This is a genomic window from Nitratireductor lacus, assembly GCF_056431025.1.
On the sequence record NZ_JBWKMB010000004.1, the window covers coordinates 1 to 57365 of the forward strand.

Below are 57365 nucleotides of genomic sequence, written 5' to 3' on the forward strand. Positions count from 1 at the left end.
GCTTGAACTCGCGGCTAAACTTCCTTCTCTGCATTCACAAACTCCGGTTTCGTCAAAAACACCTTATCTCGGTGTCCACGAAACCGGCAGCAGGCCATTTCAAGGTTATTCAATTGCGGAATTCGCTACACCCAGCGATAGAGGCATCGTCAGTTGATGAAAATCAAACAGGAGGCCATTTTGCTGCAATTGAATTTTACAACCCTCGAAAGGGACATGGAAATCTGGCTAGCCGACTGGATAGAGAATGTCCGAGAGCAGTACGGCGAAGAACAGGCTGAAGCCGATAAGGCGGAACTTGACGCCAATCCATGGAAAGCCCTGCATTGGTTCGTTGAAGACATGGCACCAGCGGAACCGTACGTCCCAATGAAACTGAGCGGAGCCGTCTCCAGCACTTGACCAAGAGATACACCCGCGCTACCCCTTAAGATACACCAAGCGGGCATTCTGGCGAACAAGGGTCCCTTGATAAAAAATTGATATTGAATAGCTTTTGAAGATTCACCCCAGCCGGTTCGATTTTCCTAGCACACCGGCCCGGGGAGCCATTTTTTCAGGAAAACATCCAGCATTGCACCGCAGTTCCGTCGCTGCGCTTGCTCCTGCGCAAGGCCCAGGCAAACACTGGAGCGCACGCATAGCGCTCCCGGCGAACGTTTTCATCAGGTGCAGAACCGGTTTAAGATAAAACCGTAGCGTAGCGCATTCGTTTTGCAGGATTGTGTGCGGGGTACCTTCTTGTCCGAAGTCGAGTTGAAGCTGTTGCTGGAAAAGCAGCAAGTGCCCGACCTGCTCGCGCGCATCGAACGATTACCGCCCGATGCGCGCAGGGTGCACGAAAGCCGGCTTCTGCGCAGCATCTATCTCGACACACCGGATCGTGTCCTGCGCGAAAACGGCATCTCCCTGCGCATGCGGCGTGACGGCAGGCGCTGGCTGCAGACCGTCAAGCTCAACGGTTCCATCGCAGGCGGCCTTTCCAGGGTCACTGAGATCGAGCAGCTGGCCACTGCTGGCGCAGTCTCGGTCGATGCGATCGAAAACGATCAGGTCCGGGACCGAATAAGGAAGCTGGTGAAAGACGCACCGCTGCAGACGGTCGCGGAAACCCACATCCGCCGCACACAGGTCGATCTTCATCTTGATGACGGCACCAGGGCCGAGCTTGCGGTGGACAGCGGCGCCATCAAGGCTGCCGGTCGTAGCGAAAACCTGAACGAGCTCGAGATCGAACTGGTCGAGGGAAAGCCGGTCGGGCTCTACAGGGCTGCGCGCATGATTCTGCCCGAAGGCGCCCTGCGCTTTTCCCGCTTTTCGAAAGCCGCACGCAGCTTTCTCCTTGCCGAACACGGGCACATCGAGCCCCCTGCCGGACCGCAGAGGGCAAGGTCTGTGCCGATCGGCCCCAAGGACAGCGTTCAAAAAGCCGCCCGCGACATATTGCAGGAGTGTCTGGCGCAGATCGCAGCAAACATCGAAGCCATCCAGCAGACCGACGATATGGAAGGCCCGCACCAGTTGCGCATCGGCCTTCGTCGCCTGCGTAGCGCACTCGCTCTCTTCGCCGGCGCGTTGGAACCATCAGCCGTCGCGCATTATAAGAATGAAGCACGCTGGCTGGGGCGCGAAGTCGGGCGTCTGCGCGACCTCGAAGTTGTGCTCAACGATATTGCGAGACCGTTCTTCGCGGATGCCCCCCGGTCGCCCGGCGCGGCACTCGTCCTCGGCACTCTGCAGCGACATGCAGGCGAGGTCCGTGCCGATCTCCGGCAGGTTCTCTCGGCAGAACGCGTGAACGAATTCCTGCTTGGCCTGTCGGAACTGAGTGAGACAGGCATTCATGAAAAGCCGCCCGTTCCCGGGAAACTGAGAGACCTGGCGAGCGGGATGCTTGAGAAGCGCTGGAAGCACGTCTTTGAACACGCCCGAGGGATCGATGCCTTCGGCGTGGATGAAAAGCATGCGTTACGCAAGGAACTGAAGAAGCTCCGCTATGCGATCGAATTCCTCGGTCCGCTCTACGCGCCTGCCGGCGTGAAGCGCACGACCGGCAGGCTCAAGACCCTGCAGACCGTATTTGGCAGCCTCAACGACGCGGCTGTCGCCGACATGATCCTGAGCAAGCCTCCCCTCTCCTCCATCAACGACCTTGCCGCGCAACGTGCCATCGGTCGTCTGCTTGGATCCTGCGAGACCCGCACGCTTTACGATTGGCCAGCCGCCAGGGACCACTGGAAGGCGCTGAAGGAGTGCCGGTCGTTCTGGAAACGGCGCGCAAGGTAAACGGCCATTCCGCCCGCCGCACAGACTTGAACATCATGCCTGCTTTCACATCCCGTCTGAACACGGATTCGTGAGCAGGCGACGATCCACGGAACGTTTTCCGGCCCCGCCTATTGTACCAGAATACAAAAGATTCGGGCGGGCAGGATGAAACAGAAGAACGAAACGCAACCTCCAGTCACACTGGAAAGCTTATCCAACGCACTTCCAGCGGATGTCGTCGCAGCACTCGATCGCTTCAGCGCCATGGAGGGCGCCGGCATGACACGCGAACAGGCGCTCGTCACGGCACTCAGAACATGGGCCCTCTCCAGAGGGCTGCTGCACATTGAGAATGACTGCAGTGAGGGCTTGCGGCCCGAGCAGCTCAACGCAACAAACGACGATTGATCCATCCCGCGCAAGGAAGATCGCATGGCCCGTGAGAACGACCGGCGCCCGGTTTTGCTCCTGTTCCGGCACGACCTGCGTCTGTCGGACAATCTCGCCCTTTGCGCCGCCGCCGAAACGGGACGCCCCATCGTGGCCGCGTTCATTCTCGACGAGGAAAGCGAAGGCGCCCGGCCGCTTGGCGGCGCGCGCCGCTGGTGGCTGCACCACAGCCTCGCAGCGCTGGCCGAGGGTCTGGCAAAGCATGGTCTGAAGCTCGTCCTGCGCAGGGGCTCCATGGCCAGGACTGCGCTCGCACTGGCCGACGAGACCAGTGCCGGCACCGTCTATTGGAACCGGCGCTACGACCCCGCCGGCATCGCCGCCGACACCGAATTGAAAGCCAGCCTCAGGGACCGCGGCATCGAAGCGGAAAGTTTCGCTGGCCACCTGCTGCACGAACCATGGCAACTGAAGACCGGATCGGGCGGCCCCTACCGGGTCTTCACCCCCTTCTGGCGAGCCCTGCTCGATTCCGTACACCCGCGCCCGCCCGCCGACCGGCCCGAAACGCTCACGCCCGGGAGAGAAGCCATGGCAGGCGACAGGCTTGAGGACTGGAAGCTCCTGCCGACGAAACCTGACTGGGCGACGGGCCTGCGGGAAACCTGGGAACCCGGGGAAGCTGGCGCCCGCAAGAGGCTGGCAGCATTTCTCGACGGTGCCGGCGCGGGTTACAAAGCCCGCCGCGATCTCATGGCCGAGGCGGGGACGTCCGCCCTTTCACCGCATCTCGCCCACGGCGAAATCACGCCGTTCCAGATCTGGCAGGCGCTTGAAGGCGACAGCGGCATTGCCGACGGGGATCTGCAGGCGTTTCGCAGGGAGATCGGCTGGCGCGAGTTCTGCTGGCATCTTCTGTTTCACAACCCGAAGCTCGCCACAGAAAACGTCAATCGCAACTTCGATGCGTTTCCCTGGCGCGGAGACGATACCGCACTTCGCCACTGGCAGCGCGGCGAAACCGGTTATCCCGTTGTCGACGCGGCCATGCGCCAGCTCTGGCAGACCGGCTGGATGCACAATCGCGCACGCATGGTCGTCGCCTCTTTCCTCGTCAAGCATCTGGGCATCCACTGGCGTGAGGGTGAGGCGTGGTTCTGGGACACCCTTGTCGACGCCGATCCCGCTTCCAACCCGGCCAACTGGCAGTGGGTCGCAGGTTCCGGTGCCGATGCTGCTCCCTTCTTCCGCATCTTCAACCCCGTACTGCAGGGTCAGAAGTTCGATCCAGAGGGCGATTACGTGCGCCGGTACGTGCCGGAACTGGAGGCGCTTCCAGACAAGCATCTGCACCAGCCGTGGAAAGCTCCCGAAGAGGCTCGCGGCAAGGCTGGCGTAAAACTCGGCGACACCTATCCCCGCCCTCTGGTCGACCACAGGGCCGCCCGCGAACGCGCGCTGAACGCTTATAAATCGGTCAAAAACGCCGGCTGACCGTGCCCGTCAGTCGGATTTCCGGGAAACGAAATCGGCGGCGATGCGCATTTCGCGCAGGGGCCGCACCCTGGCCGTGCACGCCTGATAGATCGGGTCCGCCTTGTATGCGGCCAGCGCCGCTTCGTCGCGGAACTCCGCATAAACGATGACATCCACTTCCGTGCCGATCTGATCGACCTTGCGGTTGATCCCGACCTCGAAAAAATCGGAATGCGGAATATCGGCCAGCATGCCGAGACCCTCGGCGATCCGCTCCACGTCCGCCTCGTCTCTGGCGCTGAAGAAAACGATATGTCGAATCACGGGCCTGCCTCCTGAAATCGTGCCCGCAAATCGCGCCGCGTCGCCTGAATGTCAATGCATCGTCACGCCGCAGGAGCGGAATCAAAACCTCAACGCCGCCGAACAAAAGACTGTTTCGCAAAGAAAAAAGGCCGGGCGCAAAGCCCGGCCTTCCTCACTCAAGGGTCAGGACCTAGCTAAAGCGTGATGCGGTAGAGCGCAAAACCTTCCTGCCCCTCGCCAGCCGGTTCAATCGAAACACCCTCGACGCTCGAGGCGAATTCCGCGCCCTTGGGGCCTGTCTCGAACAGAACCGATGTGTCGGCCAGAGGCTTGAAGGTCCAGTTGGCGTCTGCGGACGGGTTGATGGTTCCCTGCTCCACGATATAGCGCACGATCACATCGCGATTCGTATCCGGTGCAGCAAAGATCACCTTGTCCGGCCCTATCCCCGGAAAATTGCCTCCGCCCCCACCACGGTAATTGTTCGTAGCGACGATGAATTTCTGAGCCGGGTCGACCGCCGCGCCATTGAATTGCAGGTCCACGATGCGGTTCGAATCCGCGTTCAAAAGCTCGCCCTTGGGCGAATATTTCGGTGGTTGCGACAGGTCGATCCGGTAGGTCACGCCGTCGATCACGTCGAAATTGTAGGACGGGAACGAGGGGTCGAGCAACGGTTGGTCCGACTTGCCGGGTTCCACCAGATTGAAAATGCCAGCCGACATCTCGAGCCATTCCTTCACATCCGCACCCGTCACCAGAACGGCCTGCACCGTGTTGGGATAAAGATAGAGATCGGCGACGTTCTTGATCGCCACATCGCCCGCTGGCACGTCCGTGTAATAGTCCGGACCGCCGCGCCCGCCGGCCTTGAAGGGGGCAGCCGCCGAAAGCACGGGCAGATCCCGGTATTCGCCATCCTTCAGCATGTCGGTGATGTACCAGGTCTGTGCCTGGCTCACGATCTGCACGGATGGGTCGTCGGCCACCAGCGCGAAATACGAATGCAGCGGCGCGGATGTCTTGCCCACCGCGGTGCGCACATATTTCAGCGTAGCCTCGTGGTCTTCACGCACCGCTTCCTCGACCTCCGCCTTGCTTTCGACCAGCGGCTCGGTCTGGCGTTCCACACGTTTGAAAATCGGGCGCGCCTCGGACGTCGCGTTCACAACCACCCAGCTCTGCCCGTCCCTTTCCAGAAGCAGGTCGATCAGGCCCAGATGCGATCCCCAGAAGCCACCCATGACGGCAGGTTTGCCGGCGATCGTGCCCCTGGCGTTGTCGACACCTTCAAGCCCTTCAAACTTCGGACCGGGAAAATCGAGATGGCTGTGCCCGGTCACGATGGCGTCGATACCGTCGACACCGGCAAGCAGCAGCGAAGCGTTCTCGAGATTTTCCTCATACTGCGCCGGGCCAATGCCCGAATGCGACAGCGCCACCACGATGTCGGCACCCTCCTCGCGCATCTGCGGAACCCAGGCCTCCGCCGCCCGAACGATGTCGCGCGTCATCGCCTTGCCGGTCAGATGCTTTGAATCCCAGTTCATGATCTGCGGCGGCACGAAGCCGATCAGGCCGACACGGATGGAATGTTCCGTCCCGCTGCCGTCCTTCACCATCCGGTCAAGGATCACGTAGGGTTTCAGGAACAAGTCATCGTCGCGGCCGCTGGCGGCAAGCTGCCCCTTGGTCAGGTTGGCGCAGACAAACGGAAAATTCGCGCCTGCAAGCACCTTGAACATGAAATCGAGCCCGTAATTGAACTCGTGATTGCCAAGCGCCGAGCAATCATAGCCGAGCGTGTTCATCCCCTTGATCACCGGGTGAATGTCGCCGTCGCGCATGCCGCGCTCATAGGCGATGTAGTCGCCCATCGGATTGCCCTGGAGAAAGTCGCCATTGTCGACGAGGATCGAGTTCGTTGCCTCTGCGCGGATTGCGTCGATGATCGACGCCGTGCGGGCGAGCCCCATCGTGTCATTGGGCTTGTCGGCGTAATAATCGTAGGGAAAGACATGCACATGCAGGTCGGTGGTTTCCATGATGCGCAAATGCGCCTGGTTCACCGAAGCCTTGGCGGAAAAAGGGTGCATCAGCACCAGAGAACCTGCAGCAGCCGAGCCTGCTAAAAACGAACGGCGGGACATGGAGGCGTATGCGGACATCATGATCGTCTCTCCTGGGCCTTTGAAAAGGAACCGGCGAAGGAGCATGATTGCGCCGTCGCGCCGAGACTTCCAGCAAAATCTCGTGACGCACGCATGACAGTCAACCGGCCCGTTGTGAGCGAACCCTGTCGCATGCAGAACAGCGCCCGGACAGCAAATGCAGCAGCATCGGATCCGGCTACAGCGAATGCGGAGGAGACGCGAGGATGAGCGACACACCGGGCGACAGAACCAGGTCTCATGCCTCGCCACCCTGTTTCATGCATGAACTGGACGGTGGCGCCGGCGTTTCAGGCGCGGAAATCTGGCCGGAGGTGCGCCGCTGGCGCAAGGCCACGCGCGACCGCCTGATCGCCGAGCGCCTCGCCGTTCCCGCCGCCGAACGCACCCGCCTTGCCGGCATGATCGCGCAGAAGCTTGACGCTCTGATCGGCGATCCATCGGGCCACGTGGTCGGCCTCTACTGGCCGTTCCGGGGCGAGCCGGACCTGCGCCCATGGCTTGCCACTCTCCATGATCGCGGTGCCATGGCGGCCCTGCCGGTCGTCATCCAGAAAGCCGCACCCCTCGTCTTTCGCCCCTATCGTCCCGGAGACACACTCGAACGTGGTGTCTGGAACATCCCCGTTCCGGCAACCGACAAAGAGATCATTCCCGATATCGTCGTCTCGCCGCTGGTCGGTTTCGATAAAGGCAACTACAGGCTGGGCTATGGTGGTGGATTTTATGACCGCACGATTGCCGCCCTGCCGAGAAAGCCGCTGCTCGTCGGCATCGGATACGCCTTCTCACAACTCCCGACGATCTATCCCCAGCCGCACGACATTCCGATGGATCGCATCGTCACCGCCGGCTGATGCCCACCGGCCTCACGCCATCTGCGGTTTCAGCCCCACGCCTGTCCGGTCGACCACCTCGCGCAATGCAAAAGCCGAATTGATCTTGATCACGTGGGGCATGCCCGTCAGCCACTCCTTGTGGACACGCTCATAGTCCTGCAGGTCGCGCGCAGCGATCCGCAGAATATAGTCATATTCACCCGACATCAGATGGCAGGACACCACATTCGGACAACGCTGCACGGCTGCTTCGAACTCGCTGAGCGTCCGCTCGAACTGTCCCGACAGCGAAATATGCACAATCACCGTAACGCCATGTCCAAGGGCTGCGTTCGAGAGCCGGGCGTGGTATCCCTTGACAACACCGCTTTTCTCCAGATTGTCGAGACGGCGGGAGCAGGCCGACTGGGACAGCCCCACCTTCTCCGCAAGCGCCGAATTGGAGATCCGCCCATCCTTCTGGAGCACTTCCAGGATAGCGATATCAATCCTATCAAGGGCCATTAATCGAATTTCCTCCCATGGATTTTCTATTTTGCGCAAAAAATAGCGAAAAACATCATCGAGCGCAAACATCTTCGCAAAGACGTTCGGCCAGTTTTGTGGTCTCATTCATTGAGCCAGAAAATTCGCAAAACGCTCGGAGGAGACACGGATGCGCGTCGGCTGCCCGAAGGAAATCAAGAATCATGAATATCGCGTCGGCCTGACACCCGGCTCCGTGCGCGAATATGTGGCACACGGGCACGATGTGCTCGTGGAAGCCGGCGCCGGTGCCGGCATCGGTGCCGACGACAATGCCTACCGTGCAGCCGGCGCCACCATCGCCAGGTCGGCCGAAGAGGTTTTCGCCAGGTCGGACATGATCGTTAAGGTCAAGGAGCCGCAACCCTCGGAATGGGTGCAGCTGCGCGAAGACCAGATTCTTTATACTTATCTCCACCTGGCGCCCGATCCGGATCAGACACGCGGCCTGGTCGATTCCGGCGTCACTGCCATCGCCTACGAGACGGTCACCGACGCGCGCGGCGGGCTTCCGCTTCTCGCTCCCATGTCTGAAGTCGCGGGCCGCCTTGCCATCCAGGCCGGCGCCACCGCGCTTCAGAAAGCCAATGGCGGACGGGGCGTTCTGCTTGGCGGCGTGCCCGGCGTTCTGCCCGGCAAGGTTGCCATCATCGGCGGCGGCGTGGTCGGCCTCAATGCGGCCAAGATGGCGGTCGGCCTCGGTGCCGATGTCACGATCATCGACCGCTCCATCCCCCGCCTGCGCGAGCTGGATGACATCTTTAACGGCCGCGTCCACACACGCTACTCCACCGTCGAGGCGCTTGAGGAAGAGTGCTTCTCTTCCGATGTCATCGTCGGTGCCGTGCTCATTCCGGGCGCTGCAGCGCCCAAGCTGGTCACCCGCGAGATGCTTTCGGGCATGAAGAAGGGTGCCGTGCTGGTCGACGTCGCCATCGATCAGGGTGGCTGCTTCGAAACCTCGCATGCCACCACGCATTCGGACCCCACATACGAGGTCGACGGCATCATCCACTATTGCGTGGCCAACATGCCGGGTGCCGTTCCCGTCACCTCCGCGCATGCGCTGAACAACGCCACACTGCACTATGGTCTTCAGCTTGCCGACAAGGGCCTCAAGGCACTCGTCGACGATCAGAACCTGCGCAATGGCCTGAACGTCCACAAGGGCCGGATCACCAATCAGGCCGTTGCCGAAGCGTTGGGCTACGAAATGGCCGAGCCGAAATCCGCGCTCGCCGCCTGAAGATAAACACCCTGCCTCCAGCGCGCCCGCCGGCGACGGCGGGCTTTTTTTTTGAGAGGCGTTCGAGCTGAGCGCGGTCAGGCCCGGTCTATGCGCACCTGGTAACAGTTGTATTGCGCAGAACGCATATGCAGATAGGCAATATCTTCACGCTGCAGGAGTTCGTGCGCCCGCGTACAGATATCCTGCTTCGGCGTCACCGCTCCCGTACCGTAGACGATGCGGTCGTCATGGCCGTAGCCGCGCAGCAGCCACTCCGTGCGGGCACGAAACAGCGCCGGCATGACATCGCTGTCCGGCGCCCGTTCGCATTCCTCCGCACACAGGAAAACCGGCCCGGTCTCGGCATAGGGCTGGGTTTGCGGAAATGGCCGATACGCCAGGATAAGATAGGGTTTGCCCTCGGGCACCGAACGCAGGCAATGGCGACAGGGAACACCACCGCCGTCCGATAATCTTCGTTCGGGCTTCATCCCATAAGCGTCGGGCGCGCCATTGCGAAAGGCTTTCGCTTCATCGCTCCCCATGGCCACAAACTTGATCAATCCCATAACTGGTCTCCTTCAAAAGTGATGGAGACCAGTTTGCCTGCCGGAACATCAGCTTCCACCCGATTCCGGCCAAATCCCGGCATCAGGGCCAATTCCCATGATCAACGAATGAAATCGTCGATGCGCCGCAGCGTCACGCGCCGGTTGCGCCAGTTCTCATGGGGCGTGGGCACCAGAAGAAACTCCTCGCCATAGCCCACCGTTTCCAGCATGCGCGCAGGCACGCGGAACTCCCGCACCAGAACGCGCCGCAGCGAGGCGGCCCGGCGCTCGGAGAGCTGCTGGTTGTAGCCGAAAGACCCGACCGCATCGGTGTGTCCTTCAAGAAGCACCACTGTTCCCGGCCGGCGGCGACGCAGCCGGTGCAGCGCATCGGCGATCTCCTCCACCTTGCGGAACTGCGAATAGGGTATTTCAGCCGAATCGAACCCGAAATTGATCGCCTGAATGTCAATCGAGGGCGCGCGGCGGCGCAGGTCCGGCCGGCGTTTCAGTTCGCGCACCGTCACCCGGTCCTGCGGGCGCACGCGCTGCGCGGGAGCTGCCTCGAGGCTGCGCTGGATGCGCGACGCCGAGGGCATGGAAGATTGCGCCATGGCCGCACCCGGCATCAGCGATGCCGCGATGGTTGCGCCCAGAATTTGACGGCGGTTCAGCATGGAAGGCTCCTTTCAGGGAAACGATTCATCGGTTGCCCGCATCTTCATGCGATGCGGCTGAATTGACGATGAACGTGCCGTTGCCCCGCTTTCAGCTTTCCCTACCGGTCGCCACTGGGGTGTCTTCGCGCCCGCCCCATTCGCTCCAGGAACCGTCATAGAGCCTGTTATTCGTATGTCCGACCGTTTCCAGCGCCAGCGTGATCACCGCCGCTGTCACGCCCGAACCGCACGACGTCACCACAGGCCGCTCGAGATCGAGCCCCGCCTGCGCGAACAGCGCACGCAGTTCCTCCGTCGCAAGAAGCCTGCCATCGCGCGAAAGAGCCGAGGCTGGCACATTGCGCGCGCCCGGCATGTGTCCGGACCGCATGCCTGCCCGCGGTTCCGGTTCTTCGCCCGTAAACCGGCCCGCCGGCCGCGCATCGGCAATCTGCGCCGATCCGTCCTCGACAACCCGTCGCACGGTCTTGATGTCTGCGACGCGCGTATCATCGAATGAAGCATTGAAAACCGTGGGCGCAATCCTGGTTGGCTCGTTCGTCAGCGCCCTGCCCTCGGCCCGCCAGCCATCGAGACCGCCCTCCAGCACGCGCACATCCTTTGCCCCCATCACCCGGAACATCCACCACACGCGCGGCGCGGAGAACAGCCCTGGTCCGTCATGGACAATGATGGTGTCGCTCTCCGAAATACCCATCGCACTCGCGTACCGCTGAAAGGTGGCGGCATCCGGCAAGGCATGCGGCAGGTCGGAATCGGGATCCACCACCGCGTCCTGGTCAAAGAACACGGCACCGGGAATATGCCCCGCCTCATACTCTGCCTTCGCGTCCCTGCCCTGCGCTGGCAGATACCAGGACGCATCGACAATGGAGAGACCGGGCTGGCCAAGCCGCTCCTCCAGCCACGCGGACGAAACGGTAAAAAGGCTGGTCTCGCTCATCTGATCCTCGCAATCCTGGAGCACTTTGCAGTCAGGTAGCAGCACCTGACATCCGCATGAATGCGGAAAAACAGACAGACTGAGCGGAGCAACGTTTCCATGAAACGATGAACCGCTCTAACTCGCCGGCAATGAGCCGAAACGAATGCGGAAGCGGCGGTTCTCCCGCCCCTTCTTCTCGATCTTTCCGATATGAATCTCTCCCACTTCGGCGGTGCTCGCCACATGCGTGCCGCCGCAGGGCTGGCTGTCGACAACCGCCTCCTTACCGATGCACACGAGCCGGATGCGTCCTGCCCCACGCGGCGGGCGCACATTTTTCGATTTCACCAGACCGGGATTGGACTCCAGTTCTTCCTCGCTGATCCACCGCGTGAAAACGGGATGATCCCCGTTCACCAGCTCCATCAGCCTGATGGTGACATCTTCCTTGGTGACGTTCGCATCCGGCAGATCGAAATCCACCCGCGAATCCGCCTCGTTCACCGAGGCGCCGGTAATCGGAAACGGACAGATAACGCTCAGAAGATGGCAGGCCGTGTGCATGCGCATAAGCTTGAAACGGCGTTCCCAGTCGATCGCCAGCTGAAGCGTCTCGCCCAGTTCAGGCAGAACCTGCTCTGCTGCCGGAACGTGGATGATCTCATCCTTCGTCTCGCCCGTCACCGTCGCCGCGATCGCGATGGTCGAGCCGTCTTCGCGGGTAAAGCGTCCCGTGTCGCCCGGCTGACCGCCAGACGTGGCGTAAAACATCGTCCGGTCGAGCAGGATGCCGCCGCGATCGTTGATGCCGACGACACGCGCCGCCCCGTCCCGCAGATAGGCATCGTCACGAAAAAGCGCTTCCGTCTGCGCCATCAGGCCACCTCCTCGAACGGGACATCGATTTCCGGCGAACGCTCCATCCAGCCGGGCACCGGCAAGCCTTTTTCGCGCAGGAAAGACGGATTGAACAGCTTGGACTGATAGCGTGTGCCATAATCGCAAAGCACCGTCACGATACGATGCCCGGGCCCGAGTTCACGTGCCAGGCGAATGGCGCCGGCAATGTTGATTCCCGTAGAGCCACCGAGGCACAGCCCCTCTTCCTGCACCAGGTTGAAGACGATCGGCAGCGCCTCCTCATCCGGTATCTGATAAGAAAAGTCTGGCGCAAACCCGTCCAGATTGGCCGTGATGCGCCCCTGCCCGATGCCTTCCGTGATCGACGTCCCTTCAGACTTCAGCTCACCATCGGTGTAATAGCTGTAGAGCGCTGCTCCCATAGGATCGGCGAGCGCCACCTTCACATCCCTGTTTTTGTGACGCAGACCTTCCGCAACGCCGGCAAGCGTGCCGCCCGTGCCGACAGCCGAGACGAAGCCATCGACCTTTCCGTCCGTCTGTTCCCATATTTCGGCTGCAGTTGTCTTCACATGGCCTTCGCGGTTGGCCACATTGTCAAACTGGTTCGCCCAGATGGCCCCGTTCGGGTCCGATTTTGCAATCTGTTCGGCAAGGCGGCCCGAAACCTTCACATAATTGTTCGGGTTCTTGTAAGGCACGGCCGGAACTTCGATCAGCTCGGCTCCAAGCACCCTGAGCGCATCCTTCTTTTCCTGGCTCTGGGTTTCAGGGATAACGATCACCGTACGATAGCCCAGCGCCTTGGCAACCACGGTCAGTCCGATGCCCGTATTCCCTGCCGTCCCCTCGACAATGACGCCGCCAGGCCTCAAAAACCCTCGCTTTTCCGCGTCGCGGATAATGAAGAGCCCGGCCCGATCCTTTACGGACTGCCCCGGATTCATGAACTCGGCCTTGCCGAAAATCTCGCAGCCTGTCTCCTCCGAGGCCCGCTTCAGGCGGATCAGCGGGGTATTGCCGATGGCGTCCACAACCGAGTTTTTCATGGCGTCCTCTTTCGATTTTTGCGGAGGTTAGAAAGCCCGCCCGGGGGTTGCAAGGAGGGATTTTTCGCAACAGGCCAAAAGCGCGCAAAGCTGTCGCGTATTGCATGGCAAAGCGGACCTTTTCGGTGTGTAGTGTCCACAAGGCGCTTTTCTTCGCGCCGACCGCCCGATAAACCTGCCCCAGAACTGGAGAGGGATTGGAATGGCGCTTTACCGGGCCAGTCCACAGGACGGAGTAGCATGGATCACCGGTGCCAGCACCGGGATCGGGCGGGCGCTCGCCATTCACCTGGCCCGCAAGGGCTACACGGTTGCAGCCACTGCGCGTGCAGAAGACGGCCTCTCCTCCATAACAAGGGAGGCAGAGCATCTTGAGGGACGGATTTTCATCTTTCCCTGCGACGTGATGAACGAAGCCGCGATGGAACGCACCGTTTCCCAGATCGAAAAGAATCTCGGTCCCATAGCCCTCGCCGTGTTCAACGCTGGAACCTATCTTCCGGTGCGCGGCGACCGGCTGGAAACAACCAACTTCGTCCGCAGCTATCAGATCAACGTGTTCGGAACGCTGAACGGACTTGTGCCGGTCTCCGACCGCATGCGCGAGCGCGGTTTCGGGCAGATCGCGGTGATGGGGTCGGTCACGTCGTTTTTCGGCATGCCGTCAGCCGCCGCCTACGGATCGACAAAGGCCGCCCTCAACAATCTTGTCGAGGGCCTGCGCTACGATTTCGAAAAACTCAACATCCGCATCCAGATCATCAATCCGGGATTTGTCGCCACGCCGCTCACCGACAAGACAAATTTTTCGATGCCCGCGCTTCTTACGGCATCGGAAGCGGCCCGTCGCATTGACAGAGGTCTTCACAATAGCGGTTTCGAAATCGCTTTCCCAAAGCGCCTTGTCTGGCCGCTGAAGTTTCTGCGCCTCTTTCCGGCGTCCTGCATATTCCACGTCATGTATCGCCTTACAGGCTGGAACAGGCGCTCCCTCGGACCACGCAGGAAAACAGGAAAAGGCGCCCGGGCCAGGTCCTGACCCTGGAGCATTTTGCAGTCAGGTGGAATCACCTGACGTCAGCACAAATGCAGGGATCAGACAGATAGAGCGGAGCGGCGTTTCCATGAAACGGTGAAACGCTCTACAGCGCCGCGCGTCTTATAAGACGCGCAAAGGACGCTGTAACACTTTCAAATAATGCATGTCGCTTTCAACTGAATTCATTTGAAAGCGACATGCATTAGCTGCCATGTGCCCGCTCCATCTCGGGCGGCGCATCTTTGCAAATCAGGTAGATGGCCAGCGAAAGAGCGATCAGGAAAGCATAGAAAATGAACAGGGTCTGATATGCGGCCACCGGTTCGCCCGGCACAGTGGATGCCGACACGACACCGCCCGTCAGAAACTGCATGACGCCAGCGCCTCCCACGGAAAAGAAATTCAGAAGGGTCACCCCGCGCCCCGTCAGATGGGCCGGCACAAAGGCCCGACCATGCGCCATCAGCAGGCCATAACTCGCGCCACACAGACCGATGACGACAAGCACGACCGTGGTCGTGACAATGGAAGAAACGGGCACAACCGCCAGAAACAGTATGGCGAGGAGACCGATGAGATTGCCGCCGACCGCCACCCATTTGCGTGTCCGGAAAAACACATCCAGCGGTCCGTAGACAAAACTGCCCGCAGACATCGCAAGGGCCATGAACAGCGTCGCCTGTCCGATCATGAGCGCGTCCGCACCATAGACGTCGGCAAGATAGGGGCCGGCCCAAAGGCCGCGAATGCCCGCAGCCGGTGCATAGTTCAGCGCGGTCAGAGGCAGGATCGGCCAGAGCACGCGAAGGCTCAGAAGTTCGCGGTAGCCATTGAACCCGAGCCCCTTTTCCCGCTCGCTCTCGCCTGCCGGTTCGGGGTCGCGCACCAGAATCTGGATGGCGATGCCGGTCAGTATCGTGAAGAACGCCAGGCCACCCATGACGCTCCGCCAGCCGAATGCCTCCGCCGCCGCAGCCATGGGCGCAGAGCCCACCACATTGCCAAGCGTGCCGAAGGCGATCAGCCAGGAGATCAGAATGGTGAGCCGCCCCGCCGAAAAAGACTTTGCAAAGATGAAGACAGAAGCCATCAACACGGCGGAGCACCCGGCCCCGTTGAGCGCCATGGCAAGAATGATCGTTTCCGGCGTTGGCGCAAATGCAAACATCAGCGCTCCACCCCCACCGCAAACCGTCAGCAAGAACGCTGCCGTGCGGCGCGGGCCGTAGCGGTCGAGTGAAACACCGACGACGAACTGCATCAGGGCGAACACGACGAACCACGCGCCCGAAGCCATGGAGAGCTCAGCCTTTGTGGCGCCCAGTTCAGTTGTCAAAGCCGGTGTCAGAACAGCCAGAAACGACCGGTAGAATTGCGACAGGACATATCCGATCGCCAGTGCCGCAAGACCGATCATCGTTTCGCCATGTCCTCCCGCTCTGGCAACAACGCCAGACAGTTCTGGCCTAACCGAACGGACGACCGGCGACAATTGGGCCAGACCGGCCTATCGGCCGATCAGCTCATGTCGAAAGCCCGGGAATGAAGCTTATGCGGCGCGGGCGCCGGGTCGCCTGTTCCGGTTCCTGCGCCGGCGGCGCACAGGCTTGTCCCCCTCATTCTGCCTCTGCTCGGCCTGTTGCTGCGGTTTCGCAGCGGGCCGCTTCGGCTTGCGGTTTTCACCGCCCCTGGAGGGCTTCGGCGCATTGCGGCGCTCGCCGGCATTGTTGGCGGGGACCGGACGCGCCGGATCGGGTTCCGATGTATGGTCCGCCGTCACCGGCAGCCGCATGCGGATGATCTTCTCCACCGCCTTCAGCTTGTCGGTCTCTCCCGGATCGCACAGGGTTACCGCCTCGCCCGAGGCCCCGTTTCGGCCCGTGCGTCCAATGCGATGCACATAGCTTTCCGGCTGGTCCGGCAGATCGAAGTTCACCACGTGGCTGATGCCCGGAACGTCGATCCCGCGCGCCGCAATATCGGTCGCCACGAGAATGCGCACCGATCCATCACGAAAGCCGTTCAGCGCGCGCTGGCGGGCATTCTGCGACTTGTTGCCATGAATGACCGCAGCCTCGAACCCGTCGCGTTCCAGGTCGCGCGTCACCCGGTCCGCGCCATGTTTGGTGCGTGCAAACACAATCACCGAGCGCATGGCCTCATCTGCCAGCATCTCGGAGAGAATCTTGCGCTTCTGCTTGGTGCGCGCCATCACCAGATGCTGTGTGATCTCACCGGCCGTGGTCGACTGTTTGGCGATCTCCACCCGCAACGGATCGTTGAGCAGGCTCTGGGCAAGCCCTTCCACTTCCTTCGGCATGGTTGCCGAAAAGAGTGCCGTCTGGCGGGCCGGATGCGTGGCCCGCGCGATGCGGCGCACATCGTTGATAAAGCCCATGTCGAGCATGCGGTCGGCCTCGTCGAGCACCAGCCAGCGCGTCTCGGCAAGCGAAAGCTCGCCCGAGCGCACGATGTCCGTCAGCCGGCCCGGCGTCGCCACCAGAATGTCGACGCCCTGGGCAAGACGCTTCACCTGGCTGTTGCGGGAGACACCACCAAGGACCAGCGCCGTGGCCAGATGCGCGTGGCGCGAAAGTTCACGCACCACATCGTCGATCTGGACCGCCAGTTCCCGCGTCGGACACAGGATCAGCGCGCGCGCGGTCTTGCGAACACGCTTGGAGCCGAGCGCGATGATCTGCGAGAGAATGGGCAGCGAGAAGGCTGCCGTCTTGCCAGAGCCGGTCTGCGCAATACCCAGCACGTCGCGCTTCTCCAGCATGGCCGGAATGGCTTTTTCCTGGATCGGCTTCGGGGTCACAAACCCCACGTCTTCGGCCGCCTTCAACAGCGCGCCTGAAATTCCCAGTTCTGCGAAACCGATCTGTTTCGCATTGTTGTCATTGGTCAATTTACAATCTTTCCCATGCCGGCGCCCGCAGGCGCCGCAAATGATATGTGGCAGGGCGCAACCTGCCGAATAAATGTTTGGATGAACGACAAGACGACGGGGGTGCCCCGTGCGGCTGCGCTGTCGCGCCGGCGATGCCGGCTTAAGCTCTCGCCCGCAGGCGATGGCTTCAGACGCAACCAGTCTCTTTAGAAAGCCGGCATTACCGACCCATGCGTCTTGGCGTCATATGGGCTATCCGCAACCAAAGTGCAATCGCTAATTTGTGCGACGCAACCGCTCACCCATCACAGGCAAGCCTTCTCAGCGCCAGCATGCTGCGCCAGTTGCGGCCGGTCATCTCCAGGTTCAGGGTTCGCTCCATCCTGGGCGCAAAGCGCGACTGCCCCATGCCATCGGGTGTGTAAAGATAGAGCGTGCGCCCGTTGATACGAAACTCTTCCGTCCCAGTCGCCAGTGCCTTGAGCGCTTGCACTCTTTCGAGTTCAGGTTCGCGTTCCATCGCATAAACATGCACACAGGTCGGTGCATTCTCGGCTTGCGGAAACGGGTTGCCGGCGATCATCGCCTCCCATTCGTCGAGGCTGCGCACCATGATCGCCTTCTGGAAGCCCATGCGCGTCTTCGCGAGGTCGGCAACGCGCCTACGCACATCCTCTTCACCGGACGTCGCCGTCAGCACGGCGTTGCCGCTGTTGATGTAGGTCGCGACTCCGGAAAAGCCGCCCTCACCCAAAACCTCTCGCAACTCCTTCACGGGCAGCTGTGTTGCACCACCCACCCCACGAAAGAGCACAATGAACCGCGTTTTGGACACTTTTGCCCCTCAGATGATCAGTCCCGCAATCGTATCGTTGTCTGTTATGTCCTGATAGGCCCAGCCGGCCGCGTCAAACCGTCCCGTCAGAACATCGAAATTGGCACGGTTCCTGGTCTCGATGCCGATCAGAACCGAGCCGAAATTCCGCGCCGACTTCTTGAGATATTCGAACCGCGTGATGTCGTCTTCCGGTCCCAGAAGGTCGAGGAAATCGCGCAGGGCACCGGGGCGCTGCGGGAAGCGGAAGATGAAGTACTTCTTCAATCCTTCGAAACGCAGCGCCCGTTCTTTCACGTCCGGCAGGCGCTCGAAGTCGAAATTCCCCCCCGACACAACGGCAATCACCGTGCGCCCCTCAAGCTCCTTCGGCGTAAAATCCTTCAGCGTATCGATGGCCAGCGCGCCCGCCGGCTCCAGCACAACGCCCTCAATGTTCAGCATTTCGATCATCGTCGCGCACAGCCGGTTTTCCGGCACCAGATGCACGGCATTGGCGTCAAATGTCTTGAGATGCGAAAACGGCGCCGCGCCGATCTCGGCCACCGCCGCCCCGTCGACGAAATTGTCCACCCTGTCGAGCCGCACCTGCCGGTCCTGCACCAGCGCCTGTTGCAGGCTCGCCGCCCCTGCCGGCTCGGCAAAGGCAAAGGAGCCCGCTTCCCCACTGGCCGTGAGATAGCGCGTCACACCGGAAGCAAGACCGCCGCCGCCCACCGGCAGGATCACCAGGCTATCGTTCATGCGCGCACCGTCGAACGCCTGGATCTGCTCGGCAATCTCGCGCGCCACCGTTGCCTGCCCCTCAATGATGTCGGGGTGGTCGAAGGGCGGCACCATGGCGCCACCGCTCTCCTCGGCAAACGCCAGCGCGGCCCTGTAGCAATCGTCGAAGAAGTCGCCGATCAGCCGGATTTCAACGAAATCTCCGCCAAAAATACGTGTTTTGTCGATTTTCTGCTGCGGTGTCGTCACCGGCATGAAAACGACACCCCTGCAGCCGAAATGGCGGCAGACATAGGCAAATCCCTGAGCATGATTGCCGGCCGAGGCACACACAAATGTACGCCCTGTCCCGCCCTGCGCCATCGCCTTGCGGAAGAAATTGAATGCGCCGCGTATCTTGTAGGAGCGAACCGGCGTCAGGTCCTCGCGCTTCAGGAAGACCCGCGCCCCGGTCTTCTTGGAGAGATAGTCGTTCTCCTGAAGCGGCGTTTCGGCAAACAGCGACCGCAGCGCGCCAGCTGCCTCTGCCACCGCGTCCACGAATTCGCTCTCACCCGATGCTGCGCTCATGCTCTCTTGCCTATCCAGTCCTTGTGTCCTACGGGCTATTGCATATCGGGGCGCGGGACGCCACTCTCGCGCCAGGGAGGGGGATCGCTTCCCGAACAACAGACGCTTTTCTGAGCAGCCTGAGGTTCAGTCCTTGCAATATCTCGCTGTACGCGCCGCACTGCACATTGCGGCGGTCTTTGCCATCTATCTCTCGGCCGCCATGCTCATCCCGGCAGCCGTGGATCTTTATTACGGCAATGACGACTGGCAGGTTTTCGCCTTTTCCGCACTCTTCACCGGCGGGCTCGCCATCGGCGTATCGCTTGCCACCCAGGGGCGCGCGCCCGTCATCTCCTCTCGCTTCGGCTTCCTTGTCGTCAATCTGTTGTGGATGACGGCCTGCATCGCCGGCGCCGTCCCGATGCTTGCTTCGTCGGTAGAGTTCAGCGTCGCAGACGCATTTTTCGAATCCGTCTCGGGCGTCACGGCGACAGGTGCAACGGTGATCGTCGGCCTCGACAGCATGCCGCCGGGCCTGCTCATCTGGCGCTCCATCCTGCAATGGATCGGCGGCCTCGGTGTGATCGCACTGGGCCTCTTTGTCCTGCCGTTCCTGAATGTCGGCGGCGTTTCCTATTTCCGCATCGAATCCTCGGACATAGAGGATCGCCCCTTCGACCGCTTCTCGACCTTCGGTCTGGGCCTCATCAGCATCTATGCCCTGCTCACGCTCGCCTGTGCCATTGCTTATGCGGCAGCCGGCATGCGCGCCTTTGATGCGATCAACCACGCGCTGACAACCATCGCGACGGCGGGCTTTTCCACGCACGACGCCTCCATGGGCTACTATGCCGACAATCCGGCGGTGCTCTGGATCAGCACGCTCTTCATGTTCATCTCCGCGCTGCCGTTCTCAATCCTGATACTTTTTGCGATCCGCGGGCGGCTCGATGCCCTGCGCGACCCGCAGATTCGTGTCTTCGCCGGTTACGTGGTCGTGTTCGTCCTTGCCGTCACCGTCTATCTGCGCATCGTCCACGATCACACATTCTTTGACGCCCTTACCCATTCGGCGTTCAATTTCGTGTCGATCATCACCACAACCGGCTATGCCAGCGACGACTATTCGCAATGGGGCGCCTTCGGGGTTGCCGCCGCGTTCGTCGCCATGTTTCTCGGCGGCTGTTCGGGTTCCACCACCGGCGGCATCAAGGCGTATCGCTTCCTGATCCTGTTCAAGCTTCTGGCAAACGGCCTGCGCCGGTTTGTATACCCCAACACGATCGTCACGGTCCGCTATGGCGACCGGCCGGTAGACGACGACCTGCAACGCGCCGTCGTTCTGTTCATGTCGGCATTTCTGGTCATCTGGGCCGTTATCATCCTGCTGCTCGCCGCGACCGGGCTCGATTTTGTGACCGCCATTTCCGCCGCGCTGACCGGGCTCACCAATGTCGGCCCCGGTCTTGGCCAGATCGTTGGCCCTGCCGGCAGCTTCGCGCCGGTTCCCGATCTTGCCAAATGGATCATCGCCTTCGCGATGCTGATGGGCCGGCTTGAAATTTTGGCCGTTCTCGTCATCTTCACGCCGGTTTTCTGGGAAAGATAGCCTTCCATCCGCAAGCTCTTTCCTCCTAAAACGAATGCCGGGCCAAACGCTGGCGGTCCACGAGCCACGAACAGGGTTATTGTAGAATGCCGTTCCACAAGTTCCAGAATCTGTTCGTCCTTTTCCTTGTCGCGCTGATTGCAGGCTGCGCAAATCCGCATCCCTCGCGCCTGATCGCCGAAACGATTGCGCCTGCACGCGCGGACCAGATTGCAGGAACTCACGGCATTTTCATTGCCACCAACCGGATGCAGACGGAAAAACCGGGTGAAATCTTTGCCGGTGGGCGTGCCCCCGACCCGGCATTCGCAAAGGTGGAGATCACCGTTCCGGCCGTGCATGAAACCGGCAAGATGGAGCTTGCTCCCAATCCCAGGGTTGCCGACCCTGCCCGTTATTTCGCCGCCCGCCGCGCCATTCTCTTCGCCGGGGAAAGCGATTTCGAGAATGCGCTCAGGGACGATATCACCGCGCATAACGGGCGCGCGCTCGTGTTCATCCACGGCTACAACACCGGCTTCGACGAAGCCGTCTATCGCGCCGCGCAGATCTTTCACGATTCAGAATATGCGGGCACGCCGATCCTGTTTTCCTGGCCGTCAGCCGGCCGCACGATCGATTATGTCTACGACAGCAACAGCGCCACATCGGCCCGCGACGCGCTGGAAGAGACGCTGCGCACACTCGCCCGCGCGGGAGCCCGGCGCATCGATGTGGTGGCGCACTCCATGGGCAGCTGGGTCACCATGGAGGCGCTGCGCCAGCTCGCCATTTCCGGCGACCGCGATCTCGGCGGAAGGCTGGCCGACGTCGTACTTGCCTCGCCCGACATCGATATAGACGTCTTCAAGGGGCAGATGCGGCGCTATGGCGTGCCGGAGCGTCCCTTTGCCGTCCTCACGTCGCAGAACGACCGGGCGCTGACACTGTCCGGCTTTATCGCAGGCAATCAGCCCCGGCTCGGCGACTATCGCAATGCAGAAGATCTGACAGGCCTCGGCGTGACAGTCATCGACGTGACGAAGGTCTCTTCGGGCGACTGGCTGAACCACACGAAGTTTGCCGAAAACCCCGTTCTCGTACGCCTCCTCGGCGAGCGTCTTTCAAGCGAAGGCGAGTTGAACGAAGGCAATGAGGATGTTGTTGTCGGTCAGGTCGAAAACCTGGTCCGTGGGCTCGGGCAGACATTCGGCTCGGCGGCCGACATCGTTATCACCACGCCGCTTACCGTGATCGAACTCGCCACCGGCCAGGGACGGCGGCGCTGATTTCTTTCACTCAGGGCTTGTTGAGTATCGGACTGGAAAGTGGAATCCGGTTTTCGGGTTATTCCAATGAACGTAGGGCGATCCAGGGTCATGACCCTGGAGCATTTTGCAGTCAGGTGGAATCACCTGGCGTCCGCATAAATGCGGAAAAAGAGACAAATAGAGCGGGCGGCGTTTCCGGAAACGGTGAACCGCTCTAAAGAAAAAGATCGACCTTGCGGAAATTCGACACGTCGATAATGCCCGTGTCAGATATCCGAAGCTCGGGGATCACCACGAGCGCCAGAAGCGAGTGCTGCATATAGGCGTTGTTGAGCGTACAGCCCATCTCGCGCATGGCCTCGGTCAGCTTCGCCGCCTTCTGCGCCACCACTTCAGCTCTCTCGTCTGACATCAGCCCGGCAATCGGCATCTCGACCAGCGCGAGCTCGCGCCCCTTCGAGAAGAGCACCACGCCGCCGCCGACTTCGCCCAGTCGGTTGGCGGCTTTCGCCATGTCTTCCTTGTTGGTGCCCACCACAATCATGTGGTGTGAATCATGCGCAACCGACGAGGCCATCGCGCAGTCCTGCATATAGCCAAAGCCCGAGACGAAACCGTTCGTCACCTGCCCCGTGCCGCGGTGCCGTTCCACCAGCGCGATCTGGCAGATATCGTTGCGCCGGTCCATGGCGACAACGCCGTCCTCGACACCGAGCTCGGCTTCAAGCGCCCGCGTCGGTGCCTGGTTCTCGATCACACCGATCACACGCGCCCGCACATGGTTCGCGCCTTCCGGCGCTGCAATGTCGAAATCCTCTGCCGCAAGCTCCTTGCCGAGCCGCACCGTGTTCTTCGCCTTCTCGGGATAATCATAGGCGGGAATGTCTGCTTCGAGCCGGCCGCCTCGCGCCAGCCTCACACCCCGCGCGAACACCTCGTCAATCGCAAGTTCAGCGAGGTTCGACACAATGAGAAAATCCGCCCGGCGCCCCGGCGCGATGGAGCCCAGTTCGCGCTCCAGGCGAAAATGCTCGGCCGTGTTGATCGTCGCCATCTGGATCGCCGTCACCGGCTTCAGCCCCTGGGCGATCGCGTGCCGCACCACACGGTCCATATGCCCGTCATTGACCAGCGTTCCAGAATGGCTGTCATCGGTGCACAGAATGAAGTTGCGCGGATCGAGCCCCTGCTCCGTCACCGCCTTGATCTGGCTTGCCACGTCATACCACGCAGAGCCCAGCCGCAGCATGGCCTTCATGCCCTGACGCACCCGCGCAATCGCGTCCTCCGCGCGCGTGCCCTCATGGTCGTCTTCCGGCCCGCCGGCCACATAGCCGTGGAACGGCAGACCAAGGTCCGGCGAGGCATAGTGCCCGCCAACCGTCCTGCCAGCCTTCACAGTCGCAGCAATCGCCCCCGTCATCGTCGCGTCATTCGCCGCAACGCCGGGAAAATTCATCACCTCGCCGAGCCCGATAATGTTCGGCCAGTTCATGGCTTCCGCCACATCCTCGGCGGTGAGCTCGGCCCCCGCATTTTCAAGCCCCGGTGCCGAAGGCACGCAGGACGGCATCTGCACGAACACATTGATCGCCTGCGCCATCGCCTCGTCATGCATCAGCCGCACACCGTCGAGGCCCAGAACATTGGCGATTTCATGCGGATCGATAAACATCGAGGTCGTGCCATGCGGGATCACCGCACGGCAAAACTCCGTCACCGTCACCATGCCGCTTTCCACATGCATGTGCGCATCGCACAGCCCCGGCACCAGATAGCGCCCCATCGCGTCGACCACCTTGGTCTTCTCGCCAATGGCGTGGCTCGCATCCAGCCCGCAATAGGCAAAGCGCCCTGCCACGATGGCGATATCTGTCGCGGGAATCACTTCGCCTGAATGGACATTCACCCAGCGCCCGTTGCGCACCACCAGATCGGCTGGTCGGCGCCCCATGGCCACATCCACCAAGAGCGGCGCGACCGCGTGCCATGGCTTGAGTTCGGTGGACCGCACGGGCTTGGTATCGGGCATGATATCCTCCTGATGGAGGATGCACTTTGGCAAACCCGCGTCTTCCACGCCAGCCCTCAAATCATACCGTTATAAGGAAAGAAGAATGCGCATATGCTAACGTGCGATGGCGTCCCAGGCGGCGATCGCGCTGTCCACCACCCGTTCCAGTGCAGCGCAGGAGGCTCCGTCACGCGCCTGGATCGAAAGCCCGTGCAACACGGTCACATAGAAGGCGGCGACCCGTTCCGGATCAGCGCTTTCGGGCACATCGCCGTCGCTGATTCCACGCTCCACACGGCGACGAAAGCACGCCTCGTTCTCGCGGCGGCTTTCGGCGAGGAAGCGGCACACGGGGCTGCTTTCCGGAGCACCGGCCAGCGCGGCCGTCACCACCATGCAGCCGCGGGGATTGTCTGGGGCGCTGTAGCAGCGGGCATTGAGCCGTAGCGCACGCTCAATCGCCCCGCGCGCGGTATCACCACCTTCCAGCGCCTCGCTCACCGGTGCGCCCTGCTCGCGTCCATAAAGCTCGATCGCTTCGCGAAACAGCGTCTCCTTGCAGCCAAACGCCGCATAAAGGCTGGGCTTGTTGATGCCCATGGCCTGCGAAAGCTCATTCATCGAAGCGCCTTCATATCCGCACGACCAGAACACCCGCATCGCCTGATGCAGCGCTTCGTTCCTGTCAAATGCTCTGGGCCTGCCGCGTCCAGCCATCTCGAATACCTTTTGTACCAAGCCGTAAATAATTACCTGGGCCGGATTTCTCAAGACAGAAGGCCGTCTCGACTGGCGGTCACGAGAAAATGGCAATGCTGGAATTGCGGGAAGGAGGACGAAACCCAGCACACCATCTGCGAACCGGGTTCCGTACGCTGCAGCAGCTACAGACATTGCGTGCACATTTTACCGTACGTCGCACAGCGTCATCTGCTCTTTCGGATATGGTTCGCAATTGCTTTTGCCAGCAGCATGGAAGAAAAAAACAGTACAATCTGGGATGAATTCATCCCCAGAACATACTCATCTCCCGTTATCGTTGCTGCCGTTGAAGTGACAAATATGAGCCCGATTAAAATGATGTCGTGCATAGACAAATCTCCGGGGTTGCATTGGCGGACATGCCTCCGCCGAACGTAGCTCAGCATAGGCGATGGAAAATCAGGGCTGAGGCCCTCCGGGATTGGTCTCAACACTCCAGGCATTCGTGGTCTCTCCAGATGTGCTCCAACTCATTGCACCACCGACCAAGGCACCTGCAGCCGTCCCCATCGGGCCTCCAAATTGTGTGCCAATCAGCGCCCCCATCCCCATGCTCGTAACGGTACCGGTCACTTGGGTTGATACCGTACTTATCTCCTGGCTCCCTCCACCACTACTGGAGCCTCCACCGCCAAAACTGACCGGTGCGAATAGACCGTCACGCCGAACGTCAATGTCGTGCGTCATACAAAGTACCTCTAACAATTCGGGGAAAGGAATTTATACTACCCCTGCTGACGTGCGCCGGAACAACTGTTCCGGCGGATCAACTGATGAGGGGGCCTACAGCGATCCCTCACCAACTATATGTTCGCTTCCGCGTACGCTTCGGCGAAGCTATTCCTGCAGTGCATTCCGATCAGGTGCTCAGGAGCAGCCGAGGCCGTGTACCGTACGGCAACCGCGTCACGGTCCATATGCAAGACTGGAACTGGTTGATGAACTAATCGCGGAGAAAATGCTGAACTCAACTCAACAGTCGAGATACACAAGCCCGGCCAGTTCGTAGGGTTCTGGCGATCCACGAATCACGGCCATCGTAAGCTTATCAAACATGAAGATAGTACCACATAATTATTTAATGAAAACAACAAACTAAAGAGATATTGACGTCTATCCCTCAGATTTGTCAATGTTCAATTTTTGCTGCCTGGGACTTTTGTCACAAGATGCGGGACCACCGCGCAGCTTCAGCCAGTCTGCCCAACGGGCCGGGAGGCAACGCCCGAGCCACGCTTCAAAAGGGTCACGATAGCGGCAATCACCATCAGGCTGCCCGGCAGCCAGTGCCAGCCGATCAGTTGCGGCCGGGTCACGAAGAGCACCACCATGGAAACGAAAGGCACCAGATAGCTGTAGGCCGTCACCGCACCCGGCGTCAGCACACCCGTGCCGCGCTGCATGAGCCAGAAGGTCACGCCGCTTGAAAAGACGCCGAGATAGGCAACGAGAAGGACATCGCCCATCTGCATCCGCGAAAGCGCGTCGACCGGCTCGAAAACCACACCGGCCAGCGCGATCAGCACCCCGCCGCCGGCGAGGCTCCAGAACGTACGCGCCGCCGCATCCTTCGAAAGCAGGTTCCGCGCCAGCCCCCATTTGGAAAGCACGGGGTAGAGCGCAGACGCAATGCAGCCGACAAAGAACAGCACCTCGTTCCAGCCAAACTGCAACTGGGCAAGGTCGCCGCCCGTCTGCGCCATGGCCAGCGCCAGCGCACCGAGAGCCCCAAGGCCGAGAATGGCCAGCAGCCCGCCCGCCCGCGGCTCGACGCCCAGCATCCGCCCCAGCCCGTAGGCAATCAGAGGCATCGTCACAAAAAGCGCCGACATGGAAAGCGCGGTCACCCGATGCGCGGCCCAGAACATGATGCCGAAAAATCCCGCAAGGCAGAGCCCCATCACCGCGTAGAGCGCAAGGGCCGGCAGGCTCGGCCGCCAGTCCTCGCGTCCCCGCACCATCGGCACCATGGCAAGTGCCGCGATGGCGAAACGGAGTGCCGTCAGAAGCAGCGGCGGCAAGCCGTCGGACAGGAACCCGACCGCGGGGAACGAAGCCCCGACGATCAGTGCCCACAAAAGCATGCCCAGATGGGCACCCATCACACTCTGCTCCCTGTCAATCGCCACGGGTCACCTGCCTTTCAGGACTCTATCGGCTTCGAACATGAAGGCATAGCTAGTTCATTGCGATCCGATTGATAATATGCAACTCAGACGAATGACTATTGACTGACAGTGTTGAATTATGGATCGCTTCACCGCCCTCACCGTGTTCCGAACGGTCGTTGAACTCGGCAGCTTCGCTGAGGCTGCGCGGCGCCTGCGCCTCTCCCCTGCGGCCGTCAGCAAGAACATCAGAGAGCTGGAAGCGCATCTCGCCGTCCGTCTCATCAACCGCACGACACGCCGCATGAGCCTCACAGAGGCAGGCGCGCTCTATCACAAACGCATCGCCGGCATTCTCGACGATCTGGAGGAGGCCGACGCCACCCTTGGGCCGCTCCAGCAGGAGCCACGCGGCCTCCTGCGCGTCAGCGCACCCATGGCGGCAAGCCTCGTCGCCCTGTCGGCATCAATCCCGCGCTTTCTCGAACGCTACCCGGAGATAACGCTCGACCTGAGGCTCGACGACCGCCGCGTCAACATTGTCGAGGACGGTTTCGACCTGGTCATTCGCGGCAGCGACCGGCTGGAAAATTCGAGCCTGATTGCCCGCAGGTTGCTCATCCTCGACCACGTCCTGTGCTGCGCGCCCGCCTATCTCGAAAGCAACGCACCACCCGCCGCACCGGAGGAGCTGCGCCGCCACGAATGCGTGCAGTTCACGCTTTCAGGCCACGCGGACGAATGGACTTTCCACAAGGCCGGCCGCAGCGTCAGCGTGCCGGTCAACGGTCGCTACAAGGTCACCTCGAGCCTCGCCGTGCGCGATGCGCTGCGCGCCGGGTTTGGCGTAAGCCTTATTCCGAGACTTTATGTGCAGGACGACCTCGCCTTCGGCCACCTCGTCCCGCTTCTCGCCGACTGGACGCCCATGGACACCACGCTCTACGCGATCTACCCCTCCGCCCGCCATGTGCAGGCCAAGGTGCGTGCGTTCCTCGACTTCCTTGTCGAGACGCTCCCTGCCCGAGCTGGCTGACTGTCCACGCCGCGCACGTCTGCAGTGCGCCCCCAAACCTGTTATGAGAGAATAATCACCCGATTCTCCCGACAGGCCCGCCGTGACCGCTGACCCCGCGCATATCCTCAAGACCGTTTATGGATACGAAGCCTTTCGCGGCCGCCAGGCCGAAATCGTCGATCACGTCATCGCCGGCAACAACGCCTTCGTTCTGATGCCGACAGGCGGCGGCAAGTCGCTCTGCTATCAGATCCCCGCACTCTGCCGCCCGGGCCTCGGCCTCATCATCTCGCCGCTCATCGCGCTCATGGCCGATCAGGTGGCCGCGCTGAAACAGGCCGGTGTGCGGGCCGCCGCGCTCAACTCCAACCTGCCTCCCGAAGCCCGCCAGGCCATCTGGCGCGCCATGGGCAACGGCTCGCTCGACATCCTCTACGTCTCGCCGGAAACCCTGCTGCGCCCAGCGGTTCTCGACCGGCTCAAACAGGTCAGCCTCTCGCTCATCGCCATCGACGAGGCACACTGTCTCTCCCAATGGGGCCATGATTTCCGCCCCCATTACCGTCAGCTCGATGCACTGGTCGAAGAGTTTCCGGACACGCCGCGCATGGCGCTCACCGCCACCGCCGACGCGCCCACCCGCGCGGAAATCATCGCCCATCTGGGCATTGCCGGGCACGACAGCTTCATCGCCGGGTTCGACCGCCCCAACATCAACTACGCCATTGAGGAAAAGGACAATCCGCGCCGTCAGCTCCAGCGGTTCCTTGAAAAGCACAGGGATGAGAGTGGCATCGTCTACTGCCTTTCCAAGCGCAAGACCGACGAAACCGCCGCCTGGCTTCAGTCGGAAGGCTACAACGCGCTTGCCTACCACGCCGGCATGGACCGCGAGGCGCGCGAGGCCAATCAGACCCGCTTCCAGCGCGAGGAAGCAGTCATCATGGTCGCTACCATTGCTTTCGGCATGGGCATCGACAAGCCGGATGTACGCTTCGTAGCGCATCTCGATCTGCCCGGCAGCATTGAAGCCTACTATCAGGAGACGGGCCGCGCCGGTCGTGACGGCCTGCCTTCCGAAGCCATGATGCTCTATGGTTTCGACGACATTGCGCTGCGCCGCCGCTTCATTGAGGAGTCCGACGCATCCGACCAGCGCAAGCGCATGGAGATGCAGAAGCTCGACGCACTTCTCGGTCTGGCCGAAACGGCCCAGTGCCGGCGCCACGTCCTGCTCAACTATTTCGGCGACCATTGCGAGCCCTGCGGCAACTGCGATACCTGCGCCAGTCCGCCAGAGCGTTTCGACGGCTCCATCGCGGTGCAGAAGGCGCTCTCATGCATCTACCGCACGGGCGAACGCTTCGGGCAGGCCTATATCGTCTCCGTGCTGCTCGGCGCGGAGGACGAACGCATCACCCGTTTCGGGCACGACCAGATCTCCACCTACGGCATCGGCAAGGAGCACGATCAGCGCACCTGGCGCTCCATCCTGCGCCAGATGGTCGCCCACGGCTTCGTCGATGTGGATTTCAGCGGCCATGGCGGCCTCTCGATTTCCGAGCGCGGCGCGCGGTTCCTGCGTGAAAAGCCAACGCTGATGCTGCGTGTTCCCCGCCCGGCGACAAAGGGCAGGAGCCGCCGCTCTTCCGGCAGCGAAGCTGCCAGCGCCCTCGCCCCGGCAGATGCCGAACTCTTCAAGGCGCTGCGTGAAAAGCGTATCGAGATTGCCCGCGCGCAGAACCTGCCGCCCTATGTCATCTTTCACGACCGCACGCTGATCGAACTGGCCACCGCCCGCCCCGTGTCCCGCAGCGCCATGGCCGGAATTTCCGGTATCGGAGAGGCCAAGCTCGACCGCTATGGCGAAGCCTTTCTGGACGTCATCGCCAGCTATCGCTAAGAAATCACTCCCGCGAGAAGAAGCGAAACATAAGAATTTTATTGATTTAAGTAATTGTCTGTCGACTTGGGACTCGGCATATTTTGTAAATCATGGGTATTTTGGGCTCGGGCAGCAAAACTCTGTCTGTCATAAATGCATAAGACCATCACTTCGCATCATAATCCGGCCTGTATGGGATCCTGAGATTTCGGGGAGAGCATCAGGTAAAAATAAAAAACTGCGTCGTGATGCCAGTGGTTTTGAGGGGGGGCACATGCATTTTCGGACGTTCAACGGCCGACTGACGGCAATCTTATTGTCGGGAAGCGCGCTGGGAAGTCTCATGGCATGGCCGGTTTCCACCGCTCACGCCGCCTGCACTCTGGTTCCTACGGCCGGCAACGACGTATTCGTCTGTGATAGCGGCACGCACACGGGCGATGTTCTGGACCTTTCAGGCAACAACACCCTGACACTGCCCGCTGGCGGCTCCGGCATTATCAACGGCAATGTCACGTTTGGTCCCGGCGTCGACACGGTCGAGGTGCATTCAGGCGAAATCAACGGCCAGCTGCAGCAGGGTGATGGCATCGATGATTTCAGGATGACTGGCGGCCAGATTGACAGCCTGAACCAGGGCGGACATTTCGACACGTTCTTCATGTCCGGGGGCCATATCGTCAATCATTTCGACGACGGCGACGAAGCGGTCATGACGGGTGGGCGCATCGGTCGTGTCGACATGAAACTCGCCAACAACATTTTCGACATGTCTGGCGGCACCATTGACGGCAATCTGGTGGCCGGTTTCGGACACGACACCATCATCCTTTCCGACGGTTCGATCGGTGGCAATATCAGCGTCAGCGGAGGCACTGACCGCGTCACGATCACCGGTGGCTCTGTGGGCGGCGACGTCCGGCTGAGCGTGGGAACCGATACACTTTTGTGGGATGGCGGCGGAACAATTGGCGGCAATGTGGATATGGGCGGTGACGACGATACCGCCACGCTACGCAACCTGAACGCCTCCAATCTTGATAGTCTGAATGCGTTTCTCGGCGGCCTGGGCACAGACGAGCTGACGCTTGAAGGCGTGGTGGCCGACACCCCCGACCGTTTCCAGACGCTTGAAACCATCAATGTGAATGCAGGATCTGCCCTGACCTTCTCGGGTAGCGAGACGCTTACCCTCGGCGACAGCGGCACCGGCACCGGATCCATGAACATCGACGCGACCAGCGCTCTCTTAGGCGGCTCGGCGACTGGCGGCATCAATGCATTCGGCATCGGCCAACGCGCAAATGTAAGCAATGCCGGAACCATCGACCTGACCAATGGCGCCAACAGCACCACCGACACGTTCACGATCACCGGCGATTATTTCGGAGATGGCGGAAATCTGTACCTGAACACGGTGCTGGGCGACGATGCCTCGCCTTCGGACAAGCTTGTCATCGCGGAGGGAACCGCCACCGGTTCCACCGGCATCTCCATCGTCAATCTGGGCGGCAGCGGCGGCGCCACGGTTCAGGACGGGATTATGGTGGTCGAGGCCACCGGAGGCGGAACCACTGCCTCCGGCGCGTTCTCCCTCAACGACCGCGTCGCGGTCGGAGCTTTTGAATATTACCTGTATAGAGGCGGAGTTTCCGCCGGGACGCAGGATAACTGGTATCTGCGCTCGACCATCGTCAATCCAGCGACACCCACGCCCTCTGTACCGGAGCCTGCTCCTGCGCCCGGTGCAGGCCCCGCTCCGATCCTGCCTCCGGATCCGGCCGCGCCGGTGGCCCCGCCCACTCCAGGTGCGACCCTGGTGGCAGGCGAGACAGTTCCTCTCTACCGTCCGGAGGTCGCAACCTATTCCACGGTTCCGCCTGTACTTCAGCATTTGGCAATGTCCACGCTTGGCACATTTCATGAAAGACGCGGTGTGCAACCTTTTCTTCGGGATGGAGAAGCGGTTCTGCCCGCAAGCTGGAGCCGGCTCTTCGGACAGACTGTCGAAAACAAATGGGACGGCACTGTCGCTCCCGGTTTCGACGGGAATTTATTGGGCTTTCAGCTTGGCCAGGACCTGATCGGACGCGAAAGCCACAGCGGGCATATTGACCGGGTGGGAATCTTTATCAGTCATGCCCGCATGAACGGTGACACCACCGGTCAGGCCATTGGCTGGAATGACGTGGCAGTCGGCGAACTCGACATTCACGGCACCAGCCTGGGCGGCTACTGGACGCATGTTGCGCCCAATGGCTGGTATCTGGACGGCGTCGTGACGGTTACCTGGTTCGGCGGAGAGGCACGCTCCAATGCCGGCGAAGCCATTGAGGTAGACGGAACCGGTGTCGCAGCCTCTGTCGAGACAGGCTATCCTGTCACTTTCAACGATCACTGGCGCCTGGAACCGCAGGCCCAGTTGATTTGGCAACATCTTTCGCTCGACGATCAGAGCGACCGTTTTTCTACGGTCACCTTCGAAACAGACGACGCCGTCACAGGGCGGTTGGGAATACGCCTGGAAGGAGATTTTCAGGCAGGCGATGGCCAGAGCCTGAAACCGTATTTCAAGGCCAATCTCTGGCATACATTCTCGGCAGAACATAGCCTGCGTTTCGGCGGGGATGCGGTTGCAACCGAGTTCAAAGGCACATCACTCGAACTCGGCGCAGGCCTTGTAGCCAACCTCACCAGACAGGTCGGCCTTTTCGCAACAGCGGATTATACGACGAATATCGGCGGCGAGAAAATGCAGATAGTCGAGGCCAATCTGGGCCTGAGCATCACCTGGTAGGCAGTGCCGGCATTCTTCGTCGCACATTGCCTGCGTGTCTGGTGCGGACGGCGGGGGTCGAACCCGCAAGCCCGAAGGCGGCAAATTTTAAGTCTGCTGCGTCTACCAGTTTCGCCACGTCCGCACGGGTCAACGACTAGCGGTAGAAACCCGCGCGATCAAGCGCGATACGCATGTTCTTCAGAGAATACGCATGTTCACTTGTACATGATGGCGCGTGAAACCCGGTCGACATCCACATGATGGGGTCTTGCGTGTTCCGGCGTCACCGCAGGCGTGGCCCCTTTCATCAGCGCATGTCAAAGCGGAATCGCGGTTTCGTCCTTGCCGGTTCGAATCACCATCATCGTCCAGTATCTCGCAACATTCATCCGCTCCTGAAACAGTCGGTTGCAGAGCGCATCATATTCCTCCATGTCCCGCAGACGCAGGATCAGAACCGCATCGACCTCTCCCGTCACGGTATAAGCCTGGGCAACCGCTTCCTCCCTGGCCGCCAGGTTGAGAAATTGCCGTGTGTTCGGTTCACCGTGAAGTCTCAACTCCACCGTCACCACCGCCTTCAGCGTGCGCCCGGTCTTGGCCGGGTTCAGGATCGCGGCAATCCGGTCAATGACACCTGACTGACGCAACCTTCGAATTCGCCGCAGACAGCTCGAAGCGGACAGGCCCACCTCGTCGGCCAGGGCGGCATTGGTGCGCGAGGCGTCACGCTGCAGAAGATTGAGCAGTTTCCTGTCGATCCGGTCCATCCATACCTCCAGAGCACGAATCCTGTCTTGCAATAAAATTGCACAAATATGCAATTTTTGACCACAAATGCGAATGCCCTCGGGCTAGAGGATGGCGGCAGTCAATTCTTGGAGACAGAGATGTCCGCACCCCGTTTTGCCATCCACAAAACCCTCGAGACGCTTCAGATATACTGGGAACTCGTGCGCATCATGGTTCCCATCACAATCGCAACCGAGGTGATGTCCCGGGCGGGACTGATCGATCTCGCGGCACCCGCTCTGGCTCCTGTCATGGGGCTTTTCGGTCTGCCACCGGAACTGGGTCTTGCCTGGCTGACGGGCATGCTCGTGGGGATATGGGGTGCGATTGCGATGATTTTCACGCTGGTGCCCGCCACGTCGATGAGCGTTGCCGACATCACGGTGTTTTCGGCACTCGTGCTGATCGCGCATGGCCTGCCGATCGAACAGAAGATCATCCAGAGAGCCGGTCCGGGATTTGTGATCACCACGATCATCCGCATCGCCGGTGCGGTCGCCTACGCCATGATCTTGCACCACATATTGGAGACAACCGGCTGGCTCGCCGAGCCGCTCAACCCGACCTGGATACCGGTCGTTGCCTCCACCGACTGGCTGGGTTTCCTTGTCGGGCTTCTGGAAGCCCTCGCCGTCATGCTCGCCATTCTCCTTGCCCTTGCCTGGGGGCTGGAAGTCCTGAAGCTGACGGGCATCATGGCACTGTTGATGAGGATACTTGCCCCCGCATTGCGCCTTGCCGGGATCAGGGAGGAAACGGGACAGTTTACCGCCGTGGGTCTGTTTCTCGGCATATCCTACGGTGGCGGATTGCTGATCCGCGAAGCACGAACGGGTAACATCTCACCCCGCCAGGTCTTCATTTCATGCGTATTCATGGGCTTCGCGCACAGCATTATCGAAGACACCCTGATCGTCATGGCTCTGGGCGCAGACGCCCTTGGCGTGCTCGCCGGGCGCCTTGCATTCGCGGTCGCGGCGACGGCCCTGATTGCCTGCGTCCTGCGCTCGATCCCCGATGACAGTTTTTTTTCATGGGCGTTCCGGCGCACGAAATGCGAGGCACCGGCCGGCCCGTAGAACTTTCAGTAAAAGCGGAAACGTTCCGGCCTTGAAGACCGACATCGCCCCCGCGGGGTTCTGCGGGGGCGATTGTGCTTGAATTTCCGGCTTTCGCCGCTGTCAGCCAGCAAGCCTTGCGGTGATTTCGGCCAGCCGCTTGCCCTGGAATTTCGCGCCTTCAAGCTCCTGCTCGGAAGGCATGCGCGAACCGTCGCCATTCGTGGTCGTGGTCATGCCGTAGGGTGCCCCGCCGCGCACCTTGTCGTTGCCCATCTGGTCCTGATAGGCATAGGAGAGCGGCACGATCAGCATACCGTGGTGCTGAAGGGCGAGCTGCGTTGAGGCCAGCGCAAGCTCCGCGCCGCCATGCTGCGTGGCGGTCGACGACATCACCGTGGCCGGCTTGTCGATCAGCTTGCCTTCCGCCCAGAGCGGCCCCGTCTGATCCAGGAAATTCTTTATCTGCGCCGCCATTATGCCGTAGCGCGTCGACACACCGAAAATGAACCCGTCATAGTCGGCAAGCTCCAGCGGCTCGGCGATCGGGGCCTCCTGGTCGAGCTTGTAATGTGCCTTCTGCGCCACCTCTTCCGGAACCAGTTCAGGCACACGCTTGATGGTCACGTCGGCGCCTGCTTCCCGCGCGCCTTCGGCGGCGGCCCTGGCCATGGCTTCCATGTGGCCCCAGCTCGAATAATAGAGAACCAGAATCTTGGTCATTGTCTGCTCCGCTTTCGCTGCAATCTCGGTTTCGGTCGTCTGCCGCGACAACGCGGCCTCAACGCATCTAACCTCTGTCGGGTTCACTAAAAACCGCACGAAAGCCGACACACTGTTCACCGTTTGAGGCCCATTGCCCCCGCCATGCCGGAGGTTTATCTCTCCTTTGGTCAACAGGGATCACACACGAAATGAGCGAACTCGTAACGGCCGCGATGGTGGTCATAGGCGACGAAATCCTGTCGGGCCGCACCAAGGACAGGAACATCGGCCACCTGGCCGACATGCTGACGGCGGTCGGCATTGATCTGCGGGAAGTGCGCGTCGTCTCCGACGACGAGACGGCCATCGTAGAAGCCGTGAATGCGCTGCGCGCGCGCAACACCTATGTGTTCACCACAGGCGGCATCGGCCCCACCCACGACGATATAACCGCCGATTCCATCGCCCGCGCCTTCGGTCGCCCATGCGGTTATGACGAGAAGGCCCACCGGCTTCTTGAAGAGCACTATGGCCGCCGCGACATCGAATTCTCCGAGGCCCGCAAACGCATGGCGCGCATGCCCGAAGGCGCCGAACACATAGACAATCCGATCTCGGTCGCCCCCGGCTTCCGCGTCGAAAACGTCTATGTGATGGCCGGCGTGCCCGCAATTTTCCAGGCCATGCTCGACAATGTGATCCCCAAACTCAGGACTGGCGCCCGGCTTATCTCCGAGACCATCCCTTCCCCGCTTCCCGAAGGCGCGATTGGCGGTCCGCTCGGCGAAATCCAGGCCGCCCATCCAGAAACCATCATCGGCTCTTATCCAAAATATCAGGACGGTTCCTTCTGGACGGAAATCGTGGTTCGCTCCCGCTCGAGGGAGGCGCTTGCGGCGGCTGTCGAGGCGACACGCAGCATGCTGGAAGCGATTCCCGCCAGGCAGGTGGTAAAAGGTTGATCTGGCGCAAAACTTTTTGCCTCTCAAAGCGTTAGGAATAGAGACGGCCCTGCATCGCAGCTCCAAGGAGGCTGACATGAGCTACAAGACCATTCTTGCCATTCTTCAAAGCGAAGCCGACGCCCCGCGCGTTCTCGATCTCGCCCTGCCGCTTGCGGCCCGTCATGACAGCCATGTCATCGGTCTCCACGCCGAAGCACTGCCGATGGTCATGGCCTCCCCCATGGGCGGACCCGTTGTCGATCTGAGCATCGACATGCAGGAGGAGACAAACCGCCGTCACGCGGTGATCCGCAACCTTTTCAACGAACGCGCCCGCAGGGAAGCCGTCGGCAATGAATGGCGTGGTTTCGACAGTGTCTCGGGCGATTCCGCCATATCCGGCATCGAGAGCGCGCGCAGTGCCGATCTCGTCATCGCCCAGCAGACCGATCCGGACGCTGCCGGCGCCATGGAAGCCAATGTCGAAGCCCTGCTTTTCGAGAGCGGCCGCCCGGTCCTGTTCGTGCCCTACATCCACAAGACACGCGAGGCCGAGTTCAAAAAGATCATACTCGCCTGGAACGGCAGCCGTCAGGCAGCGCGTGCCGCCTTCGATGCCCTACCCTTCATGAAGGAAGCAGGCAGCGTCGAAGTGTTCTGCGTCGACCCGCAGGACACGCCCCGCCGCGATGCCGCCATGGCAGGCACCGCCATCGCCGCGGCACTCGCCCGTCACGATATCGATGTCACGGTCAAGGTGGAGCAGTCTGGCGGCCTCTCCCATGGTGAGGTGCTGGACAATCGCGTCGCCGACACGGGCGCCGATCTTCTGGTCATGGGTGCCTTCGGGCGTTCCAGGCTCCGCGAATTTGTGTTCGGCGGTGCCACCCGCACCATTCTGCAGAGCATGACCGTGCCGACCTTCATGGCACATTGATGCCGGTCTGCCCCGTCTTCGCAGTGGAGACGGGCTGAAAATCCGTCATCGGAGGGTGTCGGGCTTGCGCTCGACATCCCTTTCCGGCTAATTCACCGCGCATTCCGATCTGCCGCCGCGATGCGTATATGGAGTGCGATGTCGATGTCTCTTCCCGAAAAAGCCTTCCCGGTCTCCTGGGACCAGTTCCACCGCGACGCGCGCGCCCTCGCCTGGCGGCTCGCCGGCGCCAATGGCGGCTGGAAAGCCATCGTCTGCATCACACGCGGCGGCCTGGTGCCCGCCGCCGTCATCTCCCGTGAACTCGGCATCCGCCTGATCGAGACCGTCTGCGTCGCCTCTTATCACGACTACACCGAACAGGGCGATCTCAGGGTCCTCAAGGAGATCAACCCGGAACTTCTGAAAGATGACGGCGAAAACGTCCTGATCGTCGACGACCTGACCGACACCGGCAAGACCGCCGCCATCGTGCGCGCCATGATGCCGAAGGCACACTTCGCCACGATATACGCAAAACCGAAGGGCCGGCCGCTGGTCGATACATTCGTTACCGAAGTTTCCCAGGATACGTGGATCTATTTCCCGTGGGACATGGGTTTCTCCTACCAGAAGCCGATCGCCGAAGACCAGCGCGGCTGAACGGGCCCGGGGAAACGCGCCCCATGTCGCGCATCGAGCAAAAGTCCGGCACGGCGAACGATCTGACGTCCGGTGAAGCGTTCGCTCCCGCCGAACGCGACGCCGTGTACCGTGCCATCGCGACACGCCGCGACGTGCGCGGCGAGTTTCTGCCCGACCCGCTCTGCGAGAACGCGCTTTCCCGCATCCTCGCCGCCGCCCACCAGGCGCCATCCGTGGGCCTCTCTCAACCCTGGGATTTCATTCTTGTCCGCGACAGGGAAACGCGCGTCCGGGTCGCCGAAATCTTCGCCAGGGCCAATGAAGAAGCCGCGAAACGGTTTCCCGCGCAGAAACAGGCCCGGTATCGCACCCTGAAACTTGAAGGGATTCTGTCCGCGCCGCTCAATATCTGCGTAACCAGCGATCCCGCGCGCGGTGGTCCCGTCATTCTCGGTGCCACCCATATGGCCGACACGGATCTCTTCAGCACGGTGTGCGCGATCCAGAATCTGTGGCTGGCGGCGCGCGCTGAAGGCATCGGCGTCGGCTGGGTGAGCATTCTGCACGAAGATCAGGTCAAATCGGTGCTCGGCATTCCCGATCGCATTCGGCTGGTGGGCTATCTCTGCCTGGGGCATGTGCGCGGCTTCCACGACCGGCCCGAACTCGAAAAACGCGGCTGGCGACACCGTGATGATGTGAAGAAACACGTCCACGAAGAGAGATGGAACGCACAACACGACCCTGAGGATTAATAGTTTGGCGCACGATTGTTGCGCCAAGCGCTTGATTTCTGTCGTCAATTCACTATGTCTGCCATCAGGCTTTCTGCGCCCCATGATTCGAGCGCAAGAGCAGTTCGGCGGAAAACATCCGCCCGGCGCGTGAATTTAGCGTAGAAACAGTTATTTGCAGGAAAGTCATGAATCCCGGCGCGATGAGCCCGGGCAAAGGAGAAGTGCGATTTTCACTCACGGCACACGTTTGCGGTTGACCGAAACGGTCCGGCGCCTGTTCGGCGGCAATCCGCGCCGTGTGCAGGCCGCGGCCCTGCCGTGGCGGAAGACCCCGGATGGCAAACGTGTCGAATTCCTGCTCGTCACCAGCCGTGGCACCGGTCGCTGGGTTCTGCCCAAAGGGTGGCCGGAAGGTGCGGAAACGCTTGCCATGGCCGCCCAGCGCGAAGCGCGCGAGGAAGCGGGCGTCCGCGGGAAGCCGGGCGAAGGTGAAATCGGGCGTTTCTACTATCACAAACTCGATGGAACAGGCGTCGAGTGGCCCTGCGAGGTCGCCGTCGTTCCGCTCGAGGTGACGGAAGAGCGCGCAAAATGGCCGGAGCGCAAACAGCGGACGCGTCAGTGGTTTTCGCCGGCTGAGGCAGCCGCTGCCGTTAAGGAACCTGATCTGGGTGAACTCCTGATTCGGTTCGCGCACAATCCACGGGAAATCGCTGCCTGAACGGCCTTTTTCGTCGTCAGGACTTGCCGCGCGGAACATTGTTTCCTAACCGGGACCGGATTTCTTTGCGATATGCCGGCTCAACGGCACAGCACCGGCCGAAACTGGAAATGGAATGAGCGACACCGCCACCAATCCGCGCAAGCAGACCCTCGACAAGGACCTCGACAAGCTGGTGCACGTCGAGGAGGCCACGACCACCGTCGCGCGCGGCCTGGTCGCACCGGGCCTTGGCCTTCTCTTCCTGGCGCTTACTGCCATTTTCGCCGCCACCTACACATTCGGTGAGCCGCGCGCAGTGATCATCATCGCCGCCGCCGCGATCGGCGCCTATATGGCGCTGAACATCGGCGCGAACGATGTGGCCAACAATGTCGGTCCCGCAGTGGGCGCCAAGGCCATGACGCTTGGCGGTGCGCTGCTCATTGCTGCCGTATTCGAAAGTGCCGGCGCGCTGATTGCCGGCGGTGATGTGGTCGACACGATCTCCAAGGGCATTATCGATCCGGCTGCCGTGGGAACGCCCGAGGCTTTCGTGCGGGCCATGATGGCTGCTCTCATCTCTTCTGCCCTGTGGATCAACCTGGCGACCTGGATTGGCGCTCCCGTTTCGACCACCCATTCCGTGGTCGGCGGTGTCATGGGTGCCGGCATTGCCGCAGCCGGCTTCTCCTCCGTCGACTGGGCGATGATGACGCAGATCGCCGCGAGCTGGGTCGTCTCCCCCGTTGTCGGCGGCGTCATCGCCGCCCTGTTCCTCGCTTTCATCAAGACAGCCATCATCTATCAGGACGACAAGATCACGGCGGCGCGGCGCTGGCTGCCGCTCCTGATTGCCATCATGGCCGGTGCATTCGCCGCCTATCTCACGCTCAAGGGGCTGAAAAAGGTCTTTCCCGTCAGCGGCACCGGCGCTGCGATCATCGGCTTCGCCTTCTTCGCCGTGACGTGGTTCCTGGCGCACCTCTTCGTGCATGCCCAGTCGGAGGGGCTCGAGAATCGCAACCAGTCGCTGCGCAGCCTTTTCAAGGTTCCGCTGGTCATTTCGGCCGCCCTCCTCTCCTTCGCCCATGGCGCCAATGACGTGGCAAACGCTGTCGGCCCGCTGGCGGCAATCGTCTTCACGGTCCACGAGAGCACCGTCAACACCACCGTCACCATCCCTCTCTGGGTGATGATCATTGGTGCAGCCGGCATTTCCATCGGCCTCGTTCTCTTCGGGCCCAAACTCATCCGCATGGTCGGTGAACAGATCACCAAGCTCAACCCGATGCGCGCCTTCTGCGTCGCACTGTCGGCAGCCATCACCGTCATCGTTGCCTCCGGTCTCGGCCTGCCGATCAGTTCCACCCATACCGCCGTTGGCGCGATTTTCGGCGTCGGCTTCTTCCGCGAATGGTATACGGCGCATTCCAAACGCCGCCGTGCTTATCTTGAACGCAAGGGCGTGCGGCTCAAGGCGGACAACGGCGCCAGCGACGACGATGATCTCGAGATCGAACTGCAGAAGACGTCACGTGAGGAAATCGCCCGCCGCAAGCTCGTGCGTCGTGCCCATGTGCGCACCATCGTCGCCGCCTGGGTGACGACGGTTCCGGCAGCTGCCCTGCTTTCGGCTGTCATATTCCTGGTGCTCGATCTCGTCGCCTGACACCGATTTTCTACATTCGGCTTTTTTGACGCGCGTTTTTTTACCGCGCGTTTTTTCTACCCCCTGCCCGCGCCAGATACCGGGAACGCTGGGTTTCTAAAACCGCAACAGTGTCGAAGCGGCTTCCCCATTATTCACATATGCGACACACAACATCTTGCGGTCATAAATGATCCAGACCCGACTCCTTGACGTGACGGTACGAGTCGCCTTTTATGGGTTTCGCGCCTGCGTTCGTAAGGTGCGATTGGTCGGCGAAAGTCCGGTCGATTTTCCAATTTTGTATCGAGTTTCCGAGACCTGCCCGAACAGATTTTTGGGCGGTGCGGCGCCGTTTGCGCCGTGGAAAAAAGCAAACGGGGGCGCGTGTGCCGATCTGGCATAAAGAAGCTGTTAACACTATATTTAGTGTCTTCAGATATTCTACGCACCAGATAATGTGAATGTTATGTGACGTTAGCGTTGCATCGGCGTCAGGTTGGGGGCGGTTTCGCAGACTGCGAGGCATCGCTTCAAAAGGGTCGTCTTCCCGGCCCGCCACGAGGCACCAACCTTCGGTAAAGGAGAGTCGTTCGTCCCGGCGAACGGCAGTCGGCGGACACAGCGTCTGCGCGGTGAAAATGTGATGAGGCATTGACCGTTGCAGACACTATATTTGGATTAGGGGCGAAGAGGATAAAATGCGCATCGAACGCCGGTTCACAAAGCAAGGCCAGAGCCCATACGCGGAGATTTCCTTCCGCAAGGCCACGAGCGAAATCAAGAACCCGGATGGCTCCATTGTCTTCCGGCTGGAGAACATCGACGTTCCGGCGCAGTTCTCCCAGGTCGCCAGTGACATTCTGGCCCAGAAATATTTCCGCAAGGCGGGTGTGCCCGCCCGCCTGAAGAAGGTCGAGGAGAACGACGTCCCCTCCTTCCTGTGGCGTTCGGTGGCTGACGAGGAAGCCCTGAAGGACCTACCCGAGGATGAGCGCTATGGCTCCGAGACCAGCGCTGCGCAGGTCTTCAACCGTCTCGCCGGCACCTGGACCTACTGGGGCTGGAAGGGCGGCTATTTCAATGGCGAGGAAGACGCGCAGGCGTTCATGGACGAGCTGTGCTACATGCTCGCCACCCAGCGCGTTGCCCCCAATTCGCCGCAGTGGTTCAACACCGGCCTGCACTGGGCCTATGGCATCGATGGCCCCGGCCAGGGCCACTATTATGTCGACCCCTTCACCGGCAAACTGGTGAAATCCAAATCGGCATACGAGCACCCGCAGCCCCATGCGTGCTTCATCCAGTCGGTCGGCGACGATCTCGTCAATGAAGGCGGGATCATGGACCTGTGGGTCCGCGAGGCACGCCTCTTCAAATACGGTTCGGGCACCGGTTCCAACTTCTCGCATCTGCGCGGCGAAGGCGAAAAGCTCTCCGGCGGCGGCAAGTCGTCGGGCCTCATGTCCTTCCTCAAGATCGGCGACCGTGCAGCCGGCGCCATCAAGTCGGGCGGCACCACACGCCGGGCGGCCAAGATGGTCGTGGTCGATGCCGACCATCCCGATATCGAGGCTTATATCGACTGGAAGGTGAAGGAAGAGCAGAAGGTTGCCGCCCTCGTCACCGGTTCCAAGATCGCCAAGAAGCATCTCGACGCCATCATGAAGGCCTGCATCAATTGCGAGGGCGCCAATGACGACTGCTTCGATCCGTCCAAGAACCCGGCGCTGAAGCGTGAGATCAAGGCCGCCAAGCGCAATGCCGTGCCGGAAAACTACATCCAGCGCGTCATCCAGTTCGCGCGGCAGGGCTATACCGATCTCGGTTTCAAGACCTATGACACGGATTGGGATTCGGAAGCCTATCTCACCGTCTCCGGCCAGAATTCAAACAATTCCGTCTCTTTGAAGGATGACTTCCTGCGCGCTGTCGAAGCCGATGGCGACTGGAACCTGATCAACCGCATCGACGGCAAGGTCGCCAAGACCGTGAAAGCCCGCGACCTGTGGGAGAAGATCGGTTATGCCGCATGGGCCTCTGCCGATCCGGGCCTGCACTACAACACCACCATGAACGACTGGCACACCTCGCCGGCGGCGGGCCCGATCCGCGCCTCGAACCCGTGCTCGGAATACATGTTCCTGGACGACACGGCCTGCAATCTCGCCTCGATGAACCTCCTCCAGTACCGCAACAGGGACGGTTCCATCGACATCGCGGCCTATGAGCACACGGTGCGCCTGTGGACCATGGTGCTCGAAATCTCCGTCATGATGGCCCAGTTCCCCTCCAGGGAGATTGCCAAACTCTCCTATGAATATCGCACGCTGGGTCTTGGCTATGCCAATATTGGCGGCCTCTTGATGACCTCCGGCATACCCTATGATTCCCCTGAAGGCCGCGCCATCTGCGGCGCACTGACGGCGATCATGACAGGTGTTTCCTACGCCACCTCGGCCGAAATGGCCGGCGAGCTCGGCGCGTTCCCCGATTATGAGCGCAATGCCGAAAACATGCTGCGCGTCATCCGCAACCATCGCCGCGCCGCCCATGGCCAGAGCGAGGGTTATGAGAAGCTGGCCGTGAACCCGGTGCCGCTCGTGGCCGAGGATTGCCCCCATGCCGACCTGATCGAGCATGCACGCGCTGCCTGGGACCGCGCGCTGGAGCTCGGCGAAAAGCATGGCTACCGCAATGCGCAGGCCACCGTCATCGCGCCCACCGGCACGATCGGCCTTGTCATGGACTGCGACACGACCGGCATCGAGCCCGACTTCGCGCTGGTGAAGTTCAAGAAGCTGGCCGGTGGCGGCTACTTCAAGATCATCAACCGCGCCGTGCCGGAAGCCCTGCGCACGCTCGGCTATTCCGAAGCCCAGATAGCCGAGATCGAGGCTTATGCCGTCGGTCATGGCAATTTCGACCAGGCGCCGTCCATCAACCCGACCAGCCTCAGGGGGAAGGGTTTCGACGACGAGAAGATCGCCGCCGTCAACGCCGCGCTCAAATCGGCTTTCGACATCAAGTTCGCCTTCAACAAGTGGACGCTTGGTGAAGATTTCTGCCGGGAGAAGCTCGGTTTCACCGACGAACAGCTCGACGATTTCTCCTTCGACATGCTGGCCGCCCTCGGCTTCAACAAGAAGGAGATCGAGGCAGCCAACATCCACATCTGCGGTGCCATGACGCTGGAAGGCGCACCGCATCTGAAGGAAGAGCACCTGCCCGTCTTCGACTGCGCCAATCCGTGCGGCAAGATCGGCAAGCGCTATCTCTCAGTCGAGAGCCACATCCGCATGATGGCCGCCGCCCAGCCCTTCATCTCGGGCGCCATCTCCAAGACCATCAACATGCCCAACGAGGCCACGGTCGAGGACTGCAAGGAGGCCTATCTCCTTTCCTGGAAGCTGGCGCTCAAGGCCAACGCGCTCTACCGCGACGGCTCAAAACTCTCGCAGCCACTCAATGCCTCGCTCATCGCCGACGATGAAGAGGATGCCGACGATCTGGTCGAGGAACTGGTCGCGGCACCGACCGCGGCCCAGGCCGCGACAATCTCGGAGAAGATCATCGAGCGCGTGGTAGAGAAAGTGGTGCGCGAGCGCGAAAAGCTGCCCAACCGCCGCAAGGGCTACACCCAGAAGGCGGTGATCGGCGGGCACAAGGTCTACCTGCGCACCGGCGAATTCGACGATGGCCGCCTCGGCGAGATATTCATCGACATGCACAAGGAAGGCGCTGCCTTCCGCGCCATGATGAACAATTTCGCCATCGCCATCTCGCTCGGTCTGCAGTATGGCGTGCCGCTCGACGAATATGTGGAGGCCTTCACCTTCACCAAATTCGAGCCGGCCGGCATGGTCATGGGCAATGACGCGATCAAGAACGCCACGTCGATCCTCGACTATGTGTTCCGCGAGCTGGCCGTTTCCTATCTCGACCGGTCCGACCTTGCCCATGTGGACACATCCGACTTCACCAACACCGCGCTTGGCCGCGGCATCAATGAAGGCAAGGCCCTTCCCTATTCCAAGGGCCTGACCCGCGGCGCGCCGCTCAAGGTCGTCTCCGGCAAGTCCGGTGGCGAACCCAAGGGGTCATCCGGCAGCACAGTGCGTGCTGTCTCATCCGGTGCAACGGTGCACGCGCTGAAACCGGCGGTCGCCGAACTGCACGAGGAAGCCACCGCCTTCCGTCGTGACTATGAGGAGCGTGCGAAGGAACTGGCCGAAGAGGTTGCACAGGACAACGACATCAACGATGTCTTCACCGAAGCCGCCGCCACGGAAGCCGCCGACGCCAAGAAGGTCGAAACCCACCGCCGCCAGCAGGCGATCATGCAGGGTTACACGGGCAATATGTGCTCGGAGTGCCAGAACTTCACCATGGTGCGCAACGGCACCTGCGAAAAATGCGACACCTGCGGCGCAACGAGCGGGTGTAGCTGAGAGCGCCGTTTTGGGTGAAAAAAAACGGCGCCTCGACGTCTTCAGGAAGGCCCATCCATATTGTTGTTTCTGTGGGGGAAACTCCCCCACAGAAAGCATTGATCATATCCCTGCTAAGATACTGTTTACCAACAGCCAGTTGCCAGGGGACAAAAAATTTGAGTTCCCTTCCTGCTACCAGTGCAACCATGCTTCCAAGCAGTATGATCAAATCGCGGCCCTATTAACCCTCAGTACGATCGACGCAAACGCGACTTCCTCAGCTCACTTTCAGAAGGTCGCCTCTGGCGTAAAGAACAATGCCCGAAAAGCTATTTCCGATGTGGTTCAAGGTGCTACAGGCCAACGTCATCGCAGCAAACAGTTGAGTGAAGCATTCGGAATCCCAGTACAGGCGTCTAAGCTTGATGGCGCAGCTCTTCTTTCCCTAAAGGTCTTGGGTGCAAAAATAGGAATGGCTCATTACTATGAGGACAACGGCATACCATTGGCGATTGAGGGCGGGCTCTGGACAATGACTCTTACCCCAGCGGCGTTGCTTGAAGGAGGAATACCAGAGTTTCTAAGATTCGGCGAGCCTTTTGAGGATTTAACTTCAAAATGCAGAGAAAAAGAACAAATAAAATTCCGATCGATACGAAATAAAGAAGAAGGATTGTACTTATATCAGATTCTTATTCGGGATCATATGCTTATCACCAGCATAGTCGACAAGGATATGACTAGGCACTCTGAAAGTCAGCCGTATGTAATCCGCCCGGGCTTCCTGAAAAGCCTGCAGAATCCTGCTCCACTTTTTTCGACGTCACTCTCAATCCAACTAAAATCCAACGACTGAAGGTTCACCAACACGCTTCCAAGGTTGCTAAAGAGCGTCGTGGTCGTTCCGGTAGAAAATCGTACCGCGCTTGCGTTTATCCACTTCCGCTAAGCCGCCTTCGTAAACTCCAGCGCTGGCACCGTGCGCTTCGGGTCGATCTCATAAGTCTCCGCTCTCACCACGCCATGCTCGACGAAGGGATCGGCGGCAATGCGCGCATCATGGGCCTCGCGGCTCTCGCCATGGGCAATCACCGCGCCGCCGCCCCCCTGCAAGGAGCCGACGCTCAGAAAAACCCCGTCGGAAAAACCCGCGGCAATCCATTCATTGTGCGCCGCCATAAAATCCCTGGCAGCACTCCGGTTCTCGGCAAACTTCAACAGCGTCACAAACATGCGAAGAAACTCCTCAATTCGACAATGATGCAATCCGGCCGTCGAGCCAGCCAGTGATGTCCGCCACTTCCCGGCGAATGAATTCTTCATCCTTGAAAGCCGTGGCGAGCGATGCCACGCCCTGCGACCAGGCCAGCACATGCAGCGCCCATTCCCGCGCCGCCTCATCTGCGCCCAGAACCCTGAACTGCTTTTCAAGCCAATGGGCAAACAGGCTAAAAATCTCCGCCGCCCGCTCCTGATGCACGTGATCGAGCTTGGCAAGTTCGGCGCACAGTGTGCCGACCGGGCAGCCATGGGCCATGATCGGAGCACGGTTGGCGATCAGAAGTTCGATGAAGGCGACAATCCGCTCGCGCGGTTTCGGAGCCTGCGCTTCCCACCCGTCCAGCATCGCCCGGGTGCGCTGAAGCCGCCGGTCGATGACGGCGTCCAGAATCTCGTCCTTGGTCTTGAAATAATAGTAGAAATTGCCTCGGGAGATGCCGACTTTCACGGCAATGTCCGCAAACGACGTCGCCTCAAACCCACCCCGATAAAACAGGTCATCAGCGATTTCGATGATGTTGTGGCGGGTGGAAGCAGAAGCCATGAAAATCTCATTGCGAATGGTTTTGCATGATTAGGACAATTGTCCAAATAATGCAAGTCGCCGCCAGTGCCAGTTCCAGAAGCGAGAAACCTGTCTGATTGAGCTGTGGCACTGTGGCCTTGCAGAGGGGCGCCCGCCCCCCTGCGCACACCACTCCCTTACCGCTGCGCCGAAACCAGAAGCATCATCGGCCGCTCCAGTTCCTCGGCCAGTTCCGGCATCTGCGCAATCTGCGCCTCAGTCGGTGCGAATTCCCTGATTTCGCGCAACACAAATCCCGCACCGATCAGCGCGTTCAGCGTCGTCGCCATGGTGCGGTGATATTTGAGCACTCCCTTGGCGAACCAGTCGGTGCGCCGCTCCCCTTCCAGCGCATAGCAGTTGACCGGCCAGGTCTTGTGTCCGTCTTCTTCCGGCAGCCAGCGCGGTCGCATGGCAGCCATGAAAACCGGATGTTCGATGGTGAACACGAAATGCGCCCCCGGTGTCAGCGCTCCATGGATCGTCCGTACCAGCCGGTCGAAATCATGGATATAGTGAAAGGTCAGCGCGCTGAACGCGAAGTCGAACGCCCCTCCGGGCAGGTCAAGCGTCTCCAGGTCGGCGATCCGGTAGTCGATGGCCGCATCGTCGGTGTCGGTACGCGCCCGCGCGATCATGTTCTGCGAAACGTCGAGCCCGAGAACGCTCCGCGCGCCCGCCTCGCGCAGATAGCGTGAGGCCCAGCCAAACCCGCATCCCAGATCAACAACACGCCGATCCGTCACATCCGGCAGCATGGCAGCGATGGCCGGCCATTCCGGCGCGCCTGCCAGTCCGTGCACCTGCCGTGGAAGCTGGCTATAGCCTTTGAAAAAATCGGAATTGTCATAGATGTTCTGCGCCATTGATTGTCTCCATTTCTCAAAAATGGACGGGGCACAGATTTACGCACAAAACCCCGTCCGCGTCGCGGCGAGGCTGCAGGAGTGTGATCCGCGTCTTTCTCTCAGCGTGGTTCAGGCTCCGGCATCTCGCCCTGGAAGATGCCGGCCGGCCGGGAAACGATGTGCGTGTCCTGCTCGATCATGGCCATTCATATCCTTTGCCGGTCCAGCACTGTCAAGAGATGCAACCCGCGCGGCCGCCCGTTCTTGCTATCCGGTGCGAAACCGATAGTCTCACCGCGCAGTGCAGGCTCCCGGAGGCATCCGATGCGGAACTCGGTCGAACAATCCATGCAGCTTTTCTGGCGTCGCACGGATATGGACGGGCTGGAGCGGCTCACCCTTTCCATCGGTCAGCAGGGCGTCGAGGCCCGCTCCACGGTACTGTGTCTGGAAGCTGGCGGCTGCCGCATAGACTACAGCTGGACGCTCGACGCCGCTTGGCACACGCAGAGCCTCACAGTTGAACGCTGGAACGGCGAGGATCATGGCCAGTTGCATCTCGAGCGCGCCGGAACCGGCTGGCGGGTAAACGGAGCGCCCCGCCCCGATCTTGACGGGGCCGCCGAGCCGGACCTTTCCGTCACCCCGTTCTGCAACACTCCGCCCATCCGCCGGACGCCGGCCACACCCGGCGAACACCTCACGCTCGACACCGCCTTCATCGACGGGCCGGCGCTCACCGTCGCGCGCTCACGTCAGCGCTACCTGCGTCAGGGCCCCAATGCCCTGCGTTATATCGATCTGGGGCTGTCGAGCGGCTTCGAAGCAGACCTCAGCGTAGACGATGAGGGTCTCGTCATCACCTATGAGCATCTCTTCCAGCGCATCGCCCCGCCCGGCTGAACTGCGCCAGCGAGAGCAATACGTGTCAGAGCGCAATTGTTAAAATTCGCTCCCGCAACAAAACCCCATCTTCAGATGCGTTTGATGAACTGCCGCCAGGGAGCGGACGATGGCACGCATCTACAACTTTTCCTCAAGGTCAGGCGGAAGCAACAGTCCGTGGCGCACGGGCTCAGAGCGCACCGGCAGGCGCAGAGGCTGGCCAGTGCGCCCGTTTCAGGTTTTGAAAGAAGGGTTTGGACTGATCACACTCGCCCTCGTCACCGGGTGGGCGGCGGCACATTATTCGGTCATTCCTACCGACAGAATCTCGAACCTCTTCACGGGCTCTCGTTCCGAAAGTCACCCCTTCGTTGTCCGCTATTTCCCTGTCTGTGCAGGCGGGAAACGCCTCAACTGTATCGTTGATGGAGATACGCTCTACATCGATGGCGAGAAGATCAGAGTGACCGGCTTCAACACGCCAGAGCTCTTTTCGCCCCAATGCGCCCAGGAAGCCCAGCTCGCCCGCCGCGCCCAGCGCCGCTTTCAGCAGATGGTCAATGCCGGCCCGTTTGAGGTCCGGCGCACGAGCCCGCGCGACCGCGATGTCTATGGCCGCAAACTCAGAAGCCTCTACCGCAATGGAAAACCTCTCGGCGATCAGCTCATCGCCGAGGGTCTCGCCCATCGCTGGCGCGGCTTCAAGGAATCCTGGTGCTCGTAATTATTCAGGCACACCTCTCCTCACCCAAGAAGTCCCCGCCCTGCCAGATTGCGCATCAGCGCCGCCGCTCCAAAAACCCAGGGCGGGCAATCGGTGGAAAGCCGCACCGTGTTTGTCAGCGCGCCAAGCCCCGGGCTCGAAATCGTCACCTGATCGCCCACCCTGTGCGTGAACCCCTCACCGGGCACGTCACGGTCCTGCGTCGGCGCGAACAGCGTGCCCAGGAAAAGCATGAATCCGTCGGGATATTGATGGTGTCGCCCGCAGGTCTGCGCCACCAGATCGAGCGGATCGCGGCTGATTTCCGCCATCGAGCTCTTGCCTTCAAGCACGAAGCCATCTTCGCCCGTCACAAGAAGGTCGAGTTCCGCGCCCCGCACATCCTCCATGCCATACCCATCGTCAAACAGCCGGATGAACGGCCCGATGGCGCAGGAAGCGTTGTTGTCCTTGGCCTTGCCGAGAAGCAGCGCCGAGCGCCCCTCCACATCGCGCAGATTGACGTCATTGCCGAGCGTCGCCCCCTTCACCCGGCCGCAACTGTCCACCGCCAGCACGATTTCCGGCTCCGGGTTGTTCCAGTTTGAAACCGGGTGAAGCCCGATTTCCGCTCCGTAGCCGACCGAAGACATGGGCTGTGCCTTGGTAAACACCTCCGCGTCCGGCCCGATACCCACTTCGAGATATTGCGACCACACGCCTTCCGAAATCAGCGCCCGTTTCACTGCTTCGGCCTTCTCGGATCCCGCCTTCAGGTCACGCAGGCTGTCGCCGATGATCGCCTGGCACCGCTCGCGGATCGCCGCCGCCTTCGATGGGTCGCCCGCCGCACGTTCCTCGATCACCCGCTCGATCATCGAGCGCGCAAACGTCACGCCGCAGGCCTTCACCGCCTGCAGATCGTTGGGCGCAAGCAGATGTGGGCGCGCGCTGCCCGTGGTGTCGGCAGGGCGCTCTGCGGCGATCGCCTCGAGCGTGCCGAGCCTCTCTCCGCCTGCCGCCCGTTCGCGCGCATAGCCCGCCGGATCGTCCATCTCCAGAAGATCGCGCATGGTCGGCGCCGCGTGTGACGTGATGTCGATCAGCGCTCCGTCCCGGAGCGCACAAAGCGTGGGTCCCGCCACATCCGGCTTCCAGACCCGACCGACAAACACACCTTTTTCCGGAAAACCCGCCGCTTGCACCATCTCGCCCCTCCCGGCTCTCATGAAACCGTGCCTGAATAGCAGAGATGCGTGCGCACCGCGCCCTAATTTTCGGATCGCGCCAGTGCCACCGCCGCCTCGATCTCATCGGCGGCGAGGAGCCGCCGGTAAAGCCGCTTCCCGATCAGGAAAGCAGGCGTTCCGGCAAGCTTCAGCGCCTTCGCATGCGTTTCGTTGCGGGCAATCAGGGCGTCGATCCCTGCAATATGCACATCAAGCATGTCGCGCACATCGCCGGCATCAGCACCAGCGCTGCTGAGCGCGTCGTCCACTCCGCCATGTGTCAGCCCGCCCTCTATGGCCATCACCGCATTGTGCGCCGCTTCATAAGCGCCAAGGGCAGCCGAAGCATGCACCATGCGCGAGGCATACCAGGCCAGATCGCCATTGATCGGCCAGTCCTTCATTATCAGTCGCAGATTGCCGTCAGAGCGCACAATCTCCTTCAGCGCAGGATGGATCGCCTTGCAGGAAGGGCAGAGATAATCGAAGAACTCGGCAATTGTCACATCGCCGGCGGGATTGCCCAGCACTTGTAGGGCCGGGTCGCGCACGATCTCATCAAGTCCGGTCGCCGCTCCCGCCACACCGGGCACAAAAGCCGTCGCTCCAGCCAGAAATCCACGCCGGGAGATCACGCACCCGCCTCCGCCGCGCGCACGGTCAGAACGGCGCGCAATCCGCCACCGCTCCGGTTTTCAAGCACGAGCGCGCCACCGATGCGTGCCATTGCTGCCTGCGCGATGGCAAGGCCCAGTCCACTGCCGGTCGCCGAGCGGTTTCGCCCACGCACAAATTTCTCCACCACCGTGCAAATCTCGGCTTCCGGAATGCCCGGCCCCTCATCCTCAACCACGAGGCGCACGTCGCGGCCGGCTTCCTCCACCCGACACACAACCATGGAATTTTCCGGCGAATGGTTGAGTGCGTTCTCGATCAGGTTGCGCAGCGCGAGCGAGAGGAAATGCGGTTCGGCAAGGATCATGGCATCCTCCCCGTCTCCGCCTTCGACTGCGAGACGCGCCCCGCCTGAAGGCAGGGGCAGTTCCGCCGCACTCCGGTCTAAAAGCGCCTGCGCACTCACCGCCTGAAGGTTCGGCGCAGCATCGTTCGCCTCCAGTGCGGTGAGATCCAGCAACTGCTTCACGAGCCGGCTGGTGCGGTCAACGCCGGCTGTGATCTGCCGCAGCGCATGGGCATGCAGGGCGGGATCGTCACTCGCAAGCGCAATCTGCGCCTGCGTCTTCACGCCGGCCAGCGGCGTTTTCAGTTCATGGGCGGCAAAGGCGGTAAAACTGCGTTCGCGGTCACGCGCATCTTCCACCCGCTTGAACAGCCCGTTCAGTGCACTCACCGCCGGCGCAATCTCCTTGGGCAGATTACCGGCCTGCAGCGGGCGCAGATCGTTTGCCGCACGCTTCGACAGCGTGTCTGCCATATCACTCAGCGGTGAGAGGCCACGTCGTACCGAAACAAGAATAACGCCCGCCAGAAACGGCAGGATCAGAAGCGCGGGCACCACCAGCCCCGTGATCACGTCACTGACGAGGCTTTCGCGGATTTTCAGGCTGTCACCCACCATCACGCGCACGCCAAGCCGCTCGTTTTCCACGGTAAAGACGCGCCAGCGCTCACCCTCCACATCCGTTTCGGAAAACCCGTCCACCACTTCGCTCAACTGCGTTGCCGGCGCATTCTCCGACCGTCCGACAAGGCTGCCCTCCAGCGTCCAGATCTGGCACGAGAGCTGCCGTTCATAGGGGCGATGGCTATGCTCGAATTCGCCCACCACATGGCTCGCCGTCCCTTCTTCCAGCCCCACCTCTATGCGGTGGTCGGAAAGAAGCGAATTGACCATCCGCGCCGCCTCCATCAGCCGCGCGTCGAGCACCCGCTCCACCTCGGCCTGCGTACTGAGATAGATCCAGCCGACCGCGAGCAGCCACACCAGCCCCGTCGATCCCATGAGGATCAGGATCAGCCGAGCGCGGATAGACCTCATGCGTCCGTCTCCCGGAGACGGTAGCCCACCCCGCGCACGGTGCGGATGAAGTCGGAGCCGAGTTTGGTGCGCAGCTTGTGGATGTGCACCTCCACGGCATTGCTCTCCACCTCTTCCTGCCAGCCATAGATGGTTTCTTCGAGCGCCGGTTTGGAAAGGATGCTTTCCGGCCGCTCCATCAGCGCCGCCAGAAGCGCGAATTCGCGCCGCGTCAGGATCACCGGATCACCATCGCGCGTCACCGACTGGTTTGCCGGATCAAGCGTAACCCCGCCCCAGGCAAGCGTGGCGCTGGAGCGCCCCTTGCCCCGGCGCACCGCCGCGCGCACACGCGCCGACAATTCGTCGAGATCGAAGGGCTTTCCCACATAGTCGTCTGCACCGGCGTCGAGCCCGGCAATCCGGTCGGGAACCTGATCGCGCGCCGTCAGAAGAACCACCGGCGTGGCATCTCCCCGCCGGCGCATATCCGAAAGCACATCGAGGCCGGAGCCATCCGGCAGCATCAGATCGAGCACCACCCCGTCATAGGCCTGCGCGCTGAGCGCGGCGAAGGCGTCCTCGCAGGTGGCCACGGCATCGACCGCAAAGCCGGCAAGTCCCAGCCCCACGGTCAGTCCGTCCAGAAGCAGCGGATCGTCTTCAACCACCAAAAGTCGCATCGCACGCGTCTCATTCACATTGGCAAGGGGCAAAGCCTGTCAGGATACCAGAAGATGCTGCATCTTCGGGTCGGGTATGACGACAATAGGGCTACCGTCCCTTACATTGTCATGCAGGTGAATCACATCCTGGTTGATCAGGCGGATACAACCGGACGAAACAGCCTTGCCGATGCTCCACGGCTCTGGCGTGCCATGAATGCGATAAAGCGTGTCCCTGCCGTTGAGATGAATATAAAGCGCGCGTGCGCCAAGAGGGTTGCGCAGCCCCGGAGGCATGCCGCCATTGGCGATGCTGTAGGGCTTCAACTCCGGTCGCCGCGCCACCATCTCGTCCGGCGGGGTCCAGCGTGGCCATTCACGACGATAGGCCATGATCGCGCGTCCCGCCCAGGAGAAGCCGTCGCGCCCGACACCAATGCCATAGCGCATCGCGCGGTTCGGTCCCGTCACGTGGTAGAGATATCTGTTTGGCGTATCCACGATCAGCGTGCCCTTGCGCTCGCTGGTCGGATAATCCACCTCCTTGCGCCACCAGCGCTCTTCCAGATGGCTGACATCCACTTCGGGAATGGGAAAACGCTCATTCGGCATGGCGTAATACATGGGCGGAACGACGCGCCTGGGCTTCGGCGGCTCAACCACCACCACCCTGGGAGCCTCGGGCTTCGGCGTCGCAACGCAGCCCGAAACCGCCAGCGCGCTCAACCCGGCCAGAAAGCCACGCCGTCCCAATCGCGCTGAACCTGCAGAGTGTCCAGCGTCCGTGAGTCCCTCGTTCGGCAGTTCGGACATACGCATCCGGACGCCCATGCCCGCGCGAAATTGCGCCATTCTGAAAACTCCTTGCTGTTTTGCCAGCCGCCCAAACAACACCCACCTTAAGGCTGCCTTAAGTTGAGGCGTTCAATCCGCCCTCCGAGACCCGCCATGAGGGCACGCTCCCGGTGGCCCACACGATTTGAAGTGACAGAATGAAGACGATCCTGATCGCGCTTGTGGCTTTCCTGTCCGTCAGCCTTGCACCCGCCCCCGCCTCGGCTCAGACCACCAGACCGCTGCCGGTCGAAGAGGCCTTCACCCTTGAGGTGACGCGCACGCAAGACGGCACGCTTGCCCTCAACTGGCAGATCGCCAAAGGCTATTATCTCTATCGCGATCACATCGGCGCATCGCAGGACGGCGCGGAACTGCCGCTCGAAACCAGCCCCGGCATCCGCAAGGACGACCCCACATTCGGCCTTTCCGAAGTCTATTACGATGCGGCGAGCGCACATCTTGCCGAACAGGTCTTCGGCACATTCGACGTCACCTTTCAGGGCTGTCAGGATGGCGGCATCTGCTACGCACCGGAAAACCGGCAGGTAAACGCCCTTTCGCTCACCGTCACCACGCCCGCGGCCCCACAGGCCACAGCGCCCGTGGAATGGGTCACAGAAGAAGCACCCGCCGCCAGCGAAGACACCGGCTTCGCGCTTGCCGAAGATGACGGTCTCATCCAGTCGCTGCTCGGCCGAGGCGGCGTTCTGCTCGTTCTCGTCAGCTTCCCGCTTTTCGGCCTGCTTCTCGCCTTCACCCCTTGCGTCTTTCCCATGTATCCCATCATGGCCGGCGCGCTGGCGCGCGAGGGCGACAGGCTCACCGCCTGGCGTGGCTTCGAGCTCTCCTCGATCTATGTGATCGCGCTCGCCTCGGCCTTCGCGCTTCTGGGCGCTGCCGCCGGTTGGTCCGGGCAGAACCTGCAGCTCGTTCTGCAATCGCCTCTCACGATCGGCATTCTGTCCGCGCTCTTCGCCGTTCTGGCGCTTTCCATGTTCGGCCTGTTCGAACTGCAACTGCCCACCGCATGGACAAGCTGGGTGGCAAACCGCACAGGCGGGCTCGGTGGCTCACGCCGCTCGGCGGCCATTCTCGGCTTCTCATCCGCCCTCATTGTCGGCCCCTGCGTCACAGTTCCGCTCGCCGGGGCACTCCTCTACATCGCCCAGACCGCCGATGTGGCGCTGGGCGCAGCAGCCCTTTTCGGCCTTGGCATCGGCAAGGGCATCCCGCTCATCATCATGGGCACGCTTGGCGGTAAGGCCCTGCCGCGCGCCGGCGCATGGATGGAAAGCGTCAAGCGCGTGTTCGGCTTCGGCTTCCTGGCCACCGCCATCTGGACGGCGACGCCTCTCTTGCCCGCCGGCCTCGATCTCGCACTCTGGTCAGCCCTTCTCATCGCCATCGCAAGCTTCGCCTTCAGCGCAAAGATCGCCGAAACAACGCCGCTTGCCGCCATCCGTTCGGTTGGCGCGCTGTCGCTCATCTACGGCATCATCCTGATGCTGGGCGCGGCGTCCGGTGGCACCGATCCGCTCAAGCCGCTGGCCCAGATCGCCCAGCGCAGCGAGGCATCCGCCCCGGCCCGCGAACTCGCCTTCGGGCAGACCGGCTCGATCCCCGAGCTCAAGGCGCAGCTCGCCAGCGCCGGCGATGCGCCCACCCTCGTCTATTTCACCGCCGACTGGTGCGTCACCTGCCGCGTCATCGAGCGCTCGGTCCTGCCGGATGCCGGCGTGATCGACAGTCTCCACGGTTTCCAGCTCATCAAGGCCGACCTGTCGGACTTCAATGACGAGAACGCAGCTCTGATGAAAGCCCTTGAAGTGGCAGGCCCGCCCACCATGCTCTTCTTCGACAGCGCAGGCCGCGAGGTCGCCGGCACCCGCCTCGTCGGCTCCGTGACGGTGGAAAACCTGACCGGCTCGGCCAAAACCGCAGGGGCGCTCTGATCATGAACGCCGTTTCTCTCGGGCCGCTCGTCCTTGCGGCAGACCGCTTCGCCGTCGTGCTCGCCATCTTCGTTTTCCTCATCGTCACCGGCATCATGGCCCGCAAGGTGGACGAACGCTTCAACGCCTGGTCCTGGTGGGCGTTTCTCGGCGGCATCATCGGCGCGCGCCTCGGTCATGTGCTCATCAACATGGAAAGTTTTGTGGCCGACCCGCTGCGCATCTTCGCGGTGTGGCAGGGCGGCTTTTACTGGCCAACGGGCGCGGCCGCCGTCATCGTCAGCCTGCTCGTCATGCTACCCACCGGCCGCCAGCGCCTCTGGGCGGTCCTGCCGCTCGCCCTCTCCCTCATCGTCTGGAACACGACATGGCAGCTCACCGGCGGCACCGACCCCCTCGCCGTCCCGGATCAGGCCTTTGAAACGCTCGAAGGCAATGGCTACCGTCTCGAAGAGCGCAAGGGCACGCCGCAGGTGGTCAATCTGTGGGCCACATGGTGCCCGCCCTGCCGACGCGAAATGCCCATGATGGCCGACATCGCCGCCTCCACGGAAGACGTCACCTTCGTCTTCGCCAATCAGGGCGAAGGCCGCACGGCCATCCAGCGTTATCTCGCCGCCTCCGGCCTCTCGCTCGACACGATACTTGTCGACCAGTTCAGCGACCTCTCGCGCTTCTACAGCGCGCCCGGACTGCCCGCCACGCTGTTCATCGACGCCGACGGCGTCCTGCAACACGCGCATCTGGGCGAAATCTCACGCGAGGTGCTCGTCGAGAAGATCGAGAACCTCAGAACCAGCATCAGCCCATCAGGAGACACAAGGCCATGATGAACCGCCGTACCCTGCTCGTCGCCGGCGCAGCGACGCTCGTCACCGCCGCCGGTCCGGCCCGCGCCCAGCTTTACCCAACCGTCGAAGAGGTTCTGTTCGACACGGAAATCCCGGTCATCGGCAATCCGGATGGCGACGTCACCATCGCCGAGTTCTTCGACTACCAGTGCCCCTATTGCAAACGCGGCCACCCGGACCTGCTCGACGTGGTGCGTGAAGACGGCAATGTGCGGCTGGTGATGAAGGACTGGCCCATTTTCGGCGGCCCG

Annotated in this window: 51 protein-coding genes and 1 tRNA gene (1 of these 52 running past the window's edge); 26 read left to right on the top strand and 26 right to left on the bottom strand. The window is 61.3% G+C overall.

What is annotated here, in order from left to right; all coding sequences use genetic code 11:
- Positions 1-156: 156 nt before the first annotated feature.
- The 4 genes from AC07E3_RS04325 to AC07E3_RS04340 all read left to right on the top strand — a co-directional run bounded on the left by AC07E3_RS04325 (position 157) and on the right by AC07E3_RS04340 (position 4152).
- Positions 157-402: a hypothetical protein gene (locus AC07E3_RS04325; RefSeq protein WP_478360405.1), complete on the top strand. Its 246-nt coding sequence runs from the start codon at positions 157-159 to the stop codon at positions 400-402.
- A gap of 339 nt (positions 403-741) precedes the next feature.
- On the top strand, positions 742-2286 hold the full coding sequence (locus AC07E3_RS04330; RefSeq protein ID WP_478360406.1) for a CYTH and CHAD domain-containing protein: 1545 nt from the start codon (positions 742-744) through the stop codon (positions 2284-2286).
- Positions 2287-2433: 147 nt separating this feature from the next.
- Complete coding sequence (locus AC07E3_RS04335) at positions 2434-2676, top strand: hypothetical protein (protein WP_478360407.1); 243 nt, start codon at positions 2434-2436, stop codon at positions 2674-2676.
- A 24-nt stretch (positions 2677-2700) separates the two neighbouring features.
- On the top strand, positions 2701-4152 hold the full coding sequence (locus tag AC07E3_RS04340) for a cryptochrome/photolyase family protein (protein WP_478360408.1): 1452 nt from the start codon (positions 2701-2703) through the stop codon (positions 4150-4152).
- A 9-nt stretch (positions 4153-4161) separates the two neighbouring features.
- On the opposite strand, the gene AC07E3_RS04345 is transcribed toward AC07E3_RS04340, so the two are convergent.
- A complete protein-coding gene (locus AC07E3_RS04345; RefSeq protein WP_336068322.1) occupies positions 4162-4458 on the bottom strand; it encodes a Dabb family protein in 297 nt (98 codons plus the stop codon).
- A 176-nt stretch (positions 4459-4634) separates the two neighbouring features.
- Complete coding sequence (locus tag AC07E3_RS04350; RefSeq protein WP_478360531.1) at positions 4635-6608, bottom strand: bifunctional 2',3'-cyclic-nucleotide 2'-phosphodiesterase/3'-nucleotidase; 1974 nt, start codon at positions 6606-6608, stop codon at positions 4635-4637.
- Positions 6609-6817: 209 nt separating this feature from the next.
- On the opposite strand from AC07E3_RS04350, the gene AC07E3_RS04355 reads away from it, so the two are divergent.
- Positions 6818-7468, top strand: coding sequence for a 5-formyltetrahydrofolate cyclo-ligase (locus AC07E3_RS04355; RefSeq protein WP_478360409.1), 651 nt, complete (start codon positions 6818-6820; stop codon positions 7466-7468).
- Positions 7469-7480: 12 nt separating this feature from the next.
- Here AC07E3_RS04355 and AC07E3_RS04360 read toward each other — a convergent pair whose 3' ends face one another.
- Positions 7481-7954 (bottom strand): Lrp/AsnC family transcriptional regulator, encoded by a 474-nt coding sequence (locus AC07E3_RS04360; protein WP_007008270.1) that lies wholly within the window; start codon positions 7952-7954, stop codon positions 7481-7483.
- Positions 7955-8105: 151 nt separating this feature from the next.
- On the opposite strand from AC07E3_RS04360, the gene ald reads away from it, so the two are divergent.
- Positions 8106-9221, top strand: a complete 1116-nt coding sequence (gene ald / locus AC07E3_RS04365; protein ID WP_336068316.1) for an alanine dehydrogenase — start codon at positions 8106-8108, stop codon at positions 9219-9221.
- 77 nt (positions 9222-9298) lie between these two features.
- Here ald and AC07E3_RS04370 read toward each other — a convergent pair whose 3' ends face one another.
- The 5 genes from AC07E3_RS04370 to AC07E3_RS04390 form a co-directional block, all read right to left on the bottom strand.
- Complete coding sequence (locus AC07E3_RS04370) at positions 9299-9772, bottom strand: DUF1203 domain-containing protein (RefSeq protein WP_336068315.1); 474 nt, start codon at positions 9770-9772, stop codon at positions 9299-9301.
- 101 nt (positions 9773-9873) lie between these two features.
- On the bottom strand, positions 9874-10431 hold the full coding sequence (locus AC07E3_RS04375) for an OmpA family protein (protein ID WP_336068313.1): 558 nt from the start codon (positions 10429-10431) through the stop codon (positions 9874-9876).
- A gap of 91 nt (positions 10432-10522) precedes the next feature.
- Positions 10523-11377, bottom strand: a complete 855-nt coding sequence (gene sseA / locus AC07E3_RS04380) for a 3-mercaptopyruvate sulfurtransferase (RefSeq protein WP_478360410.1) — start codon at positions 11375-11377, stop codon at positions 10523-10525.
- Positions 11378-11494: 117 nt separating this feature from the next.
- Positions 11495-12235: an alanyl-tRNA editing protein gene (locus AC07E3_RS04385; RefSeq protein ID WP_478360411.1), complete on the bottom strand. Its 741-nt coding sequence runs from the start codon at positions 12233-12235 to the stop codon at positions 11495-11497.
- A complete protein-coding gene (locus tag AC07E3_RS04390; protein ID WP_478360412.1) occupies positions 12235-13269 on the bottom strand; it encodes a cysteine synthase A in 1035 nt (344 codons plus the stop codon). The genes AC07E3_RS04385 and AC07E3_RS04390 overlap by 1 nt, the downstream gene beginning before the upstream one ends.
- Before the next feature lie 202 nt (positions 13270-13471).
- Between AC07E3_RS04390 and AC07E3_RS04395 the strand changes: the two genes are divergently transcribed.
- Complete coding sequence (locus AC07E3_RS04395) at positions 13472-14308, top strand: SDR family NAD(P)-dependent oxidoreductase (protein ID WP_478360413.1); 837 nt, start codon at positions 13472-13474, stop codon at positions 14306-14308.
- Positions 14309-14510: 202 nt separating this feature from the next.
- On the opposite strand, the gene AC07E3_RS04400 is transcribed toward AC07E3_RS04395, so the two are convergent.
- The 4 genes from AC07E3_RS04400 to ilvA all read right to left on the bottom strand — a co-directional run bounded on the left by AC07E3_RS04400 (position 14511) and on the right by ilvA (position 19332).
- Entirely contained in the window at positions 14511-15725 is a 1215-nt protein-coding gene (locus AC07E3_RS04400) for an MFS transporter (RefSeq protein ID WP_478360414.1), read from the bottom strand.
- 132 nt (positions 15726-15857) lie between these two features.
- Positions 15858-17219, bottom strand: coding sequence for a DEAD/DEAH box helicase (locus AC07E3_RS04405; RefSeq protein ID WP_336068303.1), 1362 nt, complete (start codon positions 17217-17219; stop codon positions 15858-15860).
- A gap of 280 nt (positions 17220-17499) precedes the next feature.
- Positions 17500-18036 carry a DUF1697 domain-containing protein gene (locus tag AC07E3_RS04410; protein WP_478360415.1) on the bottom strand — a complete coding sequence of 179 codons (537 nt, stop codon included), beginning with the start codon at positions 18034-18036 and terminating at the stop codon, positions 17500-17502.
- Positions 18037-18045: 9 nt separating this feature from the next.
- Complete coding sequence (ilvA, locus tag AC07E3_RS04415) at positions 18046-19332, bottom strand: threonine ammonia-lyase IlvA (protein WP_478360416.1); 1287 nt, start codon at positions 19330-19332, stop codon at positions 18046-18048.
- Positions 19333-19465: 133 nt separating this feature from the next.
- Here ilvA and AC07E3_RS04420 point away from each other — a divergent pair, with 133 nt between their 5' ends.
- Both AC07E3_RS04420 and AC07E3_RS04425 read left to right on the top strand, forming a co-directional pair.
- Entirely contained in the window at positions 19466-20923 is a 1458-nt protein-coding gene (locus AC07E3_RS04420; RefSeq protein ID WP_336068296.1) for a TrkH family potassium uptake protein, read from the top strand.
- An 86-nt stretch (positions 20924-21009) separates the two neighbouring features.
- On the top strand, positions 21010-22191 hold the full coding sequence (locus tag AC07E3_RS04425) for an alpha/beta hydrolase (protein ID WP_478360417.1): 1182 nt from the start codon (positions 21010-21012) through the stop codon (positions 22189-22191).
- 196 nt (positions 22192-22387) lie between these two features.
- On the opposite strand, the gene ade is transcribed toward AC07E3_RS04425, so the two are convergent.
- The 3 genes from ade to AC07E3_RS04440 form a co-directional block, all read right to left on the bottom strand.
- Positions 22388-24205 carry an adenine deaminase gene (gene ade / locus AC07E3_RS04430; RefSeq protein WP_478360418.1) on the bottom strand — a complete coding sequence of 606 codons (1818 nt, stop codon included), beginning with the start codon at positions 24203-24205 and terminating at the stop codon, positions 22388-22390.
- A gap of 96 nt (positions 24206-24301) precedes the next feature.
- Positions 24302-24904, bottom strand: coding sequence for a TetR/AcrR family transcriptional regulator (locus AC07E3_RS04435; protein WP_478360419.1), 603 nt, complete (start codon positions 24902-24904; stop codon positions 24302-24304).
- Positions 24905-26139: 1235 nt separating this feature from the next.
- On the bottom strand, positions 26140-27078 hold the full coding sequence (locus AC07E3_RS04440) for a DMT family transporter (RefSeq protein ID WP_478360420.1): 939 nt from the start codon (positions 27076-27078) through the stop codon (positions 26140-26142).
- 118 nt (positions 27079-27196) lie between these two features.
- On the opposite strand from AC07E3_RS04440, the gene AC07E3_RS04445 reads away from it, so the two are divergent.
- From AC07E3_RS04445 to AC07E3_RS04455, 3 genes are all read left to right on the top strand, one after another.
- Positions 27197-28093 carry a LysR family transcriptional regulator gene (locus AC07E3_RS04445; protein WP_478360421.1) on the top strand — a complete coding sequence of 299 codons (897 nt, stop codon included), beginning with the start codon at positions 27197-27199 and terminating at the stop codon, positions 28091-28093.
- Positions 28094-28175: 82 nt separating this feature from the next.
- Positions 28176-29978: a DNA helicase RecQ gene (recQ, locus tag AC07E3_RS04450; RefSeq protein WP_478360422.1), complete on the top strand. Its 1803-nt coding sequence runs from the start codon at positions 28176-28178 to the stop codon at positions 29976-29978.
- A gap of 256 nt (positions 29979-30234) precedes the next feature.
- A complete protein-coding gene (locus AC07E3_RS04455; RefSeq protein WP_478360532.1) occupies positions 30235-32757 on the top strand; it encodes an autotransporter family protein in 2523 nt (840 codons plus the stop codon).
- A 39-nt stretch (positions 32758-32796) separates the two neighbouring features.
- On the opposite strand, the gene AC07E3_RS04460 is transcribed toward AC07E3_RS04455, so the two are convergent.
- Together AC07E3_RS04460 and AC07E3_RS04465 are read right to left on the bottom strand one after the other, a co-directional pair.
- Positions 32797-32881, bottom strand: a tRNA-Leu gene (locus AC07E3_RS04460).
- A gap of 175 nt (positions 32882-33056) precedes the next feature.
- On the bottom strand, positions 33057-33509 hold the full coding sequence (locus AC07E3_RS04465; RefSeq protein WP_478360423.1) for an Lrp/AsnC family transcriptional regulator: 453 nt from the start codon (positions 33507-33509) through the stop codon (positions 33057-33059).
- A gap of 120 nt (positions 33510-33629) precedes the next feature.
- Between AC07E3_RS04465 and AC07E3_RS04470 the strand changes: the two genes are divergently transcribed.
- Positions 33630-34610, top strand: coding sequence for a nucleoside recognition protein (locus tag AC07E3_RS04470; RefSeq protein WP_478360424.1), 981 nt, complete (start codon positions 33630-33632; stop codon positions 34608-34610).
- 102 nt (positions 34611-34712) lie between these two features.
- Here the strand turns inward: AC07E3_RS04470 and wrbA are convergent, their stop codons facing one another.
- Positions 34713-35312: an NAD(P)H:quinone oxidoreductase gene (wrbA, locus tag AC07E3_RS04475; protein ID WP_478360425.1), complete on the bottom strand. Its 600-nt coding sequence runs from the start codon at positions 35310-35312 to the stop codon at positions 34713-34715.
- Positions 35313-35503: 191 nt separating this feature from the next.
- On the opposite strand from wrbA, the gene AC07E3_RS04480 reads away from it, so the two are divergent.
- The 8 genes from AC07E3_RS04480 (at position 35504) to AC07E3_RS04515 (ending at position 46176) form a co-directional block, all read left to right on the top strand.
- Positions 35504-36256 (top strand): competence/damage-inducible protein A, encoded by a 753-nt coding sequence (locus AC07E3_RS04480; protein ID WP_478360426.1) that lies wholly within the window; start codon positions 35504-35506, stop codon positions 36254-36256.
- 76 nt (positions 36257-36332) lie between these two features.
- The gene (locus tag AC07E3_RS04485) at positions 36333-37175 is read left to right on the top strand and encodes a universal stress protein (RefSeq protein ID WP_336068271.1); all 843 of its coding nucleotides are present in this window, start codon (positions 36333-36335) and stop codon (positions 37173-37175) included.
- Between the two features lie 144 nt (positions 37176-37319).
- Positions 37320-37817, top strand: coding sequence for a xanthine phosphoribosyltransferase (gpt, locus tag AC07E3_RS04490; RefSeq protein WP_065815054.1), 498 nt, complete (start codon positions 37320-37322; stop codon positions 37815-37817).
- Between the two features lie 23 nt (positions 37818-37840).
- A complete protein-coding gene (bluB, locus tag AC07E3_RS04495; protein WP_478360427.1) occupies positions 37841-38554 on the top strand; it encodes a 5,6-dimethylbenzimidazole synthase in 714 nt (237 codons plus the stop codon).
- Positions 38555-38789: 235 nt separating this feature from the next.
- Entirely contained in the window at positions 38790-39257 is a 468-nt protein-coding gene (locus AC07E3_RS04500; RefSeq protein ID WP_007006977.1) for an NUDIX hydrolase, read from the top strand.
- 115 nt (positions 39258-39372) lie between these two features.
- Positions 39373-40908 carry an inorganic phosphate transporter gene (locus AC07E3_RS04505; RefSeq protein ID WP_478360428.1) on the top strand — a complete coding sequence of 512 codons (1536 nt, stop codon included), beginning with the start codon at positions 39373-39375 and terminating at the stop codon, positions 40906-40908.
- A gap of 680 nt (positions 40909-41588) precedes the next feature.
- Positions 41589-45338, top strand: coding sequence for a vitamin B12-dependent ribonucleotide reductase (locus tag AC07E3_RS04510; RefSeq protein WP_478360429.1), 3750 nt, complete (start codon positions 41589-41591; stop codon positions 45336-45338).
- Positions 45339-45348: 10 nt separating this feature from the next.
- Positions 45349-46176, top strand: coding sequence for a hypothetical protein (locus AC07E3_RS04515; RefSeq protein ID WP_336068262.1), 828 nt, complete (start codon positions 45349-45351; stop codon positions 46174-46176).
- 89 nt (positions 46177-46265) lie between these two features.
- Here AC07E3_RS04515 and AC07E3_RS04520 read toward each other — a convergent pair whose 3' ends face one another.
- The 3 genes from AC07E3_RS04520 to AC07E3_RS04530 form a co-directional block, all read right to left on the bottom strand.
- The gene (locus AC07E3_RS04520; protein WP_478360430.1) at positions 46266-46553 is read right to left on the bottom strand and encodes a YciI family protein; all 288 of its coding nucleotides are present in this window, start codon (positions 46551-46553) and stop codon (positions 46266-46268) included.
- A 13-nt stretch (positions 46554-46566) separates the two neighbouring features.
- Positions 46567-47145, bottom strand: a complete 579-nt coding sequence (locus tag AC07E3_RS04525; protein ID WP_478360431.1) for a TetR/AcrR family transcriptional regulator — start codon at positions 47143-47145, stop codon at positions 46567-46569.
- A 158-nt stretch (positions 47146-47303) separates the two neighbouring features.
- A complete protein-coding gene (locus AC07E3_RS04530) occupies positions 47304-48032 on the bottom strand; it encodes a class I SAM-dependent methyltransferase (protein ID WP_478360432.1) in 729 nt (242 codons plus the stop codon).
- Positions 48033-48338: 306 nt separating this feature from the next.
- On the opposite strand from AC07E3_RS04530, the gene AC07E3_RS04535 reads away from it, so the two are divergent.
- Both AC07E3_RS04535 and AC07E3_RS04540 read left to right on the top strand, forming a co-directional pair.
- Positions 48339-48917 (top strand): putative glycolipid-binding domain-containing protein, encoded by a 579-nt coding sequence (locus AC07E3_RS04535; RefSeq protein ID WP_478360433.1) that lies wholly within the window; start codon positions 48339-48341, stop codon positions 48915-48917.
- Positions 48918-49026: 109 nt separating this feature from the next.
- Entirely contained in the window at positions 49027-49623 is a 597-nt protein-coding gene (locus AC07E3_RS04540) for a thermonuclease family protein (RefSeq protein WP_478360434.1), read from the top strand.
- A gap of 20 nt (positions 49624-49643) precedes the next feature.
- Here AC07E3_RS04540 and AC07E3_RS04545 read toward each other — a convergent pair whose 3' ends face one another.
- The 5 genes from AC07E3_RS04545 to AC07E3_RS04565 form a co-directional block, all read right to left on the bottom strand.
- Positions 49644-50810 (bottom strand): fumarylacetoacetate hydrolase family protein, encoded by a 1167-nt coding sequence (locus AC07E3_RS04545; RefSeq protein WP_478360435.1) that lies wholly within the window; start codon positions 50808-50810, stop codon positions 49644-49646.
- 62 nt (positions 50811-50872) lie between these two features.
- Positions 50873-51466 (bottom strand): thioredoxin domain-containing protein, encoded by a 594-nt coding sequence (locus AC07E3_RS04550; RefSeq protein ID WP_478360436.1) that lies wholly within the window; start codon positions 51464-51466, stop codon positions 50873-50875.
- A complete protein-coding gene (locus AC07E3_RS04555; protein WP_336068246.1) occupies positions 51463-52830 on the bottom strand; it encodes an ATP-binding protein in 1368 nt (455 codons plus the stop codon). Before AC07E3_RS04555 ends, AC07E3_RS04550 begins: the two co-directional genes overlap by 4 nt.
- A complete protein-coding gene (locus tag AC07E3_RS04560; RefSeq protein ID WP_478360437.1) occupies positions 52827-53492 on the bottom strand; it encodes a response regulator in 666 nt (221 codons plus the stop codon). Before AC07E3_RS04560 ends, AC07E3_RS04555 begins: the two co-directional genes overlap by 4 nt.
- 39 nt (positions 53493-53531) lie before the next feature.
- A complete protein-coding gene (locus tag AC07E3_RS04565) occupies positions 53532-54287 on the bottom strand; it encodes a L,D-transpeptidase (protein ID WP_478360533.1) in 756 nt (251 codons plus the stop codon).
- A 179-nt stretch (positions 54288-54466) separates the two neighbouring features.
- Here AC07E3_RS04565 and dsbD point away from each other — a divergent pair, with 179 nt between their 5' ends.
- The 3 genes in view from dsbD to AC07E3_RS04580 are tightly spaced (at most 2 nt apart) and all read left to right on the top strand, a layout consistent with a single transcriptional unit that may run on beyond the window.
- Positions 54467-56263: a protein-disulfide reductase DsbD gene (gene dsbD, locus AC07E3_RS04570; protein ID WP_478360438.1), complete on the top strand. Its 1797-nt coding sequence runs from the start codon at positions 54467-54469 to the stop codon at positions 56261-56263.
- Between the two features lie 2 nt (positions 56264-56265).
- Positions 56266-57093, top strand: a complete 828-nt coding sequence (locus AC07E3_RS04575) for a prolipoprotein diacylglyceryl transferase family protein (protein WP_478360439.1) — start codon at positions 56266-56268, stop codon at positions 57091-57093.
- Positions 57090-57365 carry the 5' end (the start) of a DsbA family protein gene (locus AC07E3_RS04580; protein ID WP_336068232.1) on the top strand. Its footprint extends 321 nt past the window's final position, so only the first 276 of its 597 coding nucleotides appear in the window; the start codon lies at positions 57090-57092; the stop codon falls past the right edge of the window. The genes AC07E3_RS04575 and AC07E3_RS04580 overlap by 4 nt, the downstream gene beginning before the upstream one ends.

What these genes read in the sequence shown, in the direction of transcription:
- AC07E3_RS04325 (WP_478360405.1), top strand. Translation starts at nt 157, where the DNA reads ATGAAAATCAAACAGGAGGCCATTTTGCTGCAATTGAATTTTACAACC.
- AC07E3_RS04335 (WP_478360407.1), top strand. Translation starts at nt 2,434, where the DNA reads ATGAAACAGAAGAACGAAACGCAACCTCCAGTCACACTGGAAAGCTTA.
- AC07E3_RS04340 (WP_478360408.1), top strand. Translation starts at nt 2,701, where the DNA reads ATGGCCCGTGAGAACGACCGGCGCCCGGTTTTGCTCCTGTTCCGGCAC.
- AC07E3_RS04350 (WP_478360531.1), bottom strand. Translation starts at nt 6,608, where the DNA reads ATGTCCGCATACGCCTCCATGTCCCGCCGTTCGTTTTTAGCAGGCTCG.
- AC07E3_RS04355 (WP_478360409.1), top strand. Translation starts at nt 6,818, where the DNA reads ATGAGCGACACACCGGGCGACAGAACCAGGTCTCATGCCTCGCCACCC.
- AC07E3_RS04360 (WP_007008270.1), bottom strand. Translation starts at nt 7,954, where the DNA reads ATGGCCCTTGATAGGATTGATATCGCTATCCTGGAAGTGCTCCAGAAG.
- ald (WP_336068316.1), top strand. Translation starts at nt 8,106, where the DNA reads ATGCGCGTCGGCTGCCCGAAGGAAATCAAGAATCATGAATATCGCGTC.
- AC07E3_RS04370 (WP_336068315.1), bottom strand. Translation starts at nt 9,772, where the DNA reads ATGGGATTGATCAAGTTTGTGGCCATGGGGAGCGATGAAGCGAAAGCC.
- AC07E3_RS04375 (WP_336068313.1), bottom strand. Translation starts at nt 10,431, where the DNA reads ATGCTGAACCGCCGTCAAATTCTGGGCGCAACCATCGCGGCATCGCTG.
- sseA (WP_478360410.1), bottom strand. Translation starts at nt 11,377, where the DNA reads ATGAGCGAGACCAGCCTTTTTACCGTTTCGTCCGCGTGGCTGGAGGAG.
- AC07E3_RS04385 (WP_478360411.1), bottom strand. Translation starts at nt 12,235, where the DNA reads ATGGCGCAGACGGAAGCGCTTTTTCGTGACGATGCCTATCTGCGGGAC.
- AC07E3_RS04390 (WP_478360412.1), bottom strand. Translation starts at nt 13,269, where the DNA reads ATGAAAAACTCGGTTGTGGACGCCATCGGCAATACCCCGCTGATCCGC.
- AC07E3_RS04395 (WP_478360413.1), top strand. Translation starts at nt 13,472, where the DNA reads ATGGCGCTTTACCGGGCCAGTCCACAGGACGGAGTAGCATGGATCACC.
- AC07E3_RS04400 (WP_478360414.1), bottom strand. Translation starts at nt 15,725, where the DNA reads ATGATCGGTCTTGCGGCACTGGCGATCGGATATGTCCTGTCGCAATTC.
- ilvA (WP_478360416.1), bottom strand. Translation starts at nt 19,332, where the DNA reads ATGAGCGCAGCATCGGGTGAGAGCGAATTCGTGGACGCGGTGGCAGAG.
- AC07E3_RS04425 (WP_478360417.1), top strand. Translation starts at nt 21,010, where the DNA reads ATGCCGTTCCACAAGTTCCAGAATCTGTTCGTCCTTTTCCTTGTCGCG.
- ade (WP_478360418.1), bottom strand. Translation starts at nt 24,205, where the DNA reads ATGCCCGATACCAAGCCCGTGCGGTCCACCGAACTCAAGCCATGGCAC.
- AC07E3_RS04435 (WP_478360419.1), bottom strand. Translation starts at nt 24,904, where the DNA reads ATGGCTGGACGCGGCAGGCCCAGAGCATTTGACAGGAACGAAGCGCTG.
- AC07E3_RS04445 (WP_478360421.1), top strand. Translation starts at nt 27,197, where the DNA reads ATGGATCGCTTCACCGCCCTCACCGTGTTCCGAACGGTCGTTGAACTC.
- AC07E3_RS04455 (WP_478360532.1), top strand. Translation starts at nt 30,235, where the DNA reads ATGCATTTTCGGACGTTCAACGGCCGACTGACGGCAATCTTATTGTCG.
- AC07E3_RS04465 (WP_478360423.1), bottom strand. Translation starts at nt 33,509, where the DNA reads ATGGACCGGATCGACAGGAAACTGCTCAATCTTCTGCAGCGTGACGCC.
- AC07E3_RS04470 (WP_478360424.1), top strand. Translation starts at nt 33,630, where the DNA reads ATGTCCGCACCCCGTTTTGCCATCCACAAAACCCTCGAGACGCTTCAG.
- wrbA (WP_478360425.1), bottom strand. Translation starts at nt 35,312, where the DNA reads ATGACCAAGATTCTGGTTCTCTATTATTCGAGCTGGGGCCACATGGAA.
- AC07E3_RS04480 (WP_478360426.1), top strand. Translation starts at nt 35,504, where the DNA reads ATGAGCGAACTCGTAACGGCCGCGATGGTGGTCATAGGCGACGAAATC.
- AC07E3_RS04485 (WP_336068271.1), top strand. Translation starts at nt 36,333, where the DNA reads ATGAGCTACAAGACCATTCTTGCCATTCTTCAAAGCGAAGCCGACGCC.
- gpt (WP_065815054.1), top strand. Translation starts at nt 37,320, where the DNA reads ATGTCTCTTCCCGAAAAAGCCTTCCCGGTCTCCTGGGACCAGTTCCAC.
- bluB (WP_478360427.1), top strand. Translation starts at nt 37,841, where the DNA reads ATGTCGCGCATCGAGCAAAAGTCCGGCACGGCGAACGATCTGACGTCC.
- AC07E3_RS04505 (WP_478360428.1), top strand. Translation starts at nt 39,373, where the DNA reads ATGAGCGACACCGCCACCAATCCGCGCAAGCAGACCCTCGACAAGGAC.
- AC07E3_RS04510 (WP_478360429.1), top strand. Translation starts at nt 41,589, where the DNA reads ATGCGCATCGAACGCCGGTTCACAAAGCAAGGCCAGAGCCCATACGCG.
- AC07E3_RS04520 (WP_478360430.1), bottom strand. Translation starts at nt 46,553, where the DNA reads ATGTTTGTGACGCTGTTGAAGTTTGCCGAGAACCGGAGTGCTGCCAGG.
- AC07E3_RS04525 (WP_478360431.1), bottom strand. Translation starts at nt 47,145, where the DNA reads ATGGCTTCTGCTTCCACCCGCCACAACATCATCGAAATCGCTGATGAC.
- AC07E3_RS04530 (WP_478360432.1), bottom strand. Translation starts at nt 48,032, where the DNA reads ATGGCGCAGAACATCTATGACAATTCCGATTTTTTCAAAGGCTATAGC.
- AC07E3_RS04535 (WP_478360433.1), top strand. Translation starts at nt 48,339, where the DNA reads ATGCGGAACTCGGTCGAACAATCCATGCAGCTTTTCTGGCGTCGCACG.
- AC07E3_RS04540 (WP_478360434.1), top strand. Translation starts at nt 49,027, where the DNA reads ATGGCACGCATCTACAACTTTTCCTCAAGGTCAGGCGGAAGCAACAGT.
- AC07E3_RS04545 (WP_478360435.1), bottom strand. Translation starts at nt 50,810, where the DNA reads ATGGTGCAAGCGGCGGGTTTTCCGGAAAAAGGTGTGTTTGTCGGTCGG.
- AC07E3_RS04555 (WP_336068246.1), bottom strand. Translation starts at nt 52,830, where the DNA reads ATGAGGTCTATCCGCGCTCGGCTGATCCTGATCCTCATGGGATCGACG.
- AC07E3_RS04560 (WP_478360437.1), bottom strand. Translation starts at nt 53,492, where the DNA reads ATGCGACTTTTGGTGGTTGAAGACGATCCGCTGCTTCTGGACGGACTG.
- AC07E3_RS04565 (WP_478360533.1), bottom strand. Translation starts at nt 54,287, where the DNA reads ATGTCCGAACTGCCGAACGAGGGACTCACGGACGCTGGACACTCTGCA.
- dsbD (WP_478360438.1), top strand. Translation starts at nt 54,467, where the DNA reads ATGAAGACGATCCTGATCGCGCTTGTGGCTTTCCTGTCCGTCAGCCTT.
- AC07E3_RS04575 (WP_478360439.1), top strand. Translation starts at nt 56,266, where the DNA reads ATGAACGCCGTTTCTCTCGGGCCGCTCGTCCTTGCGGCAGACCGCTTC.